General features: G+C 68.9%; 56 protein-coding genes and 5 pseudogenes (1 of these 61 running past the window's edge). 31 read left to right on the top strand and 30 right to left on the bottom strand.

Going from position 1 to position 54,951, the window contains the following annotated elements; all coding sequences use genetic code 11:
- The 12 genes from ACIOEW_RS26085 to ACIOEW_RS26030 form a co-directional block, all read left to right on the top strand.
- Nucleotides 1-173, top strand: partial view of a hypothetical protein gene (locus ACIOEW_RS26085; protein ID WP_401966345.1) — the end only. 619 nt of this gene lie to the left of the window's left edge; 173 of the gene's 792 nt are visible here — the last part of the coding sequence; its start codon lies beyond the left edge, outside the window; the stop codon is at nt 171-173.
- 288 nt (nt 174-461) lie between these two features.
- Nucleotides 462-785 carry a gas vesicle protein gene (locus ACIOEW_RS26080; RefSeq protein WP_362552208.1) on the top strand — a complete coding sequence of 108 codons (324 nt, stop codon included), beginning with the start codon at nt 462-464 and terminating at the stop codon, nt 783-785.
- A gap of 33 nt (nt 786-818) precedes the next feature.
- Nucleotides 819-1,271 (top strand): gas vesicle structural protein GvpA, encoded by a 453-nt coding sequence (locus ACIOEW_RS26075; RefSeq protein WP_362552205.1) that lies wholly within the window; start codon nt 819-821, stop codon nt 1,269-1,271.
- Complete coding sequence (locus ACIOEW_RS26070) at nt 1,268-2,029, top strand: GvpL/GvpF family gas vesicle protein (RefSeq protein ID WP_401966341.1); 762 nt, start codon at nt 1,268-1,270, stop codon at nt 2,027-2,029. Before ACIOEW_RS26075 ends, ACIOEW_RS26070 begins: the two co-directional genes overlap by 4 nt.
- Before the next feature lies 1 nt (nt 2,030).
- Nucleotides 2,031-2,285: a gas vesicle protein GvpG gene (locus ACIOEW_RS26065; RefSeq protein WP_362552199.1), complete on the top strand. Its 255-nt coding sequence runs from the start codon at nt 2,031-2,033 to the stop codon at nt 2,283-2,285.
- Nucleotides 2,286-2,292: 7 nt separating this feature from the next.
- On the top strand, nt 2,293-3,237 hold the full coding sequence (locus ACIOEW_RS26060; protein WP_401966338.1) for a histone protein: 945 nt from the start codon (nt 2,293-2,295) through the stop codon (nt 3,235-3,237).
- A gap of 6 nt (nt 3,238-3,243) precedes the next feature.
- A complete protein-coding gene (locus ACIOEW_RS26055) occupies nt 3,244-4,356 on the top strand; it encodes an SRPBCC family protein (protein ID WP_401966336.1) in 1,113 nt (370 codons plus the stop codon).
- On the top strand, nt 4,349-4,690 hold the full coding sequence (locus ACIOEW_RS26050; protein ID WP_362552191.1) for a gas vesicle protein: 342 nt from the start codon (nt 4,349-4,351) through the stop codon (nt 4,688-4,690). The genes ACIOEW_RS26055 and ACIOEW_RS26050 overlap by 8 nt, the downstream gene beginning before the upstream one ends.
- A 26-nt stretch (nt 4,691-4,716) precedes the next feature.
- Nucleotides 4,717-5,532 (top strand): GvpL/GvpF family gas vesicle protein, encoded by an 816-nt coding sequence (locus ACIOEW_RS26045; RefSeq protein WP_401966334.1) that lies wholly within the window; start codon nt 4,717-4,719, stop codon nt 5,530-5,532.
- Between the two features lie 3 nt (nt 5,533-5,535).
- On the top strand, nt 5,536-5,763 hold the full coding sequence (locus ACIOEW_RS26040) for a gas vesicle protein (RefSeq protein WP_401966332.1): 228 nt from the start codon (nt 5,536-5,538) through the stop codon (nt 5,761-5,763).
- Entirely contained in the window at nt 5,760-6,038 is a 279-nt protein-coding gene (locus ACIOEW_RS26035; RefSeq protein WP_401966330.1) for a gas vesicle protein K, read from the top strand. The genes ACIOEW_RS26040 and ACIOEW_RS26035 overlap by 4 nt, the downstream gene beginning before the upstream one ends.
- A 159-nt stretch (nt 6,039-6,197) precedes the next feature.
- On the top strand, nt 6,198-6,665 hold the full coding sequence (locus ACIOEW_RS26030) for an Asp23/Gls24 family envelope stress response protein (protein WP_401966327.1): 468 nt from the start codon (nt 6,198-6,200) through the stop codon (nt 6,663-6,665).
- A gap of 169 nt (nt 6,666-6,834) precedes the next feature.
- Here ACIOEW_RS26030 and ACIOEW_RS26025 read toward each other — a convergent pair.
- The 4 genes and pseudogenes from ACIOEW_RS26025 to ACIOEW_RS26010 form a co-directional block, all read right to left on the bottom strand.
- Nucleotides 6,835-7,194 (bottom strand): annotated as a pseudogene (locus ACIOEW_RS26025) (DJ-1/PfpI family protein); the annotation flags it as partial.
- A pseudogene (locus ACIOEW_RS26020) lies at nt 7,146-7,627 on the bottom strand (VOC family protein). The pseudogenes ACIOEW_RS26025 and ACIOEW_RS26020, both read right to left, overlap by 49 nt.
- 131 nt (nt 7,628-7,758) lie before the next feature.
- Nucleotides 7,759-8,085 (bottom strand): plasmid stabilization protein, encoded by a 327-nt coding sequence (locus tag ACIOEW_RS26015; RefSeq protein WP_401966326.1) that lies wholly within the window; start codon nt 8,083-8,085, stop codon nt 7,759-7,761.
- Nucleotides 8,086-8,340: 255 nt separating this feature from the next.
- Entirely contained in the window at nt 8,341-8,496 is a 156-nt protein-coding gene (locus tag ACIOEW_RS26010; protein WP_362544317.1) for a DUF6131 family protein, read from the bottom strand.
- 459 nt (nt 8,497-8,955) lie between these two features.
- Between ACIOEW_RS26010 and ACIOEW_RS26005 the strand changes: the two genes are divergently transcribed.
- On the top strand, nt 8,956-9,561 hold the full coding sequence (locus ACIOEW_RS26005; protein WP_401966325.1) for a flavodoxin family protein: 606 nt from the start codon (nt 8,956-8,958) through the stop codon (nt 9,559-9,561).
- 132 nt (nt 9,562-9,693) lie between these two features.
- Here ACIOEW_RS26005 and ACIOEW_RS26000 read toward each other — a convergent pair whose 3' ends face one another.
- From ACIOEW_RS26000 to ACIOEW_RS25985, 4 genes are all read right to left on the bottom strand, one after another.
- The gene (locus ACIOEW_RS26000; protein WP_401966323.1) at nt 9,694-10,740 is read right to left on the bottom strand and encodes an iron-containing redox enzyme family protein; all 1,047 of its coding nucleotides are present in this window, start codon (nt 10,738-10,740) and stop codon (nt 9,694-9,696) included.
- Nucleotides 10,737-10,988, bottom strand: a complete 252-nt coding sequence (locus ACIOEW_RS25995; RefSeq protein ID WP_401966322.1) for a CDGSH iron-sulfur domain-containing protein — start codon at nt 10,986-10,988, stop codon at nt 10,737-10,739. Before ACIOEW_RS25995 ends, ACIOEW_RS26000 begins: the two co-directional genes overlap by 4 nt.
- The gene (locus ACIOEW_RS25990; RefSeq protein WP_401966320.1) at nt 10,972-11,649 is read right to left on the bottom strand and encodes a HemK2/MTQ2 family protein methyltransferase; all 678 of its coding nucleotides are present in this window, start codon (nt 11,647-11,649) and stop codon (nt 10,972-10,974) included. Before ACIOEW_RS25990 ends, ACIOEW_RS25995 begins: the two co-directional genes overlap by 17 nt.
- Before the next feature lie 702 nt (nt 11,650-12,351).
- Nucleotides 12,352-12,798 carry a hypothetical protein gene (locus ACIOEW_RS25985; protein ID WP_401966318.1) on the bottom strand — a complete coding sequence of 149 codons (447 nt, stop codon included), beginning with the start codon at nt 12,796-12,798 and terminating at the stop codon, nt 12,352-12,354.
- 243 nt (nt 12,799-13,041) lie between these two features.
- Between ACIOEW_RS25985 and ACIOEW_RS25980 the strand changes: the two genes are divergently transcribed.
- The 4 genes from ACIOEW_RS25980 to ACIOEW_RS25965 all read left to right on the top strand — a co-directional run bounded on the left by ACIOEW_RS25980 (nt 13,042) and on the right by ACIOEW_RS25965 (nt 17,004).
- Nucleotides 13,042-13,266, top strand: a complete 225-nt coding sequence (locus ACIOEW_RS25980; RefSeq protein WP_362544333.1) for a DUF2945 domain-containing protein — start codon at nt 13,042-13,044, stop codon at nt 13,264-13,266.
- 107 nt (nt 13,267-13,373) lie between these two features.
- Nucleotides 13,374-14,558, top strand: coding sequence for a zinc-dependent alcohol dehydrogenase (locus ACIOEW_RS25975; protein ID WP_401966314.1), 1,185 nt, complete (start codon nt 13,374-13,376; stop codon nt 14,556-14,558).
- A 305-nt stretch (nt 14,559-14,863) separates the two neighbouring features.
- Nucleotides 14,864-15,319 (top strand): SRPBCC family protein, encoded by a 456-nt coding sequence (locus tag ACIOEW_RS25970; protein WP_401966312.1) that lies wholly within the window; start codon nt 14,864-14,866, stop codon nt 15,317-15,319.
- Between the two features lie 77 nt (nt 15,320-15,396).
- Nucleotides 15,397-17,004: a phytoene desaturase family protein gene (locus ACIOEW_RS25965; protein WP_401966311.1), complete on the top strand. Its 1,608-nt coding sequence runs from the start codon at nt 15,397-15,399 to the stop codon at nt 17,002-17,004.
- A gap of 95 nt (nt 17,005-17,099) precedes the next feature.
- On the opposite strand, the gene ACIOEW_RS25960 is transcribed toward ACIOEW_RS25965, so the two are convergent.
- Nucleotides 17,100-17,975 (bottom strand): SDR family oxidoreductase, encoded by an 876-nt coding sequence (locus ACIOEW_RS25960; protein WP_401966310.1) that lies wholly within the window; start codon nt 17,973-17,975, stop codon nt 17,100-17,102.
- Nucleotides 17,976-18,137: 162 nt separating this feature from the next.
- Nucleotides 18,138-18,674, bottom strand: coding sequence for an isochorismatase family cysteine hydrolase (locus tag ACIOEW_RS25955; protein WP_401966308.1), 537 nt, complete (start codon nt 18,672-18,674; stop codon nt 18,138-18,140).
- Between the two features lie 519 nt (nt 18,675-19,193).
- Between ACIOEW_RS25955 and ACIOEW_RS25950 the strand changes: the two genes are divergently transcribed.
- Nucleotides 19,194-20,672, top strand: coding sequence for an aminotransferase class I/II-fold pyridoxal phosphate-dependent enzyme (locus tag ACIOEW_RS25950; protein WP_401966305.1), 1,479 nt, complete (start codon nt 19,194-19,196; stop codon nt 20,670-20,672).
- A gap of 206 nt (nt 20,673-20,878) precedes the next feature.
- Here the strand turns inward: ACIOEW_RS25950 and ACIOEW_RS25945 are convergent, their stop codons facing one another.
- Entirely contained in the window at nt 20,879-22,195 is a 1,317-nt protein-coding gene (locus ACIOEW_RS25945; RefSeq protein WP_401966628.1) for a PP2C family protein-serine/threonine phosphatase, read from the bottom strand.
- 633 nt (nt 22,196-22,828) lie between these two features.
- On the opposite strand from ACIOEW_RS25945, the gene ACIOEW_RS25940 reads away from it, so the two are divergent.
- On the top strand, nt 22,829-24,010 hold the full coding sequence (locus ACIOEW_RS25940) for a spore photoproduct lyase family protein (protein ID WP_401966304.1): 1,182 nt from the start codon (nt 22,829-22,831) through the stop codon (nt 24,008-24,010).
- A gap of 436 nt (nt 24,011-24,446) precedes the next feature.
- A complete protein-coding gene (locus tag ACIOEW_RS25935) occupies nt 24,447-25,301 on the top strand; it encodes an SDR family oxidoreductase (protein WP_401966302.1) in 855 nt (284 codons plus the stop codon).
- Here ACIOEW_RS25935 and ACIOEW_RS25930 read toward each other — a convergent pair.
- From ACIOEW_RS25930 to ACIOEW_RS25910, 5 genes and pseudogenes are all read right to left on the bottom strand, one after another.
- Nucleotides 25,301-25,420, bottom strand: a pseudogene (locus ACIOEW_RS25930) (cytochrome P450); the annotation flags it as partial. The gene ACIOEW_RS25935 and the pseudogene ACIOEW_RS25930 sit on opposite strands and share 1 nt — an antisense overlap.
- 144 nt (nt 25,421-25,564) lie before the next feature.
- Nucleotides 25,565-26,581: a sporulation protein gene (locus ACIOEW_RS25925; RefSeq protein ID WP_401966625.1), complete on the bottom strand. Its 1,017-nt coding sequence runs from the start codon at nt 26,579-26,581 to the stop codon at nt 25,565-25,567.
- A 271-nt stretch (nt 26,582-26,852) separates the two neighbouring features.
- Nucleotides 26,853-27,704 (bottom strand): aldo/keto reductase, encoded by an 852-nt coding sequence (locus ACIOEW_RS25920; protein ID WP_401966300.1) that lies wholly within the window; start codon nt 27,702-27,704, stop codon nt 26,853-26,855.
- Between the two features lie 35 nt (nt 27,705-27,739).
- Nucleotides 27,740-28,774, bottom strand: coding sequence for a zinc-binding dehydrogenase (locus ACIOEW_RS25915; RefSeq protein WP_401966297.1), 1,035 nt, complete (start codon nt 28,772-28,774; stop codon nt 27,740-27,742).
- A gap of 123 nt (nt 28,775-28,897) precedes the next feature.
- The gene (locus ACIOEW_RS25910; protein WP_401966295.1) at nt 28,898-29,875 is read right to left on the bottom strand and encodes an aldo/keto reductase; all 978 of its coding nucleotides are present in this window, start codon (nt 29,873-29,875) and stop codon (nt 28,898-28,900) included.
- Between the two features lie 349 nt (nt 29,876-30,224).
- Between ACIOEW_RS25910 and ACIOEW_RS25905 the strand changes: the two genes are divergently transcribed.
- The gene (locus tag ACIOEW_RS25905; RefSeq protein WP_401966293.1) at nt 30,225-31,130 is read left to right on the top strand and encodes a helix-turn-helix transcriptional regulator; all 906 of its coding nucleotides are present in this window, start codon (nt 30,225-30,227) and stop codon (nt 31,128-31,130) included.
- On the opposite strand, the gene ACIOEW_RS25900 is transcribed toward ACIOEW_RS25905, so the two are convergent.
- The 3 genes and pseudogenes from ACIOEW_RS25900 to ACIOEW_RS25890 all read right to left on the bottom strand — a co-directional run.
- The gene (locus tag ACIOEW_RS25900) at nt 31,121-31,366 is read right to left on the bottom strand and encodes a hypothetical protein (RefSeq protein WP_401966290.1); all 246 of its coding nucleotides are present in this window, start codon (nt 31,364-31,366) and stop codon (nt 31,121-31,123) included. The two genes, ACIOEW_RS25905 and ACIOEW_RS25900, sit on opposite strands and share 10 nt — an antisense overlap.
- Before the next feature lie 136 nt (nt 31,367-31,502).
- The gene (locus ACIOEW_RS25895; RefSeq protein WP_401966289.1) at nt 31,503-32,462 is read right to left on the bottom strand and encodes an MBL fold metallo-hydrolase; all 960 of its coding nucleotides are present in this window, start codon (nt 32,460-32,462) and stop codon (nt 31,503-31,505) included.
- A gap of 193 nt (nt 32,463-32,655) precedes the next feature.
- Nucleotides 32,656-33,312 (bottom strand): annotated as a pseudogene (locus ACIOEW_RS25890) (fumarylacetoacetate hydrolase family protein); the annotation flags it as partial.
- Between ACIOEW_RS25890 and ACIOEW_RS25885 the strand changes: the two are divergent.
- Nucleotides 33,312-34,081 (top strand): annotated as a pseudogene (locus ACIOEW_RS25885) (LysR substrate-binding domain-containing protein); the annotation flags it as partial. The pseudogenes ACIOEW_RS25890 and ACIOEW_RS25885 sit on opposite strands and share 1 nt — an antisense overlap.
- A 144-nt stretch (nt 34,082-34,225) precedes the next feature.
- Complete coding sequence (locus tag ACIOEW_RS25880; protein ID WP_401966286.1) at nt 34,226-35,518, top strand: TerD family protein; 1,293 nt, start codon at nt 34,226-34,228, stop codon at nt 35,516-35,518.
- Between the two features lie 45 nt (nt 35,519-35,563).
- Here the strand turns inward: ACIOEW_RS25880 and ACIOEW_RS25875 are convergent, their stop codons facing one another.
- The gene (locus ACIOEW_RS25875; protein ID WP_362544403.1) at nt 35,564-36,139 is read right to left on the bottom strand and encodes a DinB family protein; all 576 of its coding nucleotides are present in this window, start codon (nt 36,137-36,139) and stop codon (nt 35,564-35,566) included.
- A gap of 199 nt (nt 36,140-36,338) precedes the next feature.
- A complete protein-coding gene (locus ACIOEW_RS25870) occupies nt 36,339-36,626 on the bottom strand; it encodes a DUF1905 domain-containing protein (RefSeq protein ID WP_362544406.1) in 288 nt (95 codons plus the stop codon).
- A gap of 473 nt (nt 36,627-37,099) precedes the next feature.
- On the opposite strand from ACIOEW_RS25870, the gene ACIOEW_RS25865 reads away from it, so the two are divergent.
- Nucleotides 37,100-38,914, top strand: a complete 1,815-nt coding sequence (locus tag ACIOEW_RS25865; RefSeq protein WP_362544409.1) for an ABC transporter ATP-binding protein — start codon at nt 37,100-37,102, stop codon at nt 38,912-38,914.
- A gap of 49 nt (nt 38,915-38,963) precedes the next feature.
- Here the strand turns inward: ACIOEW_RS25865 and ACIOEW_RS25860 are convergent, their stop codons facing one another.
- On the bottom strand, nt 38,964-39,947 hold the full coding sequence (locus tag ACIOEW_RS25860; protein ID WP_401966285.1) for a LuxR family transcriptional regulator: 984 nt from the start codon (nt 39,945-39,947) through the stop codon (nt 38,964-38,966).
- A 187-nt stretch (nt 39,948-40,134) separates the two neighbouring features.
- Here ACIOEW_RS25860 and ACIOEW_RS25855 point away from each other — a divergent pair, with 187 nt between their 5' ends.
- The 3 genes from ACIOEW_RS25855 to gap all read left to right on the top strand — a co-directional run bounded on the left by ACIOEW_RS25855 (nt 40,135) and on the right by gap (nt 43,694).
- Complete coding sequence (locus tag ACIOEW_RS25855; RefSeq protein WP_401966284.1) at nt 40,135-41,547, top strand: aminopeptidase P family protein; 1,413 nt, start codon at nt 40,135-40,137, stop codon at nt 41,545-41,547.
- Between the two features lie 79 nt (nt 41,548-41,626).
- On the top strand, nt 41,627-42,583 hold the full coding sequence (locus ACIOEW_RS25850) for a GlxA family transcriptional regulator (protein WP_401966283.1): 957 nt from the start codon (nt 41,627-41,629) through the stop codon (nt 42,581-42,583).
- Between the two features lie 112 nt (nt 42,584-42,695).
- Entirely contained in the window at nt 42,696-43,694 is a 999-nt protein-coding gene (gap, locus tag ACIOEW_RS25845; protein ID WP_362544421.1) for a type I glyceraldehyde-3-phosphate dehydrogenase, read from the top strand.
- Between the two features lie 63 nt (nt 43,695-43,757).
- Here gap and ACIOEW_RS25840 read toward each other — a convergent pair whose 3' ends face one another.
- Nucleotides 43,758-44,759 carry an NEW3 domain-containing protein gene (locus tag ACIOEW_RS25840; protein ID WP_362544423.1) on the bottom strand — a complete coding sequence of 334 codons (1,002 nt, stop codon included), beginning with the start codon at nt 44,757-44,759 and terminating at the stop codon, nt 43,758-43,760.
- Nucleotides 44,760-44,782: 23 nt separating this feature from the next.
- A complete protein-coding gene (locus ACIOEW_RS25835) occupies nt 44,783-46,234 on the bottom strand; it encodes a Gfo/Idh/MocA family protein (RefSeq protein ID WP_401966279.1) in 1,452 nt (483 codons plus the stop codon).
- A 155-nt stretch (nt 46,235-46,389) separates the two neighbouring features.
- On the opposite strand from ACIOEW_RS25835, the gene ACIOEW_RS25830 reads away from it, so the two are divergent.
- From ACIOEW_RS25830 to ACIOEW_RS25815, 4 genes are all read left to right on the top strand, one after another.
- On the top strand, nt 46,390-46,791 hold the full coding sequence (locus tag ACIOEW_RS25830; RefSeq protein WP_362544427.1) for a YciI family protein: 402 nt from the start codon (nt 46,390-46,392) through the stop codon (nt 46,789-46,791).
- Nucleotides 46,788-47,951, top strand: a complete 1,164-nt coding sequence (locus ACIOEW_RS25825; RefSeq protein ID WP_401966622.1) for an RNA polymerase sigma factor — start codon at nt 46,788-46,790, stop codon at nt 47,949-47,951. Before ACIOEW_RS25830 ends, ACIOEW_RS25825 begins: the two co-directional genes overlap by 4 nt.
- Nucleotides 47,952-48,025: 74 nt before the next feature.
- Nucleotides 48,026-48,583 carry a YceI family protein gene (locus ACIOEW_RS25820; protein WP_401966277.1) on the top strand — a complete coding sequence of 186 codons (558 nt, stop codon included), beginning with the start codon at nt 48,026-48,028 and terminating at the stop codon, nt 48,581-48,583.
- 16 nt (nt 48,584-48,599) lie between these two features.
- The gene (locus tag ACIOEW_RS25815; RefSeq protein ID WP_401966275.1) at nt 48,600-49,043 is read left to right on the top strand and encodes an ester cyclase; all 444 of its coding nucleotides are present in this window, start codon (nt 48,600-48,602) and stop codon (nt 49,041-49,043) included.
- Nucleotides 49,044-49,134: 91 nt separating this feature from the next.
- Here the strand turns inward: ACIOEW_RS25815 and ACIOEW_RS25810 are convergent, their stop codons facing one another.
- The 6 genes from ACIOEW_RS25810 to ACIOEW_RS25785 form a co-directional block, all read right to left on the bottom strand.
- A complete protein-coding gene (locus ACIOEW_RS25810) occupies nt 49,135-50,463 on the bottom strand; it encodes an MFS transporter (RefSeq protein ID WP_401966274.1) in 1,329 nt (442 codons plus the stop codon).
- A gap of 228 nt (nt 50,464-50,691) precedes the next feature.
- On the bottom strand, nt 50,692-51,642 hold the full coding sequence (locus ACIOEW_RS25805; protein ID WP_401966271.1) for a catechol 2,3-dioxygenase: 951 nt from the start codon (nt 51,640-51,642) through the stop codon (nt 50,692-50,694).
- A 50-nt stretch (nt 51,643-51,692) separates the two neighbouring features.
- Nucleotides 51,693-52,763, bottom strand: coding sequence for a 4-oxalomesaconate tautomerase (locus ACIOEW_RS25800; RefSeq protein ID WP_401966268.1), 1,071 nt, complete (start codon nt 52,761-52,763; stop codon nt 51,693-51,695).
- Nucleotides 52,760-53,476: a 4-carboxy-4-hydroxy-2-oxoadipate aldolase/oxaloacetate decarboxylase gene (locus tag ACIOEW_RS25795; RefSeq protein WP_401966266.1), complete on the bottom strand. Its 717-nt coding sequence runs from the start codon at nt 53,474-53,476 to the stop codon at nt 52,760-52,762. Before ACIOEW_RS25795 ends, ACIOEW_RS25800 begins: the two co-directional genes overlap by 4 nt.
- Nucleotides 53,473-54,222, bottom strand: coding sequence for a PIG-L deacetylase family protein (locus tag ACIOEW_RS25790; protein WP_401966265.1), 750 nt, complete (start codon nt 54,220-54,222; stop codon nt 53,473-53,475). Before ACIOEW_RS25790 ends, ACIOEW_RS25795 begins: the two co-directional genes overlap by 4 nt.
- 45 nt (nt 54,223-54,267) lie before the next feature.
- Nucleotides 54,268-54,921, bottom strand: coding sequence for a GntR family transcriptional regulator (locus ACIOEW_RS25785; RefSeq protein WP_362544451.1), 654 nt, complete (start codon nt 54,919-54,921; stop codon nt 54,268-54,270).
- Nucleotides 54,922-54,951: the final 30 nt, after the last annotated feature.

Genomic DNA, 54,951 nt, shown 5'->3' with positions numbered 1-54,951 from the left:
AGCTACAGGCGTTGCTGGGATTTCTGGAGTACGTCGAGGGGGCGGCGCCGCGGGACGATGCACGGGAGATGGCGCGGAGACTGTGCTCGGACCTGTCCTTGAGGGCGCGGGACGGGTGGGAGGGCCTTCACGAGCATCGGGAGGCACTCACATATGCGGAAGAACAACGTTAGCTATCCGTGTCACGAGAATCGTCGGTAGCGATGGCCCTGACGATAGTGAATGCTTTCGACGGGGCAAGCGATATACCTTAACGACCGCACCGAGGTTCTCTGTCGAACAGGCGATACCGTCCCCGGCTTCCGTGCGACAGTCGCCGCCCGCGTGATACTCAGAAATCACCTTGCGGCCCCGCCTCCGTGTGCCGCTTGTGATCTCGACAGACGCTCCGGTCCTCGTACCACGCACTCCGATGGATCTGCTCAAGATGCGCGGTCGACGGGAGTGGCGAGACTGGCCTTATGGCAGAACAACGTCGCACACACGCCGGGAGCTCGAAGACGGCGACCGCCTCCCGCGCCCGACGACCGGCGCGGGGACCGGAGCATGCGGCCCGTGCTGCCAGCAAGAGCCTGGAAGGGTTGATCGGCCACCCCGCGGAGGGTGTTTCCGCCGTGCGGCGCGAGGACGACGGCTGGTGCGTGGTGGTGGACGTTCTCGAAGTGCCGAGGATCCCCGACACGACAAGCCTCCTCGCCTCTTACGAGGTACAGCTCGACCAGGACGGCGAACTCCTGCAATACCGCAGGGTCCGGCGCTACCGACGTGGTGCCGCCGACGAGTGACTCGCGCTTTGCTCCCTGTTGGAAGGACTCTTCATGCCCGCGACCACCTACTCGGACGAGGTAGTGGCCTGCCCGCCCCGCGCCGGAACGTTGTACGACGTGCTGGAGCTCATTCTTGACCGTGGCATGGTCATCGACGTATTCATCCGGGTTTCGCTGGTCGGCATCGAGATCCTGAAGATCGACGCGCGCATCGTTGTCGCGAGTGTGGACACCTACCTCCGCTTCGCGGAGGCGTGCAACCGGCTGGACCTTGAGCGTGATTCCGGCAGCACCACCATTCCCGAGCTTCTCGGTGGTGGTGTGGCGAAGTCCGTGGGCAAGCGCAAGGTGCGAAGCGCGGCCGAGAGCGTGGGCCACACCGTACGCAAAGCAGTAGGTGGTGGCGACTCGTCCGAGGAAGAGGACGAGCCGCAGGAGCGGCCGAAGAAGCGACGCGCGCCTGCCCGCAGCAGTGAGAGCCGACGACGGCGTGTGGAGGCATGAGCGTGAGCGCGCCGACCGACGGCGTTTACGTCTACGCGATCCTGCGGGCTGCGACGGCGCTGCCGAAGGATGCGGTCGGCGTCGGATCGCCACCCGCGGTCCTCAGGGTCATCAGCCAGGGCAAGCTCGAGGCGGTCGTCAGCGACGCGCCGCCGCAGCTCCGCGCCCGACGACGCGATCTGTTGGCACACCAGAACCTTCTGATGCGCCTGGCTGACGACGGGCCGGTGCTCCCCATGCGGTTCGGAATGGTCGCGGCGGACGAGCGGTCGATCCTCGCGCAACTGGCAGCCGACGAATCCGAGTACGCCGCCACCCTGGACCGACTCGCGGGCCGCATCGAGATCAACGTCAAGGTCCTTCCCGCGCAGAACGCGCTGGAAGCACTCGTTGCCGAGGACAAGAGCGTGCGGCAGCTTCGTGCGGCAGCTCGGAGAAATCCTGGCTACGAGGCCAGCCTCCGGCTGGGCGAAGCCATCGCCGGGGCTCTCACCCGGCGGGCAGCTGCCGCAGGGGAGCGGATCCTTCGCGAGCTCGCACCTGCTGCCCGGGCGGCCGTCCCGGGACCGGAGGTCCCGGGGTGCGTGCTGAACGAGTCTTTCCTCGTCGAACGTGCCGAGAGCGAAGCCTTCCTCTCGCGGGCCGAGAACCTCGGGGCGGCCTTTCGGGAGCAAGCGGAGATCCGGTGTGCCGGCCCGCTTCCCTGCTACAGCTTCGTTTCGTCGGAGGCCCAACCAGCGCTCGTGGGCGGGAAATGACATGGGGCTGATCACCGGTTTGCTCACGCTCCCGATCGCGCCGGTACGTGGCGTGGTCTGGGTGGCGGAGAAGCTCAATGACGCTGCCGAGCGCGAGCTGCACGACCCCGCCGTGTTGCGCGCGCAATTGGCAGTACTCAATCAGGAACTCGAATCCGGAGACATCAACCTGGAGGAGTTCGAACGCGAAGAGGAACGCCTGCTTGACCGGCTGCATGCCGCACGGGTCGGCCCGGCACAGAACGATCGAAGGTGACGTACGCATGGAAGACCAGACGAAGTTGACCCTCGCGGTCGCAGTAGTCGGCGGCTACGTGCTGGGCCGGACCAGAAAGGGGCGACTGGCTCTCAGCGTCGCCACTTATCTCGCAGGCCGACGCTTCGGTCTGGAGCCCCGCCAACTCGCCGCAGAGGGTATGCGCCGACTCGGCGAGGTCCCCCAGGTCGCTGAACTTCAGGAGCAGCTCAGGGGCGAGGTCCTTGAAGCGGGCCGCAAGGCCATGACCGCCGCCGCCAACCGCAGCATGAGCACGTTGGCCGGCTCGATCAGCGAGCGTACGGCTCGTCTCCTCGAACCGCCGAGCGACGAGTACGAGGACGAGGACGAGGGCGACGAGGGCGACGAGTACGAGGACGAGTACGAGGACGGAGAGGAACCCGCAGAAGAGGACGCGGAGGACGAGGACGAGGACGAGGACGAGGAGTACGAGGAGGAACCGGAGGAAGGCGACGAAGAGGATGAGCAGCCGGTAGAGGAAGAGGAAGAAGAGGAAGAGGAAGAGCCCGAGGAGGAGCCGGAGGAGAAGCAGCCGAGAAGGCGCGCGTCCCGCCGGACCTCGTCGGGCACGGCCAAGAACGGTGGGGGCGGCGGAACGTCCCGGGCCGACAAGGCCACGGCGAAGCGGACCGCCCCGGCCAAGAAGGCGACTGCCTCCAAGAAGGCGGCCCCTGCGAAGAAGGCAGCTGCCAAGAAGTCCGCCCCGGCCAAGAAGGCGGCTGCCAAGAAGTCCGGCGGCTCGGCGAAGAAGGCGGCAGCCAAGAAGTCCGCCCCGGCCAAGAAGGCGGCTGCGAAGAAGTCCGGCGGCTCGGCGAAGAAGGCGGCAGCCAAGAAGACTGCCCCGGCCAAGAAGGCGGCTGCCAAGAAGACGGCAGCAGGCAAGTCATCGTCGAAGCGGGCCGCATCCAAGCGCACCAGCGGTCGGAGGTAGCGAGTCATGGCCAGGACGGAAAATGCAGAGCCTGAGTCGGAAGAGGCTGACGAGAACGAAGAGTCCGGAATGGACAAACTCCGCGGTGAGCTGTCCAACTTCCTCAGCACGCAAGTGGAGAAGCTTGCGGAGAAGGCGGGGGACAAACTGACCGATGTCACTGGCCAGTTGAACGATGTTGCGGAGAACGGCGGCTCACTGCCGGCCATCGGTTCTCGTATCCTCCAGGGCGACTCGCCGGTGAAGGCGTTCGTCTCGGAGAAGGCCAAAGGCGTCAAGGACAACGTCGTGGAGAAGGCCAAGGAGGCCTTCGGCGGCGGCAAGGGCAAGAGCAAGGCGAGCGGCGGAAAGGTCATGAACATCATCGAGGTACTCGATGTGGGAGTGCCGCTCCGCACCGCTTACGACCACTGGACCCGGTACGACCAGTTCAGCAGTTTCGCCAAGGGCGTGCGCGATGTCTCGATGGACGAAGAGATGTCGAGCGACTGGAAGGTCAAGGTAGGGCCCTCCTCCCGCAGCTTCAAGGCAACGGTCCAGGAGCAGGTCCCTGACGACCGCATCGTCTGGACATCCGAGGGCGCCAAGGGGACGACGCGAGGCGTAGTGAGCTTCCACGAACTGGCACCGTCCCTCACACGCATCGTCCTGGTCATTGAGTACTACCCGTCCGGCTTCTTCGAGAAGACGGGCAACCTCTGGCGTGCGCAAGGACGCCGGGTCCGGCTCGACTTCAAGCACTTCCAGCGGTACGTCACGCTCACGGACGAGGAGCCGGAAGGCTGGCGTGGCGAGATCCGCGACGGAGAAGTAGTCGTATCGCACGAAGATGCCGTGGAAAAGGAGGAAGCGGAGAGCGAGGAAGAGGACGACAACGAGGAAAACCCGGAGGGGGAGGAGTACGAGGACGAGGACGAGGACGAGGAGGAGTGGGATGAGGAGGACGACGGTGAGGACGAGGACCCACTGACGGACGAGGAAGAAGAGGAAGAGCCGGAGGAGGACGAGGAAGAGGAGGAAGAGGAAGAGGAGGAGCCGGACGAGGAAGAGGAAGAGGCGCCGCGCAGAAGGCGGGCCACGTCCGCGAAGCAGCGATCACGGAGAGCACGAAGTGACTGATCTCGACTTCCGGCAGGATGCTTCCTATCCCGTAGCCGGGCCGCAGAACACCAACCTGGCGGACATCCTTGAGCGCGTACTCGACAAGGGCATCGTGATCGCTGGGGACATCAAGATCGACCTTCTCGACATCGAGCTGCTCACCATTCGCCTGCGGCTATTCGTAGCCTCCGTGGACACGGCGAAGAAGGCCGGGATCGACTGGTGGGAGACCGATCCGGCGCTCAGCTCTCACGCGGCGAGGAACGCCCTGAAGGACGAGAACCGCGAGCTGCGAGCGCGGCTTGAGGCACTTGAATCGCACTCCGAAGAGACATCGTCGGACGTGCGATGAGCCGGGGAGAGGAAGAACAGGGGCTCATGACGGAGTGCAGTACAGGGACAGCGGAGACGAACGCCACCTACGTGTTCGCGGTCTGCCACACGGAGGGGGACCCCGACGTGGACGGTCTCACCGGGGTCACGCGGGACGAACCGGTGCGCTCCCTCCGCATCGGCTCGCTCACAGCGATCGTGCAGACCGTTCGAGGGGCTGACTTCACGGACGAAGTCTGGCAGAAACGTCTGACCGACGAGGCTGAACTCGAACGATACGCGCGTGCCCACCACGAGGTCGTCTCGGCAGTCGCCGGCCACTTTCCCACGGTCCCCTTGCCGCTCGCCACGTTGTACAACGGGGATGAGAGGGCTGCGCTCGCACTCGCCAGTGAGTCGACGCGGTTTCGCACAGCGCTGACGCGTATTGCGCATCATGCTGAATGGGGAATCAAGGTCTACGCACCCGACGCGCGGAATGCGGGCGATGGGACCTCGGAGGAGCGGCTGGCTGCGGCGGAAGACCGGATGCCCCCGGCCCCTGGAGCGGGCAGGGCCTATCTGGAACGTAAGCGCAACCTGCAGTCGCAGCGTGAGCAGCGGCAGACGGATTCCTTGCGGGTGGCAGATGCCGTGGATGCGGACGTGAGCCGCCTCGCCACGGAGTCCCGCCGGCTCCGGCCGCACGGCAATGGAGCCGTTGATGACCGTCGCGTTCAGGTCCTCAACGCGACCTATCTGGTAGCGGGACATCGGGTCGCCGAGCTGGACCTGCTGATTGCCGGATTGCGAAAGCGCACCGGTGCGCATATCGAGGTCTCTGGGCCCTGGGTGCCCTACTCATTCGTGGGCGAGGTGTAGTCGGTGACGCATGAAGCGGTTCCGTGGGGCGGCGCCGGCGGCTTGAGCGGCCCGATCGGCGTGCCGCTGGTCGATCTGCTGGACCGTGTCCTGGCGACCGGGGTGGTCGTGAGCGGTGACCTGGTCATCGCGATCGCCGACGTACCACTCGTACGTGTCTCACTCCATGCTCTGCTGTCGTCGGTCAACGAGCGTGTTCCCGCTCCCTGGGCTGACAGTGGACCGCTGTGACGACCGCACGAGTGGACCTGGACTCCGAGCAGATGGGGCGAGATCTGGTCACCCTGGTTCTCACGGTGGTCGAACTGCTCCGGCAGTTGATGGAACGGCAGGCCCTGCGGCGCATCGACGAAGGCGATCTGACCGACGATCAGACCGATGAGATCGGCACGACCCTGATGATGCTCGATCAGCGCATGGGAGAGCTCTGCGAGCAGCACGGAGTACGGATGGAAGACCTCAATCTCGACCTCGGGCCCCTGGGCTCCCTGCTGCCCCGGAACTGAGGACGCGGCAAAGGGAGCGGACACGAATATGCTGCGCTTCCTGGGCACTCGAATGGCGTATGTGCGGATCCTGGAGCACCGTGGAAGGGGGCACGGGCGGCGGAAAACGTCCGCCGTTTCCGGTTGGGCCCCTCACCGAACTCTCGCTGCGAGGTATTCATGGCGACGAACGGCAGTGAAAACGGAACGGCACTCGGATCGAACGAGTCGGCGGGCGGAACCAAGGGGACGACGGTCATCGCGGATACCGTCGTCTCGACGATCGCGGGGATAGCGGTACGTGAGACCGATGGGGTCCACGCCCTCGGCGGGGGCGCTTCCCGGGCCGTGGGAGCGATGAAGGACAAGGTGTCCCGCTCCAACGCGCCAGGCCGCGGAGTGAAGGTCGAGGTGGGCCAGAGGCAGGCCGCCGTAGACGTCGACATCGTGGTCGAGTACGGAACTCTCATTCTGGAAACCGCGAAGAAGATCCGCGTCCATGTCACCGATGCGGTGGAGACGATGACTGGGTTGGAAGTCGTCGAGATCAACATCAAGGTTCTTGATGTCTACGTGCCGGGGGACGACGACAGCGCGGACGACGACGAGGAAAAGGGTGCTCCTGAGCGGTCGCGCCGCGTTCAGTGAGGCTGACGTCCTGATAGTGGCTGGTTCAGGGGCAGGCGCCGGACCGCTCGGCGCCGACGGCGAAGTCGGCGCCGTGCGGTCCCGTGCGGTCCCGTGCGGTCCCGTGCGGTGCGCCGGGGCGCGTCCGGCTGTCAGGCGGACCGCCGCAGGGCTGTTGTGCGGATGAGGGTCAGAGGCCGGAGACGTCGAGGGCGCCGTCGATCTCCCGCACGAAGGGTTCCAGATCGTCCGGGTTCCGTGAGGTGATGAGCTTCCAGCCGCCGGACTCGTCCGTGACGACCGGCTGATCCGTCCAATCGCCACCTGCGTTGCGGATATCGGTCTGCAGAGAGGCGTAGGACGTGAGCCGCTTCCCGGCGACGACGCCTGCTTCCACCAGTACCCAGGGCCCGTGGCAGATGGCTGCGACGGGGTTGCCGGCTGCGGAGAACGCGCGCACGATCCGGCAGGCGGAGCTCTGCATGCGGAGGGTGTCGGCGTTCAACGTCCCACCCGGTACGAGCAGAAGGTCGTAGCCGGCTGGATCGACAACGGATGCCCGGCCGGATCCGCGAAGACCCGGAAGCCACGCTCCCCCTGGCGGTCGTCGACGTCCAGAGGTTTGGCCCCCAGCGCCAGCACCTCCCGGTGGGCCAATTCCATGTCCGTCACATGGAAGTCGAGATGCTCCTGCTGAGTCGTCCAGTGTCAGGTCGGGGTCCAGGGTTCTGCCCGGTACCTTGTCACCGACGAGGGTCTCGACGACGTCCCTCGTAACAGTTCCGGTCACCGCGGGGCCACTCGGGTGGTCGGTGGTCGGGGGCACGCTGGAAGGCGATGCGGGCCCCGCCCGGGACGTAGAGGTCGAACCAGTCGTCGCTCCCCCTATTCACCTCTCCGCCCAGAATCCTCTGATAGAACGCGGCGAGCGCATCGGGGTCGGGGCAGTCGAGCGCGACCAGGCAGTACGTGGCGACAGCCATGTGGTTCCTCGATCTTCCGTCTGCGGTTCGTACCTCGGGTTCCGTGACCTATTCCGCTGGCCGGTCGGCGGGTGGGCGGTGTATGCGGCCGCGAGGCCGCGACTTGTGCGGCAGGCGGTGGTCCCAGCGGATCAGCGGCTGACCGCCTTGCGGAGCTGCTCCTTGTCCATCGTGGAGCGGCCTTCGATGTTCTTCTTCTTGGCCTCTTCGTACAGCTGGTCCCTGGTGCGGCCCTGTGCGCCCTTGTGTGAGCGTTCGCCGCCTCGCTGGGAGGCCGACTTCGGGTCCTGTGTGGACGTCCTGCTCGCCGTCTTCGACTCACCCGAGCGGGCCCGTTCCTTGTTGACGGTACGAGCGGCGATCTCCTTTGCGCGCTTCTCCGGCTCGCCGCGCTTCTCGGCGCTCTCCTTCACATGCTCGTACTGACGCTCGCGCTTGCGGCTTGATCCGGCCGGCATGGTGTTCTCCTTCTGGTTACCGGGTCTCTTCTTCGGGGGCGCGGCGCGCACCAGCAAGAGCGATGCGGCCACTGCGTACAACCGGGTTGCCACTCGTCCCCGTCCGAAACATGGCACCGCTGCCCCGGGTGTGCCCACCGGGCCGTGCGCTCGGGTGACCACGGGCGGCCGGATCGCCGGCACGGCTCTGCCTTTTGGTGACGCGGAGAGGGCTGCAGTGGCAATCCGGCTGCGGGCGACGCTGCTCCGACGCGACTACCAGTAGTGCCGACGACCGCCGACAGCGTGCCCCGCTGCTCCCAGAATCCAGAGAACGGCCCCGAGGACGAGCAGAATGATCCCGATGGTCCACAGGATCGAGATTCCCGCCACGAAGCCGATGACCAGGAGAATGACGCCGAGGACAATCATGGTGCCCTCCATCTTTGCTTGACGCTATTACCAGCCTACGGCGCCGGGCTGCACTGTGTGCGAGGTACACCTGGCAGCCCTGGCAACGACCTCTGGCCATAGCGGTCGCGGTCGATCAGCGGGCTTGGGCTCGGGCGCGCCGGGCAGTGCGTTTCTGTGGTCATGGACCACGGCTTCCTCAGCCAAGCGGTGCGGCCGCTTGTTTCCCGCCCTCGGAGCGGCGGCGGCCGTTGCGAGGGCCGGGGTGCGCCGGCGGCAGAAGAGGGGTGGCGCTCAGGCAGCTGATGCCTGCAGTACGGCACAGTGGCAGAGTCTTCCTCTTTAAAATGAATTATCCGGAACGTCCCTTTTCGGGCCGGCTTTCCCTGAGACGGCGCAGCCAATCCACATGCGTCTTCACGCACCTATGCACGGACTGGGCATGCACCCCGTCCGGTCAACCAAAAGGAGTTGGCCGACATGAGCCGCGCTCTCGCTCTCGTCTGCACCCTGTCACCGTCCCCGGAGCGTTCCAGCAGCCAGCTGCTGGCGGATCAGATCATGTCCGAGCTGTCCGGCCTGGGCGTGGAGGGAGAGACCGTACGCGTGGTCGACCACGACGTGCGGCCGGGGGTCGCGCAGGACATGGGGGAGTCGGACGCGTGGCCGGGGCTGCGGGAGAAGGTGATGGCCGCGGACATCCTGCTCGTGGCCACCCCCATCTGGCTGGGGCACCCGTCGAGCGTGTGCCAGCGGGTGCTGGAGCGTCTGAACGCCGATATCTCCGCAACGGATGACGAGGGCCGTCAGCTGACCTACGGCAAGGTAGGGATCGTGGCCGTGGTCGGCAACGAAGACGGCGCGCACAAGGTCAGCGCGGACCTCTTCCAGGGCCTCAACGACCTGGGCTTCACCCTGGCGCCGGGGGCCGTGACGTACTGGGTCGGCGAAGCGCAGCAGGGCACCGACTACCAGGACCTGGACCGGACCCCCAAGGCAGTGGCTGCCACGACCCGCACTCTGGCAGTCAATGCGGCACACCTCGCCGAGGTGCTCGCGGACGCACCGTACCCGCCCAACGCGTAGGGGCGGTGTGCGCTTGAGAGGGTGGGCGGACCGGCGTTGACCGTCACGAGGTGGAGTCGTGTCGAGTCCGTAGCGAAGCGGCTTCTGGGGGCCCATGGCGCCGCAACGGGACGGCACGGCACGCCACAGGGTTTACGGGCTGCCGGAATGCTGTGCGGTTGCTGTCAACGGGACGCGCAGGGCCGGGCGACCGCCCCGCCAGGCCCCCAGCAACAGCGCACCCAGTCTGTCTTCGAGCAGACCGGTGGCCTGGATACCGAAGGCCACATCGGCGTCCAGACCGGGCTCGGCAGTCAGGAGAGGGTCGATTACCTCCAGGCGGACGACTTGCTCATGCACCGCGTCGGCCTCGACGTGCTCATCGTAGAAACGTGCGGCGGCCGGCCCGGCGCCCACGCGCCGCATCGCCTTTGCGAGCCGCCGGGAGCCGGGAGAGGACGTCACCTCCACCGCGGCGAAGTGCCCCACGAGAGCGCCGCGCAAAGCCCGGTGCAGACCGAACAGCGACATCACGTTGACCGTGCACAGCCCCTGCGCGGGGGCCGCGTCGAGGTAGTGACCGTAGGCGTGGTCCAGGCCGAGGTCGTCCATCAGGTCCGCGAAGAGCCGGGCGTGGATGTCTTCGGCGCGTCCGGCGCCGAACTCGTCGTACTCCACTGCCACCATCGCGGCCTTCGCGCGGCCGTGCAGCCGCGGGATGACCCAGGCGTGCGGGTCGGCTTCCTTGAGGTGGTAGAGGGAGCGGAGCGCCGAGTATTCCCGGACCTGCCAGAGCAGCCCCTCGTTCTGCAGGAAGTTGCTCACGCCGGTGCCGTCGTCAACGGCCGGTTCGGTGAGAATCGTGGCAAGGGCGTCGCGAGCGTCGGCTTTCCCCGGCACGTCTGTGCGCAAGGCGGCCAGGAAGCGGCGTTCCAGCGCACCGCGCAGCCGCAGCAGGTCGGGATCCCACTCACGGTCGTCACCGACTCCGTCGAATCCCTGATAGTGCAGCTCGTAGAGAACGTAGAGCGCAAGCTGGAGGTCGTCCCCGTAGGGATCGGCCTCGGACACGGCCTGCGGATCCGCCAGAGGTACGTGTCCGTCGCGCAAGGCCGACAGGACGGCGCGGGAGAGCACGCCGCGCGAGGTGGGCAGCACCGGGTTGATGCCACGCGATTCGAGGTAGAGCGTGGTGGTCATTCTGGCGCACCTGATTCCGGGTCGGTGGCCGCGTCGGCCTCAGACCCGGCAGGTGGGGCTGCGCGCCCGCGGTGGCTGGTGTCGCACCAGGGATAGCGGCGGCTGCGACGGCAGGTACACAACGCCACCATGAAGCGCTCGGAGGTGACAGCCACACCGTCATGCCCCGTCGCGGTTACGGGTCCCTCCACCAGGAGCGGTCCACCGGGTTGGAGGCGGACACGGCGGGAATCAGATTTGTCGCGCACGGATGACCACCAGTTCCTCTTTGTCCTGTCCTGTTTCGTCCATCAGTCCCTGATCGCGCAGCCAAGGCAGACGGGAGCGCAGGACAGGGCCGAGGGGGACGAGTTCGCGGTCGATGACCTCCGCGTCGAGGTGGGCCCGTGCCAGGACATCGATCGTGGTCTGGGCGCCGCACATTTTCGAATGGACCATGAGCAGTGTTCCGCCGGGGCGCAGAACGGTTGCGGCGGTCGCGCAGACCCGGTCGACGACGGCGCGGCCATCCGGACCGCCGTCCCACGCGCGGGCTCTGCCCCGCAACGGCGGCCTTGCCGCGGGCGCGGGAACGTACGGGGGGTTACTGATCACCATGTCGTACTGTTCCGCGTCGAGAGCGGACAGATCGCGATACCGGACGGTGACCCGACTGCGGTGGAGGGCGGCGTTCACCCTGGCGCACAGCACCGCCCTGTGGGAGATGTCGATGGCAGTGACGCGTGCGCCCAACTGGGCGGCGTGAACCGCCAGGGCCCCGCTGCCGGTCCCCAGTTCCAGGACATGCGTTCCGGGGCTGATGTTCTCCCGAACGACAGCCCGCATGAGGAGGTGCGTGTCGTGTTGCGGAGTGTAGACGCCCGGCACCGTCAGTATGCGCCGTGGCGTGCTCCGAGGTGATACGGCCATAGCCGCCTCTCGCCCTCGTAGTGGCGGCGACTGATCGCCGCTTGTCCAGGATGGGCCGCGCGCAGGGAGGGCGCCATTCCGGCGGTCACGCACTGTGTCCGGCGCGCCTTGTACCGCAGGATCCGGAGCAGCAGGGCCGTCCACGTGGATGGTCTGGCGGAGGGGAACGCGCGCGCGTGGTCGCGGCGAGGCGCAGATGTGCGGGCAGAGCCGGGCGTTGGCCTGGGCCAGGGTCAGCAGGGTTCGCCGGCCCAGTGCTGTGTCCTCGGCCGATACGCCCAAATGGGTCAACAGGGAGCCGCCCGGCACGGCACCCTGCGCCGCTGCCGGCACCTCAGCCAGACCAAGCCGATCACGCGTCACTGCACCCTCCCCGGGTTCGGGACTCTCCTGCCCACCGAAACGGCAGGAATGACCGCTGTGGCCTATGTCCCGGAACCCACACGGCTTCGGCGGGAGCGCTTCCCTGCTACAAGACCGACCTCAGTCTCGAGAAGGGAGGGATGAGAGATCGCCGTGAGGATGGCGCGCACGCCAGGGATTACGGGACAGCCCTGAGGGGGGTGAGAACGCGGGGAGGCGCTCTGACCGATCGCCGGGTGGGGCTCGCGGAGTGCTCAGCGGCGGCCGGAAGAACGGTACGGCGACGAGCAGCGGGCGTTCTCGCGGGTCACCGACCGGGAGACACCATCGGCGGACCTTCTAATCCGGGTGCACGGAGGCGCCGGGAGTGCCGCCCAGGGGACGGCGCGCCCCCTTCAGTTCGGCTTCGTACAGGTGGTCGCGGCCCTGGGCGAGCTTGTGGACCAGTTGCTGCTCGATGTCGGTGAAGGGCCGGTAGTAGGTCCGGTTGTAGGCCTCGATGAGCTGGAAGGTCCAGTGGCCGGGGATGACGTTGCGGCCGAGGATCTCACGTTCGACGAGGTCGGCGTCCTGGTCGTGGCCGGCCTCGCGCAGGAGCCGGACCGCGTCGCCGACGGCGAAGTCGGCGCCGCCGGTCAGTTGATGGAACTCGTACAGCGCGCCGCGGGCGCGTTCGGTCGTCTCCAGCGCCCTCGACAAGGCGCCCAGCGCTTCGATGGTCTTGTCACTGACGCCTTCGGGGCGGTGGTGTGCAGTGTCCGGATGGCTGTTCTGTTCATCGCTCACGCCCATACTTATGCCCTGAGTGTGCGCGCACCTACCCGCCGGTTACACCTCCATAGAGGGCGAGATGGCCTGCAACGGGCCGGACGCCGTTGTTCTCAGCACGCACAATATATGTGCCCTCGCTCCGATATTGCGTGCGGTATGCGCCATAGCCGCGTGCCGGAGTGCGCCGAGCGATGAAGGGCGCGACAGTGAATTGGGGAGTTCCGTAGCCGACGGTCGAGTTCTGGGAGTGTGCGGATCATGGAAAAAGGCGACAAGCTCGACAAGGGGGACCGGGTCTCCTGGAGTAGTCACGGTCAGACCGTCCCTGGGAAAGTGAAGGGGGAGATCACGAAACGCGCCGAGGTGGCGGGACGTACTGTCGACGCTTCAGAGGGCCAACCTCAGTACGAGGTAGAAAGCGATAAATCTGGCCGCCGGGCTGTCCATAAGCCTCAGGCCTTGCGTAAGAAGGAGGCCGGGTGAATGGGGGTGCCGATTACGGACGGCGAGGTTCCCTGTCCGGCTGCAATATGATTGCATATAAATTCGCGCGGGGGCATTTGCGCAGTTCCTCTTGAGAGGATTCGATGATGCGTGCACTGACCTGGCAAGGTAAAAGGGACGTCCGGGTGGAGACCGTTCCGGATCCGCGGATCGAGGACCCGACGGACATCGTCGTCAGGATCACGTCCACGGGCATCTGTGGCTCGGACCTGCACCTTTACGAAGTTCTGGGGCCCTACCTCGACCCCGGAGACATTCTCGGCCACGAACCCATGGGCATCGTGGAGGAGGTCGGCCCCCAGGTGACTTCGCTCGCCCCCGGGGACCGTGTCGTCATCCCCTTCAACATCTCGTGCGGGCACTGTTACATGTGCGATCAGGGGCTGCACTCCCAGTGTGAGACCACGCAGGTCCGCGAGCGGGGGATGGGAGCCGCCCTCTTCGGCTACACCAAGCTCTACGGCCAGGTGCCTGGTGGCCAGGCGGAGCTGTTGCGGGTTCCTTTCGGGGACAGTCTGCCGATCAAGGTTCCGCACGGACCGGCGGACGACCGGTTCGTCTACCTCTCCGACGTACTGCCCACTGCCTGGCAGGCCGTGGAGTACGCGGCGATCCCGCCCGGCGGGTCGGTGACCGTTCTGGGGCTCGGGCCGATCGGTGCGATGGCGGCGCGTATCGCCAGGTACCGGGGAGTGCGTCAGGTGGTGGGCGTCGACCTCGTACCCGCCCGTCTGTCCCGCGCCGCCGCGGACGGGGTGCAGTGCCTCGACCTGCGCCGGCACGGCAAGGAACTCGGCGACGCCATCCGCGACCTCACTGACGGACGAGGCACCGACGCGGTGATCGACGCGGTCGGCATGGAGGCACACGGCGCACCCGTGGCGAAAGTGGCGCACGGGGCCGTTGGAATGTTGCCCGATGGTCTGGCGGAACGGCTCATGGAAAGAGTGGGACTGGACCGTCTGGCCGCCTTCCGAGCAGCGATCGACGTGGTGCGCAGGGGCGGCACGATCTCGGTGTCCGGCGTGTACGGCGGCGCGGCCGACCCCCTGCCGATGCTGACCATGTTCGACAAGCAGATCCAGCTCAGGATGGGGCAGGCCAACGTCAAACGCTGGGTCGACGACATCCTCCCGCTGCTCACGGACGAGGACCCGTTGGGCGTCGACGACTTCGCGACGCACCGACTGCCGCTCGAAGAGGGGCCGCAGGCGTACGAGACCTTCCAGAACAAGCGGGACGGGATGATCAAAACGCTGCTGGTTCCCTGAGCGCGGTGTCCGACCGGCTCACGGCCGGGACGGCTCACGAGGCCAGGGGAGGGGAGCGGCGCCCGTGGCGTCGTGGACCTCGGTGGTGAGGCAACTCGCCTGCGGTGAAGTGCGGAAGACGTAGCGGCGCCGCCGGAGAGTCCGAGGTCGGGGGAGGGGCCCGCGGGAGTCGCCACGTGCTGCCGTACACCCTGTGGGGCGTCCTCCGGGCGGCGGATCCGTCGGACGCTTGCGAGAGTGAATGAGTACGCCCGAACGGGCCGGCACGGGAGGGCCCGGTGCATCCGACGAGACGTGGAGGACCGATGGCTGTACGACATCGATTGATCGAAAGCCCTGTAGAGGATGTCTGGGCGGTTCTGGCCGACGGTACGCGGTACGGCGACTGGGTGGTGGGGACATCGGAGTCGCGTCCCGAGGACGGAGAGTGGCCGCAGATCGGCTCCAGCATCACGTACACGATTCAGGTCGGTCCGTGGTCGGTGGCCGGAAGCACCGTCGTTCGGCGTTGCGAGGCTCCCGGGGTGCTGGAACTGGAGGTCGACAGCGGGTGGCTCGGCACCGCCCGGATCGCTCTGGAAGTCCGGCCCTGGGGTGAGAACGCCCTGGTGACCATCGACGAACACCCGCTGCGCGGACCGGCCGGAAAGCTTCACAACACAGCCGTGGACGCACTGATCCAACTGCGCCACCGCAGCATGCTCGCCCGACTGGCGGCCACGGTCGAGAAGGCCCCGCAGGGCATGCGCGAGGCGGGCTGAAGTCCGCCCCGACCACTGCCCGAGGAGTAGGACAGGGCGGCTCGCCGCCCCGGAACGGCGAGCACATGGAGGTATCGATGCCGGACGCGGTGGTTGTCGGTGCGGGACCCAATGGCCTCGTTGCGGCGAATCTTCTCGCCGACGCGGGATGGACCGTAGAGGTACTTGAAGCGCAGCCGGAGCCCGGAGGAGCAGTCCGTAGCGACCGTGGCGTCCATCCCGACTACGTGAGCGACCTGTTCAGTTCCTTCTACCCGCTGGCAGCCGCCTCTCCGGTCCTCGCAGGGCTGGACCTGCACGCTGAAGGGCTCGGCTGGAGCCGTGCCCCACGCGTCCTGGCACACCCGTTGCCGGACGGCCGCTGCGCGCTTCTCGAACGTGGAGCCGACGACACAGCAGAGGGCCTGGACGCGTTCGCCGCGGGCGACGGTGCTGCCTGGCTCGACCTGCACGACACATGGAATCGCCTGGGCCCAGACCTTCTGCGCGCCCTGTTCACCCCCTTCCCGCCGGTGCGACCCGGTATCCGTCTCGCGGCCAGGCTCCGGGCCGTCGGCGGCCTCCGTCTGGCGCGGATGCTGTTGCTGCCTGTCCGTCGTCTGGGGGAGGAGCAGTTTCGCGGCGAGGCCGCCAGGCTTCTGCTCGCCGGCAACGCGCTGCACGCGGACCTCGGCCCCGAAGCGGCCGGCAGCGGGGGCTTCGGGTGGTTGATGTCCATGCTCGGACAGACCTACGGCTTTCCGGTGCCGGTCGGGGGTGCCGGTGCGCTCACGGCCGCTCTGGTACGGAGGCTGGAGCGGCACGGAGGTGTGGTCCGCTGCGGGAAGCGTGTCAACGAGATCGTCGTACGCGGCGGACGTGCCGTCGGCGTACGCACCGCGGGAGGTGAGTGCGTATCGGCGTCCCGTGCTGTCCTGGCCGATGTGTCCGCACCGGCGCTGTACGGCGAACTGGTCGACGCGCGGTATCTCCCCGACCGGCTGCTGAAGGATCTGCGCGGGTTCCAGTGGGACTACGCGACGTTCAAGGTCGACTGGGCACTGACCGGCCGGGTGCCCTGGACCGCCGGTATGGCTGGATCGGCGGGCACGGTTCACCTGGCCGACGGGGTCGACGGGCTCACCCGCTTTGCCGCGCAGATCGCGACAGGCCGGGTCCCCGACCGCCCCTTCCTCCTCTTCGGGCAGATGACCACGGCCGACGCCACTCGCTCACCGGCCGGCACCGAAGCGGCGTGGGCATACACCCATGTCCCGCACCTGATCAAGGGGGACGCGGGTGAGGACAACCTGACGGGGCGGTGGGACCGGCGTGAACAGGAAGCCATGGCCGACCGCATGGAGACCGAGGCGGAACGTTGGGCCCCCGGATTCCGTTCCCTCATTGCCTCCCGTCGCATCCTCGCACCGCCCACCCTCGAGTCCATGGACGCCAATCTGCACGGCGGCGCGATCAATGGCGGAACCGCGGCCGCCCACCAGCAGTTGGTGTTCCGGCCGGCCCCGGGCACCGGGCGGCCCGAAACGCCGGTGAGGGGCCTCTACCTCGCCTCGGCCTCCGCGCACCCCGGCGGAGGTGTCCACGGGGCCCCCGGTGCCAACGCCGCGCGGGCCGCGCTGCGCGGCGGGCGCTGTGTGCGCCTGCACGCGCCGCGGGTGAGCCGCACACGGCGGAGCAACGGCTGATCGATGGTCCCGGGCGTGGTCCGTCACCACGCCGAGGCGGCGTGCCGTCACGGTAGTTGGGTGCAGACGAGCTGTCACAAGCGGTAGCCCGGGTGTCAGGCACGCGACCGTCCGGTTGCCTCCGCTGCGCGTCCGCCGGCCCCCAGCAGCCCCGTCGCCTCGAATGGCGATCGCCCCAGCTCCCGGCGCGTCAGCAGCGAGACCAGCCCCGGCAGACCGGCTCGCACCGCCTGGACACTCCGGAGCCACCCGGGCACGTATACGGAAGGTGCCCGCCGCTCGACTGCGTCGACCACGAGCCGGGCCACGTACTCCGGGGCATAGGTCTTGCGCGCCGGTGGAGGCATATGGGCCCGAAGCTCGCGCAGCACACGATGCTGGTCGGCATCCCGGATCATGTCCGTGTCGATCCAGTTCAGATACGCGATTCCCACGCTGACCCCGCGGGGGGCCAGTTCCGCGCGCAGGGAGTGCGAGAAGGACTCCACGCCCGCCTTCGACGCGCAGTAGGCACTCATCATCGGCGCGGCGCCGATGGAGGCGAGCGAGGCGATCTGCTGGTAGTGACCGCGAGTGCGGAGCAGTTGAGGCAGGAACGTGCGTGCGGTGACCGCGCTGCCCACGAGGTTGACCTCGATCACGCGCCGCCAGGTATCCGGATCGGAGTCGGCGAAGGGACCTCCCTCCGCCACCCCGGCGTTGGCGACGACGACCGAAACGGCGCCCAGGCGACGACCCACCTCTTCGGCGACGTGGGCCATCGCCTCGTCGTCGGTGACGTCCACGTGCCAGTGCAGTGACTCTGTGGGGAGCTTGCCGGCCGTCTCGGCGAGTGCGTCTTGTTCCAGGCCGAGCAGGGCAACGCGGACGCCTCGCTCGGACAGCTCCCGGGCGATAGCTGCTCCGAGGCCGCGTGCGGCTCCCGTCACCACGGCCGTACGGCCGCTCAGGATGTGCTTCCGGTCAGTCACGAGAACTCCTGCGAATAGGCGGCGGGGGTGGGTGGTCAGAGCGCGGACAGTGGCTGACGAGCGGGCGGCTCGGTAGAGGGCGAACGACGCCGACCGTTGGAGCATCGCCGACCGACGTCGCCGCCTCCGGGGCATGGTGAGAGCCTTCCCTGTCCGCGAGCACTACAGGTCGACCGTCTCGGCTGTCGTGATGGTCGCTTGCATGTTGCGCTCCATCATGAGCAGGGCTGCATCGGCGAGGTCCTTGTGGATATGGGCAACCGCGTTCTCGGGAATGGTTACCCGCAGGTGACGAATGTGTGCGTCAAGGGCGGAGTACAGCACGCATTGCTCGGTGACCTGGCCGCAGAGAATGACATGGTCCACGTCAAGCTGAGACAAGAGATAGGCGAGAGGGGTTTCGTAGAAGATCGAGTGTCTTGCCTTGACCACGAACAGTGAGTTCCCATCCGGCTGCACCGGGCGGACAAGTTCGACTCTCGGCCCGGCCATGGCGGACGCGACGATTTCGCCATGATGAGAGCGCCATTCGCCGAAATTGTCATTGACATAAATGACAGGCACACCCTTGTTGCGTGCTCGACCCAGAAGTCGGACAATATGCGGCAACGCCTTGCGTACGGATGGAATGAGAATATCTGCGTCAGGGTGCTCGTAGGAATTGATCATGTCGATCAGGATGAGAGCCTTCTTCCCCATCATCTCATGATGTCACGGTACGGAAGCGCGCATAGTGAGCTCGTGGGGGAGATTTGCGAAGCAATGGCCGAGAGCGCGGAGGAAAGAGACCGTGACCTGGGGGCGACAATTGGTTTCGATATCAGGTTTCGTGCGGCCCGGGCACGATGTGGCTGTGCGCGGATGGCGCAGTTCGGGTGTCAGCCGGCGTATCGAGGGGTACTCGTGCGCAGTCGATGTCTACCCCTGCCCGAGTGCTGATTGCTCTGCCTGCGGGGTTGCCCGTCTGTCGATCGGAGCCCAGTGAGCGAGAGAGTGAACCCGGTGTCCGCCGAAGGGGGGCAACGCTCTGGAGGCGGTCGGCCGTCCCGCGGCGTCGGCAGGCGTGGTGGTCGGCGACGCGGCGTCCACGGTCATAGAACCGTGAAAGGTCTGCTCACGAGACATCTGCTCACCGGACGGCGTGCTCGGCACCGCTTACCTGCTGTCCGACAGGCCACCTGAGACGATTCACCTCTCCCGGACAGGAAGCCGCACGCCATGGATCACTCGTCCGCTCCTGTACTCGAAGCTCTGACTGCCTACCAGGCGCAGGAGCAACTACCGTTCACGCCGCCTGGTCACAAGCAGGGCCGCGGAGCCGACCCGAGGGTCCGGGCTGTGCTGGGGGACGCTCTGTTCGGCGCGGACATGCTTGCGGTGTCCGGCCTGGACGACCGGACCACGTCCCAGGGGGTCCTGAAGCGGGCACAGTGCCTGATGGCCGACGCCGTGGGCGCCGAGCACACGTTCTTCTCCACCTGCGGGAGCTCGTTGTCGGTGAAGGCAGCCATGCTCTCCGTCGCCGGGCCGCACCAGAAGCTGCTGGTCGGACGCGACGCGCACAAGTCGGTCATCTCCGGCTTGATTCTCGCGGGTATCCGCCCGGTGCGGGTCGACCCCCAGTGGGACCCCGATCTCCACCTTGCGCACCCACCTGCTCCCGAAGCCTTCCGGTCGGCGTTCGACGCACACCCGGACGCGCGGGGGGCTCTGGTCACGAGCCCCACTCCGTACGGCACCTGCGCCGACATCGGAGCCATTGCGACGCTGTGCCACGAGCGTGGTGTGGCGCTGATCGTGGACGAGGCGTGGGGAGCCCACCTGCCGTTCCATCCCGAGTTGCCCGCCTGGGCGATGGATGCCGGTGCGGACGTATGCGTCACGTCCGTCCATAAAATGGGCTCCGGGCTCGAACAGGGCTCGGTCTTTCATCTGCAGGGCGACCTGGTCACCGCACAGACCCTTGCTTCTCGTGCCGACCTGCTGGACACCACGAGCCCCTCGGTCCTCATCTATGCCGCCCTCGACGGATGGCGACGCCAGATGGTGGAACAAGGGCGTGAACTTCTGGACGACACCCTTTCCAGGGCTCGCCGTGTACGAGCGGCCATCGAGGACATCGAAGGGCTGCACGTCAACGACCGTGACGACTTCTGTGCGCCCGGGCGCGCGTTCGACATGGACCCCCTCCAGGTCTTCATCGATCTGAGCGGGCTCAAGTTCAGCGGCTACGACGCCGCCGACTGGATGCGTCGGCACCATCGAATCAACCTGCACACCTCCGACCACCGTCGCATCAACGCCCAGCTCACCCACGCCGACGACGAGACGACGACCGCGCGGCTCCTCGACGGCCTGCGCGACCTGGTCGCCCACGCCGACGAGCTGCCGCCGGCCCCGGCGATGCGCATCCCGGACCCCACCGAGCTGCGTCCTCGGCAGACGGCACTTCCGCGCGATGCCTTCTTCGGCGATGTGGAGCAGGTTCCAGCCGCTCAGGCAGTCGGCAGGATCTGCGCCGAAATGCTCACGCCCTACCCTCCAGGAATTCCTGCTGCCCTGCCCGGCGAGTTGCTCGACCAGGCCGTGGTGGATTATCTGCGCACGGGTGTGGATGCGGGGATGTTTCTCCCCGATGCCGCTGACAGCACCGCCAACACCATCCGTGTGTCGGTGCACGATGTGGGAGCCGACTGACCGGGCTCCGAAACAGCAGGCCAGGGGGTAGATGGTGCGAATCGGGTGTCGGCCTCCTGAGTGCGGCGTCGCAGGCGGAGGAGGGCGTTGAGGCCGGACGAGTCGCGGAAGGTGACGCCCGACAGATTCAGGTCCGCGAACGGGCAGCGCGGAATCGCCGCCGCGGCCAACCGGTTCACGCTGGAAGCGCCAAGCGCTCTCCACGGCTACGGCGCGCCGGCCGTGGGGTTACTCCGCGACGCCGACCTGCTGCTCGTCCGCACCTGCGGGCTGGTGCTCCTGTGCTCGGGGTGATGCATCGGGGCGCTGCCCGGGGGCAGACCGGCCAGGGCAGTTGCATGTTCAGTGGAATCCGCGTCGGGGCCAAGCCATTCGCACAACAGTACGGTGGCGTCGTCCTGAAGGTTGCCGTCGTGGTGGGCGAGGACGGCGCGGATCAGCCGCCGCAGGGTTTCTGGAACGGGCAGGCCGTCGGCGTGATGGCGGATGATGAAGTCGGTGAACTGTTCCAGACCGAACTCGTCGCCATCCCGGCTGCGCGCTTCGGTGATGCCGTCGGTGTAGAGCACGATGCGGTCGCCGGGTTCCAGTTGCTCATGACAGGTGACGCTCTCCAGGCCCAGACCGGTGCCCATGGGGTGGGCAGGTGGGCATTCGAGGTTGGTGGTCCAGCGGTTGCCGCGGATGATGACGGGCCGGTGGTGGCCACGGTTGACCCAGCTCAGCAGGCCCGTACGGGCGTCGAGGGTAGCGAGGATGCCGGTGGCGTAGCGCTGGTGGTCGTACTGCTCGATCAGCGCTTGTTCCACGGCCTCGCTCGCGGCGGCCAGATCGCCCCCGGCCCGGCGGACGCTGCGGCAAGCGCCCAGGGCGAGCGCCGCGCAGAGGCCGGCAGCGGTGTCGTGTCCCATGGCGTCGAAGATGGAGAGGTGCACCAGCGGGCCGTCGATCGCGTACTCGTACGCGTCGCCGCTGATCCGGTAGGCCGGTTCCATCGAGGCGGCGATCACCACCCGCCCGTCGGCGTAGGCGCTGGGCGGCATCAGGTTCCACTGCATCTCCGCAGAGATGCTCAGGGGTTCGGTACGGGCCAGTTTCGCCAGAGTGTCGCTGGAGGTGCGCTTGCTGACGATGATGAGGGCCAGCAGAGCGGCGAGCCGGTCCATGTCCTCGTGCGTACGGGCATCGTCCTGTTCCGCTTCCACGAACAGCACCCCGAGTCGCTCGGTGCCGTCGAGGAGTGGCACCCACCAGGATGAACACGGGCTTTCCGGTCGGCTGCCGGCGGACAGGATGCGGCCGTATTGGTAGGCCCGCCCGGGGACGCTGCCATCGATCTCCCATTGCGTCTCGCGCGCGTCACCGGCTTCCTCCCCGGGAAGCAAACGCAGCACCCGCCGTTGCAGGTCACCGAGGTAGATCAAGATCTGGGTGAACCCGGAGGCCCGCGCGTGCTCCGCTGCCATGTCCGGGAGCCGGTCGATGGGCATGAGATGGCTGGCAGCCAGCAGATCGGCGAGCATCCGACGCCCGCCCGCCTCACGCTCCTGGTTCACGCTTCTTCACTCTTTCCGTTGGTGCTGCATGGAGCTGGGTGGCGTCCGGGGCTCCTGAGCCTGCGGATCCGGTCGACGCCATCTCGGCGTGTCCACGCGGGCGGGCCAACGTCCATGCCGCCGGCGCGGGACCCGGCCGCCCCAGGGGTTGCCGCTGCGGTCGTCCAGGGGCTCCATCGTCGCCTTCTGCTGGTCCATGTGCTCTCAGTACCCGACTGACGAGAGTCGAAGTCACGGTCGTAGCACCTGTAGAAGTGAGAGGATTATCCCTTAATGAGGTGTAGGGGGCCTGCCGCCGCTCCGGAGCGACCTCTGCGGCCCCTGCCGGTACAAACCGTTCGTACGGGTCGGAGAGGACGCCCGCCCCTTTCCTGCCGGGTACTGGAACCCCCGCATCGCCACCGTGACCGGTTCGAACGCAACGCGCGGACGACCCGGGCGGTGCGAGGGCTGGAGGATCCGTGATCTCGACGCCTGGCTGGAGCAGGAACGCGGCCGCCGCGAATGACACCCTCGGTACGACGCGCACAACGCGGCCCTGCCCTCGCCCGCGTACGAGCACCAGCCTCAGGTCCGCAGGGCACAGGAAGGAAGGATCACGTGGATCAGCCGCCGACAGACCCCGCCCCGGGTGAGCCCGAGCAGCAGGCGCTGTTCGGATGGCCGACTCCGGAGCCGGACCCGGATCCGGGCACGTCCCCGGTGTTCCGGGACACCCCGGAGGCACGCAGGATGCTCGACGTGCGGGAGGTCTACGCCGAGCCCGCGGCGCTGCACTCCCCGCGCGGCCGGCAGATCATGTCCCGGGTGCCAGGAGCGCGCGTGACCGAGGTCGCGAGTCACTGGCGTATCCCCTCCCTGCACGGCAACGACGGCAACATCTCCCGATGGGTCCGCATCAAAACAGAAACGCTCGTCCTCGGGGTGAAGCAGACGCTCCGGACCCGCCCCAACGGCAGGTCGGCCGACTGGATCGCCCCCGGCGCCTCCAACGGGTGCGCGATGGCGTGCGCCTACTGCTACGTCCCCCGGCGCAAGGGCTACGCCAACCCCATCACGCTGTTCACCAACATCGAGGCGATCGTGGCCCACGTCCGCCGACACGTACGTGCCTTGGGCCCGAAGACGGAACCCAACCAGTGCGACCCCGAGGCGTGGGTCTACGACATCGGCGAGAACGGCGACTGCTCCGTCGACGCGTTGGTCAGTGACAACACGGCCGATCTCATTGCCTTGTTTCGCGGCCTGCCGACGGCGAAAGGTTCCTTCGCGACGAAGTTCGTCAATCCTGACCTGCTGGCACTCGATCCCCAGGGGCGCACCAGGATGCGCTTCTCCCTCATGCCGCCCGAAGATGCCCGGTTGCTGGACATCCGCACCAGCCCGGTTGCCGAGCGCATCGCTGCGGCTGCGGACTTCCTCGATGCAGGCTACGAGGTCCACTTCAACCTCTCGCCCGTCGTCCTGCGACCGGCATGGCAGCGCGACTGGGCCGGCCTGCTCACTCACCTCGACGACGTCCTGCCCGCCCGCGTGAAGCGGCAGGCGGCGGCCGAGATCATCATGCTGACCCACAACGAGACACTCCACGAGGTCAACCTGGGCTGGCATCCTCGCGCCGAGGAGGTGCTGTGGCAGCCGGCCGCCCAGGAGGCCAAGCGCTCGCAGAACGGAGCACTCAATGTCCGTTACTCCCTGGAGATCAAGCGGCAGTCATTGACACGGCTCCAGCAGCTGCTGGCCACGCATGCACCGTGGCTGCGCGTCAGGTACGCCTTCTGAGGACGGACCACCCCGCAACTTTTGGCACCGTCAGTCCGGACGGAGGGGGACAACAGGCCGCCCGCTCATGGCGGCGGAGCCAGCTCTAGTAACAACTGCGTTGTCCCATGTGAGGAGCCGGCCCGCGATCGAAGCCTGACGTGCGAGCTGCCCGAGCGGCCTGCCGCCTGTGTCCTCGATGCACTGCTGCGCGTAAAGGCAGGACGCGGCCGACACGGTGATCCCCCGTCATGCGGAGATCTCGAGGGCGCTGACCCCGGAACCGGAGGGGAGTATGCCCCGCAGACCGCAGACCGCAGACCGCAGACCGCAGACCGCAGACCGCCGAGCCGGCCAAGGTGACATAGCCGCCCAGTCCGCCGGACGATGACGACGGTCGCCCGAACACCGGGGTGACCGTCTTCGTCGTGGGGTCCACGGGGCTACGGTTACGCGCATGACAATTCTGGTCGTTGGCGGTTCCGGCTTTCTGGGGTCCGAGCTGGTCCGGCAGGCGAGAGTGGCGGGGCATACGACAGTGGCGACGTACGCGACCGAGCCGGGCGCCGCCTCCCCGAGCGCGTGGTGCCCCCTCGATCTGCGGGACACCGGAAGTCTGGACGCGGTGATGGCCGAGGTGAACCCGCGCGTCATCATCAACGCATCGAGCCGGCATGCTGACTGGGCGGTTACGGCAGAAGGCCCGCTCCAGCTCGCGAAGGTCGCGGCCAGGCGCGGAGCCCGCCTGGTTCACACGTCCACCGACGCCGTGTTTTCCGGTGTCGGCCGGGCTCACTACGACGAGTCCTGTCTCCCGGACCCCGTCACCCCGTATGGCGCAGCCAAGGCCGCGGCTGAGACCGGGGTCCTCGCCCTGCATCCCAAGGCTGTCGTTGCCCGCACTTCGCTGATCATCGGCCACGGCCGTTCCGTGCACGAGCGCCTGGTGCACCAGCTCGCCGCCGGCACCGTTGACGGAGCCCTGTTCACCGACGACATCCGCTGCCCGGTCCACGTCTCGGACCTGGCGGCCGCCCTTCTGGAACTGGCGTCGAGCGACGCAACAGGCATGCGCCATCTCGCAGGGTCCGACGCCCTGAGCCGCCACGACCTCGGCGTCCTCATCGCCGAGCGCGACGGTCTCGACGCCTCCCGCCTGCCCACGGCGCTGCGGGCCGACAGCGTTGTTCCCGGAGCCCTTGACGTCCGCCTCGACAGCCGGGCGACCCAGAGGCAGTTGCGCACCACACTGCGCGGTGCTCGGGAGTTCTTGAACCCTGCCGACCAGGCGCTTTCGGCCGACCCGACCTGATCGAACCGAAGCAACTCGTCCAACGCGGCCGGGACATCGTTCGGATCCTTCCGAAGGCGATCCAGCTCGGCAGGGTGCTGGAGCAGCGCCAGGGTGGCGTTGCCGAGAATGAGGCGGGTCGGTCATGCCTCAGCCTCCAACCAGCTCTCGCTCGCCGTCATTGGAGACACGCCCAACCCGGTGTGGGTAGGCGCCGGCCACCAGGAGGAGTCACTCCGAATTTCACCGGCCTGACCTGCGACGCAGCGCGATCCCGAACACGGTCAGTCCTCGCCGCCCTCCTCCTCGTCGTCCCCCTCGAAGAAGTCTCCGATCTCGTCGACGACTTCGGCAGCCACCATGCCGCCGACCACGCCGACCGCGACCCCGGCCGCGCCCGCCGCGACGGCCGTGCCCATGCCCGGCCCGGAGCGATGGCCGTTGTCGTGCTGATGGTGATCGCCGTGGTCGCCGTAGCCGTGCCCGTGGCCGTAGTCCTGCCCGTGTGCGGCATGCGTGCCGTACGCCGCCCGGTGCTCGACGAGCTGCCGCATCCAGCCGTCGACCAGCGCGTTCCAGTCCTGGTGGTGGACGCCGTCCTGGCTGACGGTGAAGCGGGTGACGGCGTCGTGTCCTTCGGAGAACAGACCGCCGCGCTTGTCGGCCTCCAGGATCACCTCCATGTCACCGGGCGTGGCGAGGAAGGTCACCTCGATCTCATTGACCGTGTGCGCGTACTGCGGGGACGGCGCCAGCTCGATCTCCTGGTAGAAGGGCAGCTGTTGGCCGGTGCCGGCGATTCGGCCGTATTCCAGGTCGGCGGATCGGAAGCCGAAGCCGAGCTGCCCGAAGGCTTCGAGGATCGCCTCCTGCACCGGGAGCGGGCCGACGACGAGCGGGTCGAGGTCGCCCGTGTCCTTGGCACCGGCCACCGACAGCTCGGTGCGCACGCCCAGGACGATGCCGAGCCCTTGCCCGTACAGCTCGGTGACCGGGGTCTCCCAGGGCAGCGTCACCGTGAACGGGACGCTGTGCTCCGCGCCCGCCGGCAGCCGGAAACCACCGCCGATCAGGAACCGGTCGAAGACGACGGCGCCATGGCTCTCACCGTCCTCGTGCTCGGCCTCGACCCTGGCGACGAACTCCAGCGTGATGTGCTCGATGTCGAAGTCGTCTGTTCCGCCCAGGAGATGGACCTGGCCGGACAGGGAACCACCGGGGACGGCCACCCCCGGGGTGAGGACGGTGTCGACGGTCGGGCCGCCGACGCCGAGTGAGCCGAGCAGTCGTTTGAACACCATCGAGGCGTCCACTCCCTTTGTGCGTACGAAGGTCATGAGGGGTTTGCAGGCGTCGCATACATCAGTGACGGCTTCCCTCGTTCTACGGGCGCGTAGAAGGATATGGGTGGCGGATGCGTCACCGTGGGCTCCTGGCGGGGTGGCCGCGTGAACGTCCGAAAAGGATCGCCCAGCGGCCTGGGCAGGCGCTTGACTAGCAGGTTTTGGGCCCGCGGGTGGTGCCGGTGGGGTGGCCGGCGGCACCCGCGGCTCGCGGGTTGTGGTGTGGTGGTCAGTCGGTCAGTCGCCGCTTGCCGAGCTGTCCGGCGACCGCCGGGTCGCGGTGGTCGAAGAACAGCGAGGCGCCGGTGTCCAGTTCGGCGATGGAGGCCATCTGGCCGTCGGTGAGTTCGAAGTCGAAGACGTCGAAGTTCTCCGCCATACGGTCGGCGCGGACGGACTTGGGGATGGTGACGATGCCGCGCTGGACGAGCCAGCGCAGCACCACCTGGGCGACGGACTTGCCGTGTGCCTTGCCGATACCGCTCAGGACCGGGTTCGTGAAGAGGTCGTTCTTGCCCTCGGCGAATCCGCCCCAGGACTGGATCTGGACGCCGTGCTCGCGCATGACCTCCTGGTCGGCGGTGCGCTGGAAGAAGGGGTGGGTCTCGATCTGGTTCACCGCAGGCGTCACGTCGTTGTTGCTGATGAGGTCGACGAGCCGGTCGGGGTAGAAGTTGGCGACGCCGATCGCCTTGATACGGCCGTCGTGGTGGAGCGACTCCATGGCCCGCCACTGTCCGTACACGTCACCGAAGGGCTGGTGCATCAGGTACAGGTCGAGGTAGTCGAGGCCGAGCTTGCTCAGCGACGTCTCGAAGGCGCGCTTGGCGTTCTCCTCGGCGGGTGCGTCCTGGATCCACAGTTTGGTGGTGACGAAAAGTTCCTCGCGCGGGACACCGCCCTTCTTGATGGCGCGGCCGACGGCTTCCTCGTTTCCGTAGGCAGCGGCGGTGTCGAGCAGCCGGTAGCCCGCGGCGAGGGCGTCGCTGACGGTCCGTTCGGTGTCCTCCGGCGGGATCTGGAAGACGCCGAAGCCGAGGATCGGCATCGTGACGCCGTTGTTCAGGGTGACGGTCTGCACGGGCTTCTCCTACGTGTCGTGGGGGGTGTGGTGAGTCAGAAGGTGATGAGGGCTTTGAGGACGTGGCGCTCTGCCATGTCCTTGTAGGCGCCGGGGACCTCGTCCAGGGAGACGGTCCGGTCGAAGACGCGTCCAGGCCGGATCGTGCCGGCGAGGACGTCGGGCATCAGGTGCTCGATGTAGGCGCGGGCCGGGGAGACGCCGCCGGTGAGGGTGATGTTCCGCATGATCATGGAGGTCCCGATGGGGCCCTCTTCGTACTGCGGCATGCCCAGACGGCTGATGGTGCCGCCGTCGGTGACGGCGGCGAAGGCCGTGTCCAGGCCCTGTCGGGCGCCGACGGCCTCGATCACCCTGTCGACGCCGACCCCGGCGGTCAGGTCGCGTACGCGGGCGACGCCTTCCTCTCCGCGTTCGAGGACCACGTCCGTGGCTCCGAAGTCGCGGCCCAGGTCGGTGCGGTCGGTGTGGCGGCCCATGAGGATGATCCGCTCCGCGCCGAGACGCTTGGCGGCGATCACCGTGCACAGGCCGACCGCGCCGTCCCCGATCACCAGGACGGAGTCGCCGCGGGAGACTCCGGCCGTGGTGGCGCCGTGGTGTCCGGTGCCCATCACGTCGGACAGCGCCAGCAGGGAGGGCAGCAGCGGCGAGTCCTCGCCGACCGGGAGCTTGACCAGGGTGCCGTCGGCCTGCGGTACGCGGACGGCCTGCCCCTGGCCCCCATCCACGCCGTCGATCCCGTACCGGCCGCCGCGGCGACAGGAGGACTGCAGCCCCTTGGCGCAGTAGTCGCACGTGTTGTCGCAGTAGGTGAACGAGGTGACGACCAGGTCACCCCTCTTGATGCCGGTGACACCGGAGCCGGTCTCCTCGACGACGCCGAGAAACTCGTGGCCCATGGGGCGGCCGGTGTCCGTCTTCGGCATGGCCTTGTAGGGCCACAGGTCGCTGCCGCACACGCACGACAGGACGGTCCGCACGACGGCATCGGTGGGCTGCTGGACCTTTGGATCGGGTCGGTCCTCGATCCGTACGTCGCCGGCTCCGTACATCACTGCTGCGCGCATGGGGGTGGTGCTCCTATGGGGAGTCTTCCGCCATCGCGGAAGAAGGGACGGGATTCGCTCTGAGACCGGCCATGGCGAACGGAAATCCATTTCCGGTCCGGCGCCGGCCGACGGAGGCTCACGTCAGCGTTCGAGCATCTGTTGCTGGGCCGCGGTGTGGGTGTCGCCCGCGGCCGGGGGCAGGCTGCTGAGCTTGTCGAGTTGCTCGTCGGTCAGCTTCACGGCGTCGGCGGCGGTGTTCTCCTCGACCCGGGTCACGCGCTTGGTGCCGGGGATCGGGGCGATGTCGTCGCCCTGCGCGAGCAGCCAGGCCAGGGCCACCTGCGCCGGGGTGACGCCGGCCTCCGCCGCGATGGCCTTGACCTCGTCCGCCAGGCGCAGGTTGCGCTGGAAGTTCTCTCCGGTGAAGCGCGGGTTGTCGCGGCGGAAGTCGGATTCGTCGAACTGGTCGGCGGAGCGGATCGTGCCGGTCAGGAACCCGCGGCCGAGCGGCGAGAAAGGCACCAGGCCGATGTTCAGCTCGCGCAGCACCGGCAGCACCCGGTCCTCCAGGCCCCGGGTCCACAGGGAGTACTCCGACTGGACGGCGCTGACCGGATGGATGGCGTGCGCACGGCGGATGGTGTCCGGGCCGGCCTCGGACAGGCCGAACGCACGGACCTTGCCCTCGGCGACCAGCTCGCCCACCGCGCCGGCCGTCTCCTCGATGGGAGTGTTCGGGTCGACCCGGTGCTGGTAGTAGAGGTCGATGTACTCGGTGCCGAGGCGCTTCAGTGAGCCTTCGACGGCGGTGCGGATGTTGGCCGGACTGCTGTCAAGGTTCCACGGACCCTCACCGGCGTGTGAGACGAGGCCGAACTTCGTCGCCAGCACGACCTTGTCGCGGCGGCCCTTCAGCGCCCGGCCGAGAAGTTCCTCGTTGGTGTACGGGCCGTAGATCTCCGCGGTGTCGATCAGGGTGACACCGAGCTCCATTGCGCGGTGCACGGTGCGGACCGCCTCCGCCTCATCCGTCCCGGAGCCCGTGTAGCCGTGCGACATCCCCATGGCCCCCAGGCCGATCCGGGAGACTTCCAATTCGCGCAATTTGATGTGTTTCATAATTATCTATCCTTTCTGTCGCTTTCTTGTTCAGTCTGCTGTGTGACAGGGCGCGTCTCCCGGCCCACACGCGGGCGGCGGGCCGGAGCAGGGAACTCGCCGCGTTGGTGAGGAGGACCGCGGCGGCGAATGAACAGACTGGTGTGATCCGTTCCGCGAACCGTCATGGCGGGAGGCGGACAGATAAGGACGCACCTGCATGACGGAGGTGAGCGGGTGACGCCATCCACCGTGCCCCCTGGCGCGCCGTAAAGGCAGGCCGGGTTCTGCCGGGGAGCGGCCAGCGGGGGTGTGACAGGTCCCCCCTGGCGACCTGCCACTCCGGTGGCTGCTGGGTGAGACTGGAACCATGGCATCCGAGCAGACCAGTGGCGACGAACTGGGGCGATTCCTGCGCGCCCGTCGCAATCAGACCAGTCCCGAAAGCGTGGGCCTCACCCCCGGCCCCGGCGTGCGCCGCACTCCGGGACTGCGTCGAGAGGAGCTCGCCACGGTTGCCGGGATCAGCATCGACTACTACACCCGCATCGAGCGCGGCAAAGAAACCCGGCCCAGCCCCGCTGTCATCGACGCTCTCGCCCGGGCCCTGCACCTCGACGACGACGAACACCACCACCTGCGCGAGCTCGCCGTACGCGCTGCCCGCTACGCTCCTGAACCGCCGCCCCCGCCGAGCCGGGCTGTTCGCCCGCACCTGAAGCTTCTGCTGGAGGCAATGCGGCCAAACCCCGCCTACATCGTCAGCCGCAGCATGGACCTGCTCGCCTGGAACCCCGGTGGGCTGGCTCTGTACGCCGGGATGGCCGACTGGCCCGCCAAGCAGCGCAACCTGGCCCGCTACCTGTTCCTCCACCCGACCGCACGGCAGCTCTTTCCCGACTGGGACACCCAGGTCCGGGGCTGTGTCGCCCGGCTGAGGGCCGAAGCCGGAACCAATCCCGACGCCCCCGACCTCACCAGCCTGGTCGGCGAGCTACTGCTCAAGAGCCCCGACTTCGCCAGACTGTGGGAACGCTACGAAGTCATCGGCAGGAAGAAGATCGAGAAGACCTTCCACCACCCCCAGGTCGGCGAGCTGACTCTCAGCGGCCAGAGCATGCACCTCGACGGCACACCCGGCCAACGCCTCGGCGCCTACACAGCTGAACCCGGATCCCCTGACCACGACGCCATGCTCCTGCTCGACATGACCGCACCCCGGCCGACCACGTACCCGGACGCGAAGACCGGCCCGTCACGGAGTGCTCAGCCCTGACAGGACGTTGCGAGTGGCCTCACGTGGGCCACGCAGCGGATACGGGACAGCCGGGACTCCGGCGGCGGTTCGTGGATGCCGAGTGCGGCAACGTCGGCGCCGGTCATGATGGCTGTGGGAGGCCGCTCGCTCGTCAGGAGTTGCATACCGGTCTTGCTGCTCAGCTGTACGGCGGTCAGGGCCGCGATCGCGGTCCTGTTGTACCCGACGAGCGAGAGGTCGGCCGGCACGGTCATACCGAGCGCTTCTGTCGCCCGGCTCGACGGTTCGTCGGCCGCGCGCCGTCACGTGGCTGTCGCCGTGGCCGGGGCCGTAGGAGAGGGCGCCGGCCAGCCGGCGCCGGCCGCGGTGACGGCCAGAAGGCAACGCAGGTCAGGTCGGCCAAGGATCGGCCCGTCGGCCCACCACGGGCAAGGCCAGGGAGACTCCCGCTCGTTCGGCCCTTCGGGTCAGGAAGTCCATCGTGGCCGGGAAGTCGTCGAGGAAGGCGCGGAAGGGCCTGAGGGGGCGGTCGAGGGGGCGGAAGAAGTCGTCCCAGTGGATGGGGACGACGCGTCGGGCGCCCGTGGCCGTGACCAGCCGGTGCCAGTACTCCTCCCGGAAGGCCTCGTCCTGTCTGCCGAGCGCGCCGATCCCCAGGTACACGGTGTCCGCGTGGTGGCCGTCGAGGGCGCCGGGCAGGCTGTGCGCACTGGCATGGATCAGGAGCCGGCCCGCGTCGTGACGGACGTGGAGGGTGTAGCAGTCGCCGGTCCTGTAGTCGGTGGCGCGGGCCGGCGGACGCAGCGGCCGGTCGATCCGGCCGGGGGCGATGTCGCCCGGGCTGTGCCGGGCGGGCAGGGCGGTGAGTGTGAAGCGCTCGATCGTGAACGGTTGGCCGGTGACGGCCGTTTGGAAGCGGTCGTCGGGAAAGCCCTGCCCGCGGGCGATGTTGCGGGTGGAGGCGGAGCCGATGAGCCGGGCGCCCGTTACGGCGGCCACCGCGGGGGAGTCCAGGGCATGGTCGTAGTGGGAGTGGACGACGAACACGGCGTCGAGTCGATCGATCCCGGCCTGGTGCAGGCCGGCGTTGATGCGGGACCGGTCCGGTCGCAGACGGCCGAACCGCATGCGCAGGAGGCCGGGACGGCTGAAGAAGCCGTCGGTGAGGATCGCGGTGTCACCGTCGTCGAGCAGGAGCGTGGACACACCGAGGAACACGGTGCGGGGTGCTCCTGGCCGAGGGGGTGCCGGCGGCTCGTACAGGTACGTCCACGGGGTCAGGCTGGGCGCACGCAGCCCCCGCAGCACGGCTGTCACGCGAGGCCCGTGGCGCTCAGTACCGGTGTCCATGCTTCGTCCTCGCGCAAGTAGCCATCCGGGCAGCGTAGATGATGCCTGATGCTGAGCGGAGGACCAGTGGCGATCGTCCGGGAGGGCGGTGCGATCGCCACCTCCCCCCTGTTCGTCGTTGCCGAGTGCACCTGCCGCCGCAGCCGCATCCACCGCGGTGCGACGCCGGTCACCGCCGCCGCTCGTCGTGGTCTCAGCGGGTTCGGGGCACTCCCGGCCGTTGCCGTTCGCGGCGCCGGCCCGCCGGCAGGGAATGGGGTGCGGTGCCGGGGACGACGGTGCTGGTGAGCGTGCCGATGCCCTCGACGGTCAGGCCGACGGTGTCACCCGGTTGCAAGGGGGGTGGCGTCTGCCAGCCGCGCAGGCCCCAGAGCTCCGCGAGGCAGCCGCCGTTGCCACAGGTTCCCGACCCGAGGATGTCGCCCGGCACGACACGGGTGCCGCGGGATGCGTAGGCGGTCATCTCCTCGAAGGTCCAGCTCATGTTGGACAGCAGATCCGTGCCGACCGTCTCACCGTTGATCTCGGCGGTGAGCGCCAGACGCAGAAAGCCCTCCGCGTCCCGGTACGGTTCGAGCTCGTCGGCCGTGACCAGGTAGGGCCCCAGGGTGGTGGCGGTGTCCTTGCCCTTGCACGGGCCGAGGCCGACCTTCATCTCCGCCGACTGCAGATCGCGTGCGGACCAGTCGTTGAAGACGGTGTAGCCCACGATGTGGTCGCGGGCCTGCTCATGGGTGAGGTCGCGGCCCTCGCGGCCGATGACGGCACCGACCTCGAGTTCGAAGTCCAGGACGGCCGAGCCGGGCGGCATGGGCACGTCCTGGCCGGGGCCGTAGACCGCGTGGGGATGCCCGCGTGGGCGCCCACTACGAGCTCACCGCACTCGGCCAGGTTCTGCTGGACCGCACCGCGACCGCATACGAAGTGATGGAACGACTCTTCGCCAGTCAGGCGACGTTCGATCCGGGCAGCGAGACGCGCGCGTTCAAGAGCGTGGCATCCGACTATGCCGTTGCCGTGTTCGGCACCGAACTGGCCAGGGTCGTGCACGAAGAGGCTCCGGGCATCCGGCTGCGCTTCACCCAGACCCGCCCGGGGTGGTCGACGACACGGCCGCCCTGCTGAGCGGCACCGACGGACTGCTCATGCCGCACGGCGTCATCAGCGACTTTCCCGCTACCGACCTCTACGAGGACCGCTGGGTCTTCCTCGTCGCCGATGACCACCCGAGCATCGTCGACCGGCTCACCCGGGACGATCTCGGGCGGCTGCCGTGGGTCACCTATCAACGGACCTACGACGCCCCGGCGGTGCGCCAGCTCGGCATGCTGGGGATCGAACCACGGGTGGAGGTCTCCGTCGACAGCTTCCACCTGTTGCCGCTGCTGGTGCAGGGCACGCAGCGCATCGCCCTGGTCCAGGCACGCCTCGCCCGGCTCTTCGCCCCGCTCACCGCTGTACGGGTGATCGAGCCGCCGTACGAAGCAGTCCCGCTGCGGGAAGCGCTGTGGTGGCATCCCGTGCACACGCACGACGCCGCCCACATCTGGCTCCGTGAGACGGCTGCCCGGGTCGGCCGGCGCATGGCCGACGGCCCCGCGGACGGGAGCGGGTTCTGAGCGAGGCCCGCGGTGCAGCGCTGTCCGGGCCGCGACGGACGACAACTTCCGTGAAATTGCAGGGAATTCGCATCTTCGGGCAAGGAGTCGGGCCGGATATCCGTACGCTGCGGGAGTCAGGGAAAGTCACGGAGGGGGCCCCACATGTCCTTGCGAAAGGGCGCCAACACGCCAGTGGCGAGCACCCGCGTGCGGGTGGAACTCGGCTGGCGCGAAGGCCCGGGAGCCCCTGATGTGGATGCGTCGGCTCTCCTGCTGACGGCGGCCGGCCGGGTGCGCTCGGACGACGACTTCGTGTTCTACAACCAGCCCGTTCATCCCAGCGGTGCCGTGCGCCACGAAGGCAGACGCCAGGACGGCCGCGGTGCGGTCGAGACGATCGACGTGACCCTGTCGGAGCTGGAGCAGGAGATCGGGACCGTGGTGGTGACCGCCTCCACGGACGGCACGTTCGGCCAGGTGTCCGGACTGTTCGTGCGGGTGCTCGACGCCGTGAGCGGCGCCGAGACGGCGCGGTTCGATGCCACGGACGCGACCACGGAGACCGCCTTCGTGCTTGGAGAGCTCTACCGGCGCAACGGCGCCTGGAAGTTCCGGGCGGTCGGTCAGGGATACGCCTCCGGGCTGGCCGGGCTCGCCACCGATTTCGGCATCACCGTCGACGCGCCCGCACCGCCCACGCCGGTGTCCCTGCCGCAGCCTCCCGCGCCTGCCCCGCAGCCGCCCGCCCCGCAGCCTCCCGCGCCCGCCCCGCTTCCGCCGGTTCCGCAGGCTGCGCCGCCCGCCTCCGTGCAGCCGGTGAGTCTTTCGAAGATCACCCTGACGAAGACAGCTCCTTCGGTGTCGCTGACCAAGCAGGGCGCGACATCGGGAGGGATGCGGGTCAACCTCTCCTGGAGCGCCCGCCGGCCGCCGCGCGGCTGGATGCGGAAGGGGGCGGAAGCCGTCCGGCTGGAGGACGTCGACCTGGACCTCTCCTGTCTGTGGGAGCTGCAGAGCGGGGCGACGGGGATCATCCACCCCCTCAACAACCAGTTCGGCTCTTTCGATCAGCCGCCCTACGCCCAACTGGACCAGGACGACCGGACCGGCACGAGCGACACCGGCGAGAACCTCATGATCAACCTTGATCACGCCACCGAGATCAAGCGCCTTCTGGTGTTCGTGGTCATCTACGCCGGGGCGTCGAGCTTCGCGGGACTGCACGGCGTCGCCACGCTGTATCCGCCCGTCGGTCCCCCGATCGAGGTGCTCCTGGACGAGTGCACCGTTCCCTCGCAGGTGGCCGCGATCGCACTGATCGAGAACATCGGCGGGGAACTGATCGTCCGGCGGGAGGCGAAGTACTTGTTGCCGCCGCCCGGCATCTTCAAGCAGCAGGCCGCGGATCTCGAGTACGGCTGGGGGCTGACATGGCAAGGGGCCAGTAAGGACTGACCGGACCGCGCCCTGTCCGGCCCGGGTCGGCCGGACAGGGCGCGGTCACTGGCCCACTCGTCCGTCGACACACTCGCGCAACAGGTCGGCGTGCCCGCAGTGACGGGCGTACTCGTCGATCCGGTGCACCATCAACTCCCGCACCGCGATGCCGTCCTGCCCCAGCCGCTTACCCAGGTCGGAGTGTCCGGCCAGTGCGGCGTCCAACTCGCCCTGTTCGCGCGCCAGATCGGCGTAGGCGGCGTCGACAACGGCCTGATCCGCAACAGCTCCGTCGAAGTCCGCGTCGCTCCCGCCGTACAGCTTCGGCAGCGCTTCATCGTCGCTGATCCAGTTGCGCCAGTCCCGCTCCACCTCGGCCAGGTGGCGGAGCAGCCCGAGCAGGGACATCGTCGAGGGAGGAACCGAGCGACGGGCCAGCTGCTCCGCGTCCAGGCCCTCGCACTTCATGCGCAGTGTCAGCCGATAGTCCCTCAGAAAGTCCTGCAGCGTCGCAAGTTCGCCGTCCGGACCCGCCCCTTCCCCATTGCTGTTGCGGGGGTCGTCGTCCGGGTCCGCCCACATGTCGGGGTAGACGGTGGCCCGGGTCCATCGTGCGGGTTGGTCACTCATGCGCGCCATGATCGTCGCCGAGGGCCTGCCTCGCCACCGCTTTTTCCTACGGCCGCGGTCCGTGTCCCGTACCGGACACGAGCCCTCGGGTCCCGGTACTTGTCCGCATCGCCGTACCCCCGGGCACACACCATCGCACCGACGGCCCGCACCGGGATCTCGTCAGGACGGCAGGTGTGGGTCCGTGGGGTGAGGAGTGGGAGCGCCCTCAGAGGCGTACGGTCATGCTCACGGTCACGTCATCGCCCGCCGAGAGGCCCTGCGGCTGACGCACAGCGTTCTTGAGCGGCAGAAGATAGCCGCTGTCCCTGGGGAAGAGCGATGTGGTGAAAGCGGTCTCACCGATGCGGGCCTCGACGGGAACCGCGCCCCAGCCGTACGTGGCCAGAGCGGCCACCTCGCGGATGTCGGCTGCCTGTTCCTCGGGCACGGCGGCGAAGTAGAACGGTGCCGGCCCCCGCCATTCGATGACGCGGCCGGTGAACTCGACGTGCATGGGAGCGATCCGATCGTCGGGGCCGGGACGGGCCGGACGTGGCCCCGGGCAGCGTACAGGGACGCCGCCCGGACCATGCGTGATGGCTGGACGACCCATCGGACTTCGGTGCAGGCGAAGTCCGAACCACAGCTGCACCCGCACCCTGCTGCTCGCCTCACCGGTGGCGGACGTGCCGAGCAACGGCGGCGGCGCGCCGCGGCGCAGACGGGAGGGTGACCGATCCGCGTCGATCCGGGCCCGGAGGCGGCCGGAAAAACGCTTGGACTCGGCAGGCGTCGGGGCGGGACACTGGAGCCCCTCGCCCGACCCCTTCTCGTACTCACCCCGGCACACCGCCGCGCGCCGTGTGCCGCAGGACCGCCTCGGCGAGGGCACTCCACTCGAGACCGAAGCTCCGCGCGGCCGGAGAGGCAAGCGCCTCCTTCCGCAACAGCATGTGGCGGGCTGCCGCACGACCACACAGGGTTGATATGGGATCGCCTGAATCGCACGAAGCGCCGGGCAGGGGCTCCGTGCTCCTCGCACTTCGTTACTACGGACGGGAGTTGACCCGCCGCAAACGGGTGACGCTACCCGCGATGCTGTCGCCGGCACTGGGCAACATCGGCATCAACTACGTCGCGCCGCTCGTCGTCGCGAAGCTCGTCGGCCGCATCGCCGGCGACGCCGACACCTCGGTCGGATCGATGCTCCCCTACGTCCTCGGCTTCGCCGGCGTGCTTCTCCTCGCGGAGACGTTCTGGCGGGTCGGTCTGCACTTCCTGAACCGCCTCGATGCCCTCGGCATCGAACACCTCTATGTGCAGGGCATGGACGAGTTGTACGCGAAGGACGCCTCGTTCTTCCACGACAACTTCGCCGGGTCGCTCACCAAGCGGGTCCTGAGCTTCGCCTCCCGCTTCGAGGAGTTCGTCGACACGCTGACGTTCTCCGTCGTGGGCAGCTTCGTGCCGCTCATCTTCGGGTCGGTGGTGCTGTGGCGTTACGAACCCCTGCTCGTCATCGGCCTCTTGGTGATGATCGCGGTGACGGCGCTGTGCGTGGCCCCCCTCATCCGCCGCCGTCAGGCCCTCGTCGGAGAGCGTGAGGAGGCGATCGCCCGGGTGTCCGGCCATGTGGCCGACAGCCTGATGAACATGGACACGGTCCGGGCGTTCGCAGCAGAGAAGCGCGAGGCCGCCGAGCACCGCTCCCGCGTCGCGGAGTCGCGGCGGCTCACGCTGCGTTCCTGGGACTACGGCAACCTCCGCATCGACACGCTGGTCGCGCCGCTGTCCGTGCTGACCAACGCCCTGGGCCTGCTCCTCGCCGTCACTCTCGGCGGGGGCGGGAACGGCGTGGAGGCGGTTGTCGTCGCCTTCATGTACTACACCAACGCGACCCGGATCATGTTCGAGTTCAACCAGATCTACCGCCGGCTGGAAAGCTCGATGACGGAGGCGGCCCAGTTCACCGAACTGCTGCTGACGCCGCCGGCCCTGCGCGACCCGGCGTCGCCGGAACCGCTGCTGTCCCGCGCCGCCGACGTCCGCTTCGAGCAGGTGACGTTCGCCCACGCGGGAGCGCAGCCACTCTTCGAGTCCCTCGACCTCTCCGTGCACAGCGGCGCGAAGATCGGCCTGGTCGGTCGGTCCGGCGGCGGCAAGACCACGCTCGGCCGACTGCTGCTGCGGATGACGGACATCGACGGCGGCCGGATCCTGATCGGAGGTCAGGACATCAGCAGACTGCGCCAGGCCGACGTGCGCAGCATGATCGCCTACGTGCCGCAGGACCCGGCGATGTTCCATCGCACCCTGAGGGACAACATCGCCTTTGCCCGGCCCGACGCCACCGAAGCCGAGATCCGTCGCGCGGCCAAGGCCGCACACGTCACGGAGTTCGCCGACGCGCTGCCCGAGGGCTTCGACACCATGGTGGGGGAGCGCGGCGTGAAGCTGTCCGGCGGACAGCGCCAGCGGGTCGCCCTCGCCCGGGCGATCCTGCGCGACGCGCCGATCCTGCTGCTCGACGAGGCGACCAGTGCCCTGGACTCGGAGAGCGAGATCCTCGTCCAGGAGGCGCTGTGGCGGCTCATGGACGGGCGGACGGCGCTCGTGGTGGCACACCGGCTGAGCACGGTCGCCACCATGGACCGGCTCGTGGTCCTGGACCGCGGCCGGATCATCGAGCAGGGCACGCACCACGAACTGCTCGCATCGGACGGCGCCTACGCGAAACTGTGGCAGCACCAGTCGGGCGGCTTCCTCGACGCTCCGGCCCAGCCGCAGGCCGGCCTGATCTGAACGGGAAGGGCCGCGGCCGGGGTCCGCAACGGGCTCCGGCCGCGGCCGCTCACAGCCAGCCCGAACGCTGCGCCTGCAAAGCCATCTGAAAGCGGTTCGCGGCGCCGAGCCGGGCCATCAGGATCGACAGACGGCGAAACAGCGTCCGCCGGCTGATGCCCATCTCGCGGGCGATCACGTCGTCGCTCGCGCCGCCCGCGAGGAGCCACAGGAGGCGGCGGTCGCCGGGTGGCAGTCCGCCCGGCCGGGTGGCGTGGCCGTTGAACGGCAGGGCGTTCTGCCAGGACTGCTCGAACAGTGCCACGAGCGCCGAGAGCAGCCCGCACGGCTGCACGACCAGCATCGTGTTGTGTACGTCGGCCTCCTTGATCGACAACGACACGAGCGCGTACGCATCGTCGATGATCACCAGTTTGACCGGCACCGAGGGCAGGACCCTGACCTGTTCGCCGGCCTTGACGCACGGCTCGATGACGTCCCTCAGATGGCCCGGATGCTCCAGCGACTCCCGCGAGTACACGACACGCTGCGTCACCCCGCGGGCGAGCGTGGCCAGCGCGTCGTCCGTGGCCCCGGGCAGCGGGAAGTACGGGGGAGAATCGAACTGCCGGATCTGGTCCCGGGCACTCGCCCAGGCCTGACGGATCCGGGTGCCGACGGCGTCGCCGGTCACGACCTCGACGAGATGGTCGTTGTACGCGGCGAGCCGCTGCCGCCGGAACGACTCGAACGCGCCCCCGACGGCGATACGAGACTCCTCGACCTCGGCCGCCCGGTGCCGGGCCAGGATCTCCAGCCCCGCGGTGGGCGGAACCGGTGCCACCACGTCCTCGCCCTCCTCGGCGGCACTGGCCAGACCGGCGTCGACCAGCGCCGTGTACGCCGCGGTGAGTTCCGTACGGTCCAGACCGGCCGCGGATCCGATGGCACTCAACGGGGCCGGGGCCAGCTCCAGCAGCGCCAGGTAGACCTGGCTCGCCTCCGGGTCGATGCCCAGAAGCCGCAGGGCCTCCCCGAGTTTCACGTTCGTCATACGAGGCATTATCCGCTGCTCAGGACGGGCGGATGGCCGATCTGTGCCAGTGGCGGCACTGGGCACCATGGGCCTGTGGCGCGGGATACCGTCCGTGAGCCGCCGGCGACCGGCGGCGGCGAGGGCGCGGTCCTGAGGACTTCCTGCGGCTCTCGCCGTTGAGGACGTCCCGAAGAAGGAGAATGACGTGGCGAAAGGCCGAAAGAACGGTCTCTACTCAGGGATCTCCGAGGAACTGTCCGCGCTGATGCGGACCGGGTGGGCCGACACCGAGCAGCACGACCTGCTGCCCGACGAGCAGGCCCCGCACGCGGCCCTCCGCCGCGCCGCGCTCTCCGCCCGCTTCCCCGGCGAACGCCTCGTGATCCCCTCCGGCAACCTCAAGGTCCGGTCGAACGACGACACCTACCCCTTTCGCCCGCACTCGGCATACGTACACATGACGGGAGACCGCGCCCGGGACGGTGCGCTCGTCCTGGAACCCCGCGCGGACGGCGGCCACGACGCCTACTGCTTCCAGCTGCCCCGGGACAGCAGGGACAACGACGAGTTCTGGACCGGCCCCACGGCGGAACTCTGGATGGGCCGGCGCCGCTCCCTCGCCGAGTCGGAACGCGTGCTCGGTCTGCCCTGCCGCGACGTCCGTACCGCGGCCGGTGACCTGGCGGCGGCCTCCGGTGTGCCGACCCGGATCGTGCGCGGTGTCGACCCGTCCCTGGAGGCCGCCGTCAGCACCGACGAGGAGCGCGACGCCGACCTCGAAGAGGCGCTCAGCGACCTCCGCCTCGTCAAGGACGACTGGGAGATCGGCGAGCTCCGCAAGGCGGTGGACTCCACCGTGCGCGGGTTCACCGACGCGGTCGGCGAGCTCTCCGGAGCGGTCGCGTCCTCCGAGCGGTGGATCGAGGGCACGTTCCTGCGCCGCGCGCGCCTGGAGGGCAACTCCGTGGGGTACGGCACCATCTGCGCCGCGGGCGATCACGCCACGATCATGCACTGGACGGACAACGACGGCCCCGTGCGCCCGGGCGAGCTGCTCCTGTTCGACGCCGGCGTGGAGACGCACACCCTCTACACCGCCGACGTCACGCGCACGCTGCCGATCAGCGGAACGTTCACTCCCGTGCAGCGCAAGGTCTACGACGCGGTGTACGAGGCTCAGGAAGCCGGGAACGCAGCAGTCAAGCCGGGCGCCGCGTACCGCGACTTCCACGAGGCGGCCCAGCGCCACCTCGCGGTCCGGCTGGTCGAGTGGGGCTTCATCGAGGGCCCGGCTGAGCGTGCGTACGAGCTCGGCCTCCAGCGCCGCTTCACCATGGCGGGCACCGGGCACATGCTCGGTCTGGACGTTCATGACTGCGCGCAGGCCCGGCACGAGGAGTATGTCGGCGGCGTCCTGGAGCCGGGCATGGTGCTCACGGTCGAGCCCGGCCTTTACTTCCAGCCCGACGACCTCACCGTTCCCGAGGAGTGGCGGGGCATCGGCGTCCGGATCGAGGACGACCTGCTCGTGACCGCGGACGGCCACGAGAACCTGTCGGCGGGCCTGCCGCGCTCGGCCGACGACGTCGAGGCGTGGATGGCCCGGTTCGCGGGCTGAGTACGTACGAGGAACCCGGCCGCGCCGAGGGCCCCGGCCCGCTCACCGGCGCGGCCGGGCTCCTCGTACGCTGTGTCCCGTGTCAGCCTCCCGTCTTCACCGCACCGCCGTCCTCGTACTGGAGGGCGCGAAACCGCTCGATGTCGGGATCCCCGCGCAGGTGTTCACCACGCGCGCGAGCATGCCGTACGAGGTACGGGTGTGCGGCGCGGCGCCCGGGCTCGTGACCGGTGGTGACGGGCTGTCGTACCACGTCGCCGACGGTCTCGACGCGCTGGAGTGGGCCGACATCGTCTTCATCCCCGGCTACCGTTTCCCGGACCGCGACGACCCGCCGCAGACCGTCGTCGACGCACTCGTGGCCGCCCACGCCCGGGGCGCGCGGCTCGCCGCCATCTCGACGGGGGCCTTCGCGCTCGCCGCGACGGGCCTGCTCGACGGCAGGCGGGCGACGACACACTGGCACTACGCGCGGGCGCTCGCGGCGAAGCACCCCCTCGTCCGCGTCGACGAGAACGTGCTGTTCGTCGACGAGGGCAGCGTCCTGACCTCCGCCGGCGCCGCCTCCGGGATCGACCTGTGCCTGCACATCCTGCGCGGCGACCTCGGCGTGGCCGCGTCCAACCACGCGGCCCGGCGGCTGGTGGCGGCGCCCTACCGGAGCGGCGGCCAGGCGCAGTACGTACCGCGCAGCGTGCCCGAACCCCTCGGCGAACGCTTCGCCGCCACCCGCGAGTGGGCGCTGCACCGCCTGGGCGAGCCGCTCACGCTCGACGCGCTCGCCCGGCATGCGGCGGTCTCGCCGCGCACGCTCTCGCGGCGCTTCGTCGAGGACACCGGATACACCCCGATGCAGTGGGTCATGCGGGCCCGCATCGATGTGGCCCGTGAGCTGCTGGAGCGCTCGGAGCGGAGCATCGAGCAGATCGCCGCCGAGACCGGACTCGGCACCGGGACCAATCTGCGGCTCCACTTCCAGCGCATTCTCGGCACCACTCCGAGCGAGTACCGGCGCACCTTCGCCAGCAGCGAGTAGGCGCGATACGGGGTGGCGCGATCCTTTCGAACCGTGGCGCTCACGCCGCTGCCGTGACAGGGGTGCCGCGAGCGAACCTTGGTGACGAAACGCAGGGACGAAGGGACACCCCATGACTCGCATCGCCATCAACGGATTCGGCCGCATCGGACGCAATGTGCTGCGCGCACTGCTGGAGCGCGACAGTGACCTCGAAGTCGTCGCCGTCAACGACCTCACCGAGCCCGCCGCTCTGGCGCGGCTGCTCGCCTACGACTCGACGTCCGGCAGGCTGGGGCGTCCGGTGACACTTGACGGGGACGTCCTCGTCGTCGACGGCCGGCGCATCAAGGTGGTCGCCGAGCGCGATCCGGCGCAGCTTCCGTGGGCCGCGCTCGACGTCGACATCGTGCTGGAGGCCACCGGCCGTTTCACGTCGGCCAAGGCCGCCCGCGCCCACATCGACGCCGGTGCGAAGAAGGTTCTGGTCAGTGCGCCGTCGGACGGCGCCGATGTCACGCTCGCGTACGGGGTCAACACCGACGCGTACGACCCGGCCCTGCACACGATCGTCTCGAACGCCTCGTGCACGACCAACGCCCTCGCGCCGTTGGCCTCGGTGCTCGACGAGCTCGCCGGTATCGAGCACGGTTTCATGACGACGGTGCACGCCTACACGCAGGAGCAGAACCTGCAGGACGGCCCGCACCGCGACGCACGCCGCGCCCGCGCCGCCGCCGTGAACATCGTGCCGACCACGACCGGTGCGGCCAAGGCCATCGGCCTGGTGCTGCCGAACCTTGCCGGCAAGCTGTCGGGCGACTCGATCCGTGTCCCCGTGCCGGTCGGCTCGATCGTGGAACTCAACACGACCGTGGCCCGCGACGTGTCGCGCGAGGATGTACTGGCCGCCTACCGCGCCGCTGCGGACGGGCCGCTCGCCGGGGTCCTGGAGTACTCCGAGGACGCACTCGTCTCGTCCGACATCACGGGCAACCCTGCCTCGTCGATCTTCGACTCGGAGCTCACCCGAGTCGAGGGCAGGCACGTCAAGGTCGTCGCCTGGTACGACAACGAGTGGGGCTTCTCCAACCGTGTCATCGACACGCTCCAGCTCCTCGCCAACGGCTGACGGACCACCGGGGCCCGGGAGGCGTGAACTGCGCGCCGCCCGGGCCCGGTCAGTCGCGGACGGTCAGGAAGCGATCGCCATGTCGAAGAGGTGGACGTTCCCGTTCGCGGGCAGAACCACGAAGTCGACCGTCTTGGACGGGTCCAGCGCGATCGAATGGGCGAACACGCGGTACTTCACCGTCTCGTTGCCGTAGCCGTCGGGCCGGTTGCGGCCGTCCGTCGACTTGACCAGGGTCGCGCCGTGGGCGTCGACCGGGTCGAACGACCAGTTGGGGAAGCCGAACGTCCCCGTGCCGGTGGTGCCGTCTGTGTAGAAGACGGTGGCCTTGCCCGTGGCACCGCTGCCGACGCCGGATCCGAGGAATACCAGCTTGGAGCCCTGGCCGGTCAGGGTGACGGCCTGCCCCGCACTGGCCACGTTGTCCTTCGTACCGGCGGGCACGTCCGGCCACGTCAGGGTGGCGCCCAGCGCGTCGACCTTCGCTCCGGGCGTCAGGCCGACCGCGGCGAGCTTCTGCGCCGAGAAGCTGTTGCCCTCGCCGTCGTAGTTACCGGCTGTCGTGGCCGACTCGTCGGTGATCGCCACTCCGTTGTACGTCGCCGCCAGGTTCGCCTGCGGTGATCCGGAGCGGTCGGTCCGGGTGCCGGTGGCCGTTCCGAGGCCGTCGCCACCCTGGTAGGTCGCCGTGGCCGTGAACGTACGGATCACGAATCCGGACCGCTTCTCCGGGACCTGGATCCGGAAGGTCGCGGAGGCCGAGGCACCCGTCGCGAAGGACCCGGACACACTCTGCACGGACGGCTGGACCGCCCATCCGACGGGTCCGGCGAAGGACACCTTGAGTGAACGCAGGCGCTGCGGTGCGGAGTTCTTGACGGTGACCTTCACCGTCGAGATGACCGGTCCGTCGAGGTCCACGGGGGAGACGGTCACCTCGGTCTGTGCCTCGGCGGCGGCCACCGGTGGCGCGGGCGCGGCCGTGGCCGCCGGTGCGGGAACGAGCAGGACCGCTGCAGCCACCGCTGCGGCTCTGAGCGGATTGATCAGTCGGGCCGTTCTCATGGCGTGCTCCTCGGAGGGGGAGGTCATCGGACGACGGGGGGCATCTCGGTGGTGCGCGAGTCGAGTCCCATGCGCAGGTTGACCCAGGAGCCGCGGGTGAAGTCCGGGATCTCCACCGGACGCCCCTTGGCGGCGAGGGACATGACGCTCAGCGGAACCGGTGCGCACCACGAGGCGGAGTCGTACACGTCGATGTCGGGGACGAGGCCGGCCCGCATCAGCTGGACCGTGCGCCACTGCAGGACGTAGTCCATGCCGCCGTGACCGCCGTTCTCGGCCTCGTCACCGAGCTCCTTCCACAGCCAGTGGTCGAACTCCTTGCGGTACGTGTCGAAGTCGCGCCAGGCGTCGCCGCTGTGGTCCGGCTCGAAGTAGACACGTGCGTCCGTGGTCGACGTGCCCGCGTAGTCCTCGAAGATGCCGCGACTGCCGACGAGCGAGTTGATCCGGCTGTACGGGCGGGGCGCGCTCACCGCGTGCTCGGCCCGGATCGTCCGGCCGTTCGCCGTCCGGATCTGGCAGGTGACCAGGTCGCCGTTGATGTACGTCTCGTTCCACGACGGGTGGGACTTCGGCATGAAGCGCTCGCGGTAGTCGGCGAGTCCCTTCGGCGCCGTCGCGGTGGCCGTCAGCGTCGTCATCCGGTCACCGCGGTTGATGTCCATGGCGGCGGCGATGGGAGCGAGACCGTGCATCGCGTAGAAGGACGCGGTGGAGCGGGTGTGCCACAGACGGCGCCAGGAATCGGTGTAGTACGTGTCGGAGAACAGCAGGGAGCGCAGGTCGTGGAGGTAGCCGCCGTGACCGTTGGTGATCTCACCGAACAGGCCCTCGTGGCCCATCTTGAGCATGGCCAGTTCGTTGCGGCCGTAGCTGCAGTTCTCGGACAGCATCAGGTTCTTGCGGGTGCGCTCCGAGGTGTCCACGAGGTCCCACAGCTCGTCGAGCTCGGTCGCGATGGGGAGCTCGACGATCACGTGCTTGCCGGCCAGGAGTGCGGCCTTGCCCTGTTCGTAGTGGAACTCCCAGGGCGTCGCTATGTAGACGAGATCGATGTCGTCGCGCTTGAGCATCTCGGCGTAACTGTCGGCGGAGCCGCCGAACTCGGCAGGACGCGGCTTTCCGGCCGTCACCAGCCCGTCGGCGGTGCGCTTGGCACGGTCGGCGCGGATGTCGCAGACCGCGGCCACGACACAGCCGGGGATGACCGACCAGCCCGTGGTCATACCGGATCCCCGGTTGCCGAGCCCGATGACACCGACGCGGACCGTCGCGTGGGGCTCGAAGGGGACGTTGATCATGGACTTCTGGCCCGCCGCCCGACGGGGCGCGCCGGCGTGGACGAGTGCGGACGGTGCGGCGGCCCCGGGAGCCGCCGAAGCAGGTGCGGCCGATCCGAGCCCGACGGCGAGCGCCCCCGTGGCCAGCGTTCCTCCCAGGACCAAGCGGCGTGAGACTTCAGGGATTTCAGGCATGCGGCAACGCTCCTCGTTACGAGACCGGCATCACTGGCGGGGACGACTCTCGCCGGAACGACGGTGACATGTCAAGAGATGTTCATCGTCGCCGAGTTTCGAGCATTAGCGAGCATTCGATCGACGTCGGATGGTTCCGCGCGCATGCAGGTGCCATGTCCCCTACGCTGCTGCTCGTTCGTCGTGTGGGTGAGAGCCCGCTCAATTCGGAGGATGCGATGCAGTACGCCCTGCTGATCCACGCTGCGCCCGACCAGGAGGAAGCGCTGACGGACGCGGAACGCGAGGCGGCGTATGCCGAGTACCTGACGCTGGCCGATGACACGCGGTGCGTCGTGGCGGCGCAGTTGCAGCCCGTCGAGATGACGACGGGCGTGCGCGTGGCCGGTGGCCGGACACTGATCACGGACGGCCCGTTCGCCGACACCAAAGAGGTACTCGGCGGCATCTGTCTGATCGAGGCGACGGATCTGGACGAGGCGATCGAGATCGCCTCGCACGTCCCGGCCGCCCGCTACGGCGGCACGGTGGAGATCCGGCCGGTGGTGCCGCGCTGACCGGGCTGGAGGAGGTCTTCCGGGACGAGTGGGGCCGGGTACTGGCCGCGCTCGTCGGGTATCTCGGCGACTTCGACAGGGCCGAGGACGCCACACAGGAGGCGTTCACGATCGCCGCCGAGCGCTGGCCCACGTCGGGCGTACCCGACAGGCCGGGCGCGTGGCTCGTGACGACAGCCCGAAACCGGGCGATCGACCGGATCCGCCGGGAGCGCACCCTGGCCGAGAAGATCCACCTCCTGCCGGCACCGGAGGCCGTCATGGACGAGTTCGACGACACCCTGATCAAGGACGAACGCCTGGAGCTGATCTTCACCTGCTGCCACCCGGCTCTGCCGCCGGAGGGGCAGGTGGCGCTTACTCTGCGGGCCCTGGGAGGTCTGGAGACCGCGGAGATCGCCCGTGCGTTCGTCGTCTCCGAGGAGACCATGAAGCGGCGCCTTTCACGCGCCAAGGCGAAGATCAGGGCGACCGGTATCCCGTTCACCGTGCCCGGCGCGCACCTGCTGCCCGACCGCGTCGACGCGGTCCTGGCCGTGATCTATCTGATCTACAACGAGGGCTACCGGGGCCGGGTCGACCTGGGTGCCGAGGCCATCCGGCTCGGGCGCGTGCTCGCCGGACTCATGCCGGACGAGCCGGAGGCGCACGGGCTGCTGGCGCTGATGATGATCCACCACGCCCGGCGGCACGCCCGGTTCTCGGGCGAGGACCTCGTGCTGCTCGACGACCAGGACCGGTCGCTGTGGGACTTGCGGCAGATCGCGGAGGGGCGGGCCGTGCTCGACCGGGCGTTCGCGCTCGGCGGGCGCGGCGCCTATGTCGTACAGGCGGTCATCGCGTCGATGCAGACACGGCAGCCGGTCGACTGGCCGCAGATCGCCGCGCTGTACCGCCGGCTGGTCGAACTCACCGGCTCCCCGGTCGTCGAGCTCAACCACGCCGCAGCGCTCGCCCAGGCCGGCGAACCCGCCGCGGCACTGCGCGCCGTCGACCGTCTCGACCTCGACGGCTACCTCTACTACCACTCGACCCGCGCCGAACTGCTGCGGCGCCTCGGCCGGACCGCCGAGGCCCGGACCGCGTACCGCAGGGCGATCGAACTGGCCGGCTCGGCGCCCGAGCGGGGGTTTCTGGGCCGGCGGCTCGGAGAAACCTGACCCGGACTGTCCCCTGGGCGGGGCCCCGTTCGTCTTCCAGGTATGAGGGACAACCCTGAACGATGGAGGACGTCATGAGCTCCGCCCCCGCCACAGCCGCGATCCCGGGCTATCTGGCCGGCATCTGGAAGGCCGGCCCGGCACACTGCCAGATCCGCTTCTCCGTCCGCTTCCTCACGGTCGGCACGGCGCGAGGCCGGTTCACCGGCTGCGACGCCACGATCGTCACGAGCGGGGAACCGCGGGGCTCGGAGCTGACCGCGACGATCGATGTGGCGTCCATCGACACCGGCAACGAGAAGCGGGACACCCACCTGCGCTCCGCCGACTACCTCGACGCGGAGCGTCACCCGACGATGAGCTATCGCTCCACCGGCATCCGCCGGAGCGGGGACGCCTGGACCGTGGACGGCGAGCTGACCCTGCACGGTGTCACCCGGCAGGTGCCCTTGACCGTGGAGGTGCAGGGGTTCGGTCCGGGTCCGTCCGGCGGCCGGCAGGCCGTCTTCTCCGCGACCGCGCGGATCGACCGGCGCGACTTCGCCGTCACCGCCCGGACGGACGGAGGCGGTGTCCTGGTCGGCAACAAGGTGTCGATCAGCCTGGTGATCCAGGCCGTCCTCCACAAGTGATCCGAGGAGAAGCACCGTGCCGACGGAGCAGGAAGCCCGCAACAAAGCGACGTTCAGCCGCTTCCACGACGCGGTGAACAGCAGTGACCTGGACGTCGTCTCCAGGACGATCGACGAGGTGGTCGCCCCGGATCTGCTGTTCCACGCACCCGTGCCGAGCGGCGAGACGGGGGTGGAGGCACTCAAGCACGTGTGGACGGTGCTTCTGCGCGCCTTTCCCGGCATCCGCGTCACGATCGAGGACATGATCGCGGAGGGGGACAGGATCGTCAGCAGACAGACCGTCACCGGGACCCACCTCGGCGAATACCGGGGCCTGCCGCCGACCGGCAGGTCCGTCATCTACGACGAGATCTTCATCGTCCGCTTCGACGGCGGCCGCATCGCGGAGATCTGGGGGGTGGTCGACGTGTACGCGCAGCTGCGCCAGCTCGGCATGATTCCCGGAAGCGCTCCGTGACCACAGGACATGGATGCGGCGCACGCGGTGGGCCGATGAGGCGTGTCGCCATGCCTCATCGGCCCACCGGGCCCCGTGGCGGCCGCCCCGGTCAGGCCGTGGCCGTCACCTGACGTGCCGCGGGCTGCTCCGGGGTCCGCCGGGACATGCGCAGACCGGCCAGGGTGATGAAGACCGTGGAGAACACGGCGGAGAGGGCGAAGGCGGTGAAGCCCCAGTTCGCGGCTCCGTTGGCGAGCAGCTGACCGCCCAGCCAGGGGCCGAACACGGCGCCGAAGCGGCCCATTCCGGAGGTCCAGCCCACGGCCGTGGCCCGGTTGGCGGAGGTGGAGTAGCCGGCCACCGTCGCATAGATCATCGTCTGGGCGCTGTTGAGGAACAGGCCGGTGACGAAGACCACCGTGAAGGTCAGCCCGAGCGGCATGTGGACGCTCAGCAGATAGACGCCGACGGCGGTCAGCACGAACCAGATCGCGGAGATGCGCGCCGCGCCGAAGCGGTCGGCGCAGCGGCCGGCGACGAGCATCCCCACTATGCCGCCGAGGTTGAAGACGACGACGAAGTTCAGTGAGGAACCGAGCTCGTAGCCCTCGCTCCGCATCATGGTGGGCAGCCAGGTGGCGACGCCGTAGACGAGCAGCAGGCCGCCGAAGGAGGCCAGCCAGAACATCAGGGTCTGGATCCACTCCTTGCCCCGGAACAGCTGGGCGAGGGCGTACCAGCGGTCGCCGACGGCCCGGGGGTCCTTCGCCGCCGGCATCTCGACGTCGTAGCGCGCCGCGAGTTCATGCGCCTCGGTGGTACGTCCCTTGGCGACCAGGAAGCTCAGCGACTCCGGCATGTACCGGGCGACCAGCGGTACCGCGATGACCAGCGGGACCACGCAGACCCAGAAGGCCGCACGCCAGCCGAGGGGCTCCACGATCCACAGGGCGACGTACGCGGAGAGGATGCCGCCGACGTGGTGGGCGGTCATCAGCGTGCCGATGACGAAGGCGCCGCGGGCGCGCGGGGCGTAGTCCGAGACCATCGTGATCGCGGTCGGCAAGAGGCCGCCGAGTCCGAGTCCCGCCAGCGTCCGGCCGAGGCCGAACACGGTGACCGAGGGGGCTGCCGCGCAGAGGGCCGAGGCCAGCGAGAACAGCGCGGTGCAGGACATGATCATCTTCTTGCGCCCGATGAGGTCGGTGAGCGTCCCCGAGGAGAGGGCGCCGACCAGCATCCCGAACGTGGCGTAGCTGCCGAGGTCGCCGGCCATGGACGGTTCGAGGCCCAGGGCGTGCTGCTCCAGCATGTGGGGCAGCACCGAGCCGTAGATGAACATGTCGAGGCCGTCGAAGAGAACGACCAGCCAGCACAGAGCGATGACCAGCATGGCCATTCTGCTGCCGCGGGCGGCCGGGGCGAGCGAGGAGGACATCATTGTTTCCTCTCGTCCGGGAGGAGAGTCCCTGGAGGTTGGGAAGAGGGGGCGGTCGGCGCGGCTCGAGCCACCGACCCGACGCGAGGCGAGATGCGCGCTCGCAGTGATGGCCTTGACGGTAGAAACACCGGAAGAGTGTGTCAACGCTTTTGTTGACAATCTTAGAAACAATTTGGCCCCGGTCTGGTGTGCTGCCGGACCGGGGCCGAACGGTGGTGCCGAACGTCAGGCGACGGGCGGCGTTCCGTGGGTGTGGAACGACTCGATGGTGCGCAGACCCCAGGCCTGGCCCTTGGCGCGCTCGGCCTCGGTCCAGGTGATCAGGGGCCAGTCGGGGGCCAGCACCAGGCGGGTGAGCGGGTTGCACAGTTCGATGCGGTTGCCGCCCGGTTCGTAGACGTACAGGAAGAACGTCTGCTGGATGGCGTGCTTGTGCGGGCCCGTCTCGATGAACACGCCGGTGTCCAGGGCGAGATCGGCGGCGCGCAGGATGTCCTCGCGGGTGTCCGCGGCGAACGCGATGTGGTGGAGCCGGCCGCTCGACCCCGTCCAGTCCTCGGTGTAGACGATGTCGTAGGACTTGTTGGTGAACGTCAGCCACTGGGCCGCGATCTTTCCGCTGTCGAGCCGGATCTGCTCGGTGGGGCGGGCGCCGAGGACCTCACGGTGGAAGTCGCCGTTGGCCGCGACGTCCGCGCCCAGGAAGTTGACATGGTCCAGCCGGCGAACCCCCACGCCGCGGCCCGGTTTGGCCTGCGGCTGGTTCTTGAGGCCCGGCCGTAGTTCCTCCGGCGCCTCGTACCACTCGCTCTCCCAGTACAGGGCCAGCTCGTGGCCGTCGGGGTCGGTGGTGACGTACAGCCGGCCGATGCCCGGTTCGTCCTCGACCCAGCGGCCCGTTCGGCCTGCCGCCTCAATGGCCTCGATCCGGCGGCGGAGCGCGTCCTCGCTGGAGGTGCGCAGGGCCGTGCGTCGGATTCCTGGGGTGGAGTGGGCGGTGAGCGTGAGGCTGTGATGCTCGTAGTCGTCCCAGGTCCGCAAGTACACGGAGTCGCCGGAACGGCCGTTCTCGGTCAGACCGAGGAAGTCGGTGAAGAAGCGGACGCTGGCGTCCAGGTCGGGGGTGAGCAGTTCGACATGGCCGAGGTGGGCGATGTCTCCGAGAGGCGGGGTCATCTGCGACTCCTAGAAGTGCGGGGGTGCGGGGGAGTTGATCCGGGTGGGGGTCAGGCGGGGCGCGGGAAGACCGTGCCGTCGAAGATCTTTCGGGCGGTACGTACGACAGCGGTGCGGCCGGCCATCGGAAGGGAGCCACCTGCGCCCCGCTCGACGGCCGACTCGATGTCGAGGAACCCCGTGGGGTGCTCTATGCGCAGCCGGTCCCCGTCGGCGGGCAGCCGCGCCACGTCCTCACCGACGCCGCCCGCGATACGCAGCCCGGCGGCCACGCTCGCGGCGCCCAGTACGCCGATGGATGTGTGACAGCGCACCGGAATGAACGTGCGCGTCGACACCGCGCCGCCGTGCCGCGGCGGCGCCAGCAGGCTCACCTTGGGCACGGTGGCGTTCGTGACATCTCCGAGTCCCATCAACGGCCCTGCCTCGAGGCGGATTTCGCGGATCCGCCGGGCCAGGGCCGGGTCCGCCTCCAGCGCCCGCGGATCCTCGTAGCCGGTGAGCCGCAGCGCCGAGGCGGCGATCAGGACGGTCGGCATGCCGTTGTCCACGCAGGTCACCGACGCGCCGGCGAGAGTGTCGCGGACGCTGCCCGTGGGCAGCAGGGGACTGCTGCCCGGCGGGAAGTCGATCACCACCGGTGCGGCGGCACCCGGCACCCCGGAGATCTCGGCGGCGCCCTCGTACGAGACGCGCCCTTCCGGAGTGGGGAAGGTCGCGGTGGCGAGATCCCCCGTGTTGAGCATGCGGATCCGCACCGAGGTCTCCGCCCGGCCTGGGGTGACGAGGCCGCGTTCGACGGCGAAGGGGCCGACTCCCGCGAGGAGGTTGCCGCAGTTCTGACGGCTCGACACATCCGCCGTGCCGACGCCGACCTGAAGGAAGAGATAGTCGACGTCGGTGTCGGGACCGGCCGATGGGCGAACCACCGCCACCTTGCTGGTGAGGGGATGCGCCCCGCCCAGACCGTCGATCTGGCGTGCGTCGGGACTGCCCATGATGCGCAGCAACAGATCGTCACGCAGAGCCGGTTCGGCGGGCAGGTCCTCCGCCAGGAAGTAGCCGCCCTTGGAGGTGCCGCCGCGCAGGAGCATGCAGCGCACCCCGGCGGGCGCGGTCACCGCCCGGATCCTGATGCGTCCGCGGCGTGCTCGTCGTACTGCTGGTACCGAACACCGAGGCGTACGAGCGTCTCGCGCAGCCCGTACCGGTCGAGACCCAGTTGCCCCTCGGCGAACGCGGCGCGTGACGCCTCCTCCTTCGCCGTGCGTGCCTGCGACAACACAACGGCCTCCGAGGCCCGTTCGCGCGGAACGCACATCACGCCGTCGTCGTCGGCGAGGATCACATCACCGGGGCGGATGATGTGGCCCCCGATGGCGACCGGCACATTGACCGATCCGCCGGTCGCCTTGACCGTGCCCTGGGCGGAGACAGCGGCCGACCAGACGGGGAAGCCCATCTCGCGCAGCTCGGAGGTGTCGCGCACCCCGGCGTTGGTGACCAGGCCGCGGACGCCCCGGTACCGCAGCGCGGTGGCGAACAGCTCGCCGAACATTCCGTCGGCGGAGGGCGAAGTGGTGGTGACGACGAGAAGGTCGCCCTCGCCGCACTGTTCGACGGCCGCATGGATCATGAGGTTGTCGCCGGGCCAGCTGAGCACCGTGACCGCGGTGCCCGCCACGCGTACGTCCTGCTGGATCGGGCGCAGGTGAGGGCCGAGGAGGCCGGTGCGGCCGAGCGCCTCGTGCACGGTCGCGACGCCGTAACCGGACAGCGCGGTCACGTCCTCGGCCGACGCCTTCGGGGGACGGGTGACGATGACGCCGCTCATGCCAGCTCCCCGGTGACCTGCGGGTAGGGGCGCATGTACGCCTCGGCCCAAGTGGTGTGCTGAAGGCCGAGGTTGGGGCCCGCGTTGCGCCTGAGCTGGACACCGCGCCGTTTGCCGAGGTCCGTGTAGTACTCCCACAGGTGCTGCTGGGCCGCCAGGCACTCCATGGCCTTGCGCTTGGTCTCCCAGACTTCCGTGATGTCCAGCAGGACCTCGGGCGTGAACCCGCACATCTCCGGCTGGTGCGGTTCGAAGAAGAACACCGGGGGAGCCCCGATGATCTCGCCCCCGGCCGGGTAGCCGATCGCCTGGGCCAGGACGCGCGCGTCCAGGGCCATGCGGGCGGCCGCCGGGTGGTCCCCGTTGTACGGGTCGATGAGGGGGTGGGTGAGGACCACGTCGGGCTGCGCCTCGCGGTAGACGGCGACCAGCCGGTCGGTGAGCTCGGGCGTCACCGGCAGCGGGTAGTCACCGGCGTCGAAGAAGACGATTGCGGCACCGAGAGCCGCCGCGGCCCGTTCGGCCTCCTCGCGGCGGATCGCCTTGATCTCCGCCAGCTGCTTGCCCTCGCGCCACGCCTTGGCCGACTCGCCCCGTTCACCGAAGGTCAGGCACGCGATGGTGACCTGCTCCCCGCGGGAGGCGGCGAGGGCTATGGCGCCGCCCGCCCGCCAGACGAAGTCCCCGGCGTGCGCGGTGATCACCAGCGTCGATCGTGGGGTGGCGGGCACCTTGCCGTGCGTCATTGCGAACTCTCCTTGGTGACAGGTGTGCTCCCGCCCCGAGTCGCGTCAGTCGTCGCGCAAGGCGTCGATCACGCTGCCGAGGTGGGCGCGGACGGCTGCTTCCGCCGCCTGCGGGTCCCTGGACGTGATCGCGTCGATCACGGCCAGATGCTCACTCAGGGACTTCTGCGGACGGCCCGGCCTGAGCGCCAACTGGAACTGATGGCGCACGAGTTGGCCGTTCAGCCGCTCCAGGAGCCCGACGGCCGTCTGCTGGCCTGAGAACTCCCGGATCTGCGCGTGCAGCCGGTGGTTGAGCTCGGAGTAGGTCATCGGCTCGCCGTCGGCGACCGCCTTGGCCATCGCCGCGCCCGTCGCCGCCAGCTCGGCCAGCTGCTCCTCGGTGGCCCCTGCGGCCACCTTGGCGGCGCAGAGTCCTTCGAGGACCATCCGGCACTCGGTGATGGCGACCGCTTCCTCCTTGGTCACCACGCGGACGCGTGATCCGCGGTTACGGATCCGCTCGACCAGCCCCTCGGATGCCAGCTCCAGAAGTGCCGCCCGGATGCTGGCCCGGGTGACACCGAACTGCTCGGCGAGTTCGTCCTCCACCAGCCGCTGGGCCGGCGCCATCTCCCCTTGCAGAATCGCCTGTCGCAGCTCCCCGAGTGCGTGCTGTTTGGCCTGCTCTCCGGAACTGGGACGCGCTTCCTTCGGCATCAATGCCCTCCCTGAGTGAGTGCCTGTCGA

It is taken from the genome of Streptomyces sp. NPDC087901 (genome assembly GCF_044742205.1).
Classification (GTDB): Bacteria; Actinomycetota; Actinomycetes; order Streptomycetales; family Streptomycetaceae; genus Streptomyces.
Note: the sequence above shows the minus strand (reverse complement) of the source record. Positions and strands in the feature narration are given on the sequence as shown.

Coding starts and splice junctions, on each gene's coding strand:
- ACIOEW_RS26080 (WP_362552208.1), top strand. CDS start 462: ATGGCAGAACAACGTCGCACACACGCCGGGAGCTCGAAGACGGCGACC.
- ACIOEW_RS26075 (WP_362552205.1), top strand. CDS start 819: ATGCCCGCGACCACCTACTCGGACGAGGTAGTGGCCTGCCCGCCCCGC.
- ACIOEW_RS26070 (WP_401966341.1), top strand. CDS start 1,268: ATGAGCGTGAGCGCGCCGACCGACGGCGTTTACGTCTACGCGATCCTG.
- ACIOEW_RS26065 (WP_362552199.1), top strand. CDS start 2,031: ATGGGGCTGATCACCGGTTTGCTCACGCTCCCGATCGCGCCGGTACGT.
- ACIOEW_RS26060 (WP_401966338.1), top strand. CDS start 2,293: ATGGAAGACCAGACGAAGTTGACCCTCGCGGTCGCAGTAGTCGGCGGC.
- ACIOEW_RS26055 (WP_401966336.1), top strand. CDS start 3,244: ATGGCCAGGACGGAAAATGCAGAGCCTGAGTCGGAAGAGGCTGACGAG.
- ACIOEW_RS26045 (WP_401966334.1), top strand. CDS start 4,717: ATGACGGAGTGCAGTACAGGGACAGCGGAGACGAACGCCACCTACGTG.
- ACIOEW_RS26030 (WP_401966327.1), top strand. CDS start 6,198: ATGGCGACGAACGGCAGTGAAAACGGAACGGCACTCGGATCGAACGAG.
- ACIOEW_RS26015 (WP_401966326.1), bottom strand. CDS start 8,085: ATGCCGGCCGGATCAAGCCGCAAGCGCGAGCGTCAGTACGAGCATGTG.
- ACIOEW_RS26010 (WP_362544317.1), bottom strand. CDS start 8,496: ATGATTGTCCTCGGCGTCATTCTCCTGGTCATCGGCTTCGTGGCGGGA.
- ACIOEW_RS26005 (WP_401966325.1), top strand. CDS start 8,956: ATGAGCCGCGCTCTCGCTCTCGTCTGCACCCTGTCACCGTCCCCGGAG.
- ACIOEW_RS26000 (WP_401966323.1), bottom strand. CDS start 10,740: ATGACCACCACGCTCTACCTCGAATCGCGTGGCATCAACCCGGTGCTG.
- ACIOEW_RS25990 (WP_401966320.1), bottom strand. CDS start 11,649: ATGGCCGTATCACCTCGGAGCACGCCACGGCGCATACTGACGGTGCCG.
- ACIOEW_RS25980 (WP_362544333.1), top strand. CDS start 13,042: ATGGAAAAAGGCGACAAGCTCGACAAGGGGGACCGGGTCTCCTGGAGT.
- ACIOEW_RS25975 (WP_401966314.1), top strand. CDS start 13,374: ATGCGTGCACTGACCTGGCAAGGTAAAAGGGACGTCCGGGTGGAGACC.
- ACIOEW_RS25970 (WP_401966312.1), top strand. CDS start 14,864: ATGGCTGTACGACATCGATTGATCGAAAGCCCTGTAGAGGATGTCTGG.
- ACIOEW_RS25965 (WP_401966311.1), top strand. CDS start 15,397: ATGCCGGACGCGGTGGTTGTCGGTGCGGGACCCAATGGCCTCGTTGCG.
- ACIOEW_RS25955 (WP_401966308.1), bottom strand. CDS start 18,674: ATGGGGAAGAAGGCTCTCATCCTGATCGACATGATCAATTCCTACGAG.
- ACIOEW_RS25950 (WP_401966305.1), top strand. CDS start 19,194: ATGGATCACTCGTCCGCTCCTGTACTCGAAGCTCTGACTGCCTACCAG.
- ACIOEW_RS25945 (WP_401966628.1), bottom strand. CDS start 22,195: ATGCTCGCCGATCTGCTGGCTGCCAGCCATCTCATGCCCATCGACCGG.
- ACIOEW_RS25935 (WP_401966302.1), top strand. CDS start 24,447: ATGACAATTCTGGTCGTTGGCGGTTCCGGCTTTCTGGGGTCCGAGCTG.
- ACIOEW_RS25925 (WP_401966625.1), bottom strand. CDS start 26,581: ATGGTGTTCAAACGACTGCTCGGCTCACTCGGCGTCGGCGGCCCGACC.
- ACIOEW_RS25915 (WP_401966297.1), bottom strand. CDS start 28,774: ATGCGCGCAGCAGTGATGTACGGAGCCGGCGACGTACGGATCGAGGAC.
- ACIOEW_RS25910 (WP_401966295.1), bottom strand. CDS start 29,875: ATGAAACACATCAAATTGCGCGAATTGGAAGTCTCCCGGATCGGCCTG.
- ACIOEW_RS25905 (WP_401966293.1), top strand. CDS start 30,225: ATGGCATCCGAGCAGACCAGTGGCGACGAACTGGGGCGATTCCTGCGC.
- ACIOEW_RS25900 (WP_401966290.1), bottom strand. CDS start 31,366: ATGACCGTGCCGGCCGACCTCTCGCTCGTCGGGTACAACAGGACCGCG.
- ACIOEW_RS25895 (WP_401966289.1), bottom strand. CDS start 32,462: ATGGACACCGGTACTGAGCGCCACGGGCCTCGCGTGACAGCCGTGCTG.
- ACIOEW_RS25880 (WP_401966286.1), top strand. CDS start 34,226: ATGTCCTTGCGAAAGGGCGCCAACACGCCAGTGGCGAGCACCCGCGTG.
- ACIOEW_RS25875 (WP_362544403.1), bottom strand. CDS start 36,139: ATGGCGCGCATGAGTGACCAACCCGCACGATGGACCCGGGCCACCGTC.
- ACIOEW_RS25870 (WP_362544406.1), bottom strand. CDS start 36,626: ATGCACGTCGAGTTCACCGGCCGCGTCATCGAATGGCGGGGGCCGGCA.
- ACIOEW_RS25865 (WP_362544409.1), top strand. CDS start 37,100: ATGGGATCGCCTGAATCGCACGAAGCGCCGGGCAGGGGCTCCGTGCTC.
- ACIOEW_RS25860 (WP_401966285.1), bottom strand. CDS start 39,947: ATGACGAACGTGAAACTCGGGGAGGCCCTGCGGCTTCTGGGCATCGAC.
- gap (WP_362544421.1), top strand. CDS start 42,696: ATGACTCGCATCGCCATCAACGGATTCGGCCGCATCGGACGCAATGTG.
- ACIOEW_RS25840 (WP_362544423.1), bottom strand. CDS start 44,759: ATGAGAACGGCCCGACTGATCAATCCGCTCAGAGCCGCAGCGGTGGCT.
- ACIOEW_RS25835 (WP_401966279.1), bottom strand. CDS start 46,234: ATGCCTGAAATCCCTGAAGTCTCACGCCGCTTGGTCCTGGGAGGAACG.
- ACIOEW_RS25830 (WP_362544427.1), top strand. CDS start 46,390: ATGTCCCCTACGCTGCTGCTCGTTCGTCGTGTGGGTGAGAGCCCGCTC.
- ACIOEW_RS25820 (WP_401966277.1), top strand. CDS start 48,026: ATGAGCTCCGCCCCCGCCACAGCCGCGATCCCGGGCTATCTGGCCGGC.
- ACIOEW_RS25810 (WP_401966274.1), bottom strand. CDS start 50,463: ATGTCCTCCTCGCTCGCCCCGGCCGCCCGCGGCAGCAGAATGGCCATG.
- ACIOEW_RS25805 (WP_401966271.1), bottom strand. CDS start 51,642: ATGACCCCGCCTCTCGGAGACATCGCCCACCTCGGCCATGTCGAACTG.
- ACIOEW_RS25795 (WP_401966266.1), bottom strand. CDS start 53,476: ATGAGCGGCGTCATCGTCACCCGTCCCCCGAAGGCGTCGGCCGAGGAC.
- ACIOEW_RS25790 (WP_401966265.1), bottom strand. CDS start 54,222: ATGACGCACGGCAAGGTGCCCGCCACCCCACGATCGACGCTGGTGATC.
- ACIOEW_RS25785 (WP_362544451.1), bottom strand. CDS start 54,921: ATGCCGAAGGAAGCGCGTCCCAGTTCCGGAGAGCAGGCCAAACAGCAC.